Below are 57,671 nucleotides of genomic sequence, written 5' to 3'. Positions count from 1 at the left end.
GGCGGTGCTCCAACTGGTGAATTAGCAGACGCTATCGCTAGCAAATTCGGCAGCTTTGATCAATTCAAAGAAGAATTTGCAAATGCAGCTAAAACTCGCTTCGGTTCTGGCTGGGCTTGGTTAGTTGTAAACAACGGCGAATTAGAAGTAACAAGCACACCAAACCAAGATAGCCCATTAATGGAAGGCAAAACGCCAATTCTTGGTCTAGACGTTTGGGAGCACGCTTACTACTTAAATTACCAAAACCGCCGTCCAGATTACATTTCAGCATTCTTTAATGTTGTAAAATGGGACGAAGTTGCTAAGCGTTACGACGCTGCAAAATAAGCTGAAGACGTATTTAAGAGCCAGTAAAGTAATTATTACCTTTACTGGCTTTTTTGTTTTCCAATTCTTTTACATATCTCCTTTTCTTTTTCACACACTAGGTGTAGAAGAGAAAAGGAGTTTTTTGATATGCCTTTATTAAAAAAAGTAGTTGGAGATGTAGAAGTTAGTAAAGATTTACTTTTGCTTTTAATTATAGGCGGTCTTTATGCCTTGGCTATTTCAATTTCCAATTCGTTTGTTAACATTTATCTGTGGAAACAATCAGGCGAATTTTCGGATCTCGCTATTTATAATTTAGCGGTAGTGGTGCTTCAGCCGCTTACGTTTATTTTAGCAGGTAAATGGGCCAAACGAATTGACCGGGTTGTGGTTTTAAGGTTAGGTGTATCTTTTTTAGCCGTTTTTTATATCGCTGTATTAGTCAGTGGAGCTAACGCAGCCGAGTATTTAGTATTGCTTGGTGGACTGCTGGGTATAGGATACGGCTTTTATTGGCTAGCTTTTAATGTGCTAACTTTTGAAATTACAGAACCTGATACAAGAGACTTTTTTAACGGATTTTTAGGGATCTTAAACTCTTTTGCAGGGATGATTGGTCCTTTAGGAGCGGGTTTTGTTATTTCCGCTTTGTATGAATCACTTGGGTATAAAATTGTGTTTGGTGTATCGCTGCTATTGTTTATCGGTGCCGTTGTGCTTAGTTTTTTTATTACAAGACGCGCAGCGGAAGGAGTATACAAATTTAAAGAAGTATGGGCTGAACGAAAAGTCAATAAAGACTGGAATCGAATATTGCAGGCTCATTTCTTTCAAGGGTTGCGTGAAGGTACGTTCATTTTTGTTGTATCCGTCATGGTATTTATTACGACGGGAAGTGAATTAGCTTTAGGAACATATGGACTGGTGAATTCAGCGGTTGCGTTTGTAGGATACTATGTTGCCTCAAGGTTTATTAAGCAAAAAAATCGCCTTCGGTTTATCTTCACAGGGGGCCTCCTTCTCTATGGAGCAGTCTTTTTGCTTATCTTTAACTTATCGTATCCAAAGTTAATTATATATGCTGTTTGTATTGCCATTGCCTATCCTATTTTGTTGGTTCCATTCATTTCTCTAACGTACGATGTGATTGGACGAGCAAAAGACGTTGTTTCAAAAAGAATTGAATACATTGTTGTCAGAGAAGTATTTCTGAATATCGGGCGCGTCGTTTCCATATCTTTATTTTTAATAGCTGTACTATTTTTTGATGAAGCAAAAAGTATTCCCATTTTATTAGCTATTGTTGGAGCAGGGCATACGATCATTTATTTTTGTGTGAGACATATCTCACAGCCTCTGCACAAAAAAGAAACGACTGTTACTCCTCCGGTATTAAATGAAGGAGACGGAGAGTCTCCAGCTTAGAGTGTTGTCAGCTCCTTCATTTGTACTATGGAAAATGCTTCGCTTTTCTTTTAGAATAAATACGTTGTGTAAATAGGCACCTGCCAGGTGTCTATTTATTTGCTAAATGTCTGATTTTATGGTGTTATGGTATATATGTTTTATAAAGTGTAGGTGTTGGTATGAAAAAGAAAAAAAGAAGAAAAAGTCACGTGCCTTTTCGTGTGAACTTACTTTTCTTGACCGTATTTGCCCTATTTTCCGTATTAATTTTGCGGTTGGGACTTGTTCAAATTGTGTACGGTGAGAATTACGAACGAGAAGTCGAAAAAACACAGGACGTTACGGTCAGTACGCCTGTTCCTCGAGGGAAAATGTACGATCGTTATAACCGCGTAATTGTAGATAATACCTCTTTAAATACGATTACATATACTCGTTTTCAAGGAAATACAGCTGAAGAAAGGCTGCGCATCGCTAAAAAGTTAGCCACTATGATCGATGTTCCTTACACCACAAATGTGATTGATATTCCAGAAAATAAAAAGAATAAAGATGCTAAAAATGTGGTAAAAATTACAGAACGCGATATGAAGGATTATTGGATTATGCTTCACCCTAAGGAAGCGGAGCAGAAAATTACGCAAGCTGATCGCAAAAAAGTTCAAGATGGTGAAATGACTGATGACGAACTGTATCAACGTCAGTTAGACCGCATCTCTAAAAAAGATTTAGAAAGTCTAAAGAGTGATTTAGAAGTTCTCGCTATTAAGCGCCAAATGGAGGCAGGTTACTCTAACACCCCGCAAATTGTTAAGAGCGGTGTGACAAATGAAGAGTATGCCGTTGTAAGTGAGCACTTAGATGAACTTCCAGGTGTTGATACAACAACGTATTGGGATCGCTCATACCCAGAAAACAGTACTCTCCGTACTTTGCTTGGAAATGTATCATCTGCCAACGAAGGACTGCCCAAAGATAAAGTACAGTATTACTTGTCAAGAGGCTATAGTCGAAATGACCAAGTTGGGACGAGCTATTTAGAGAAGCAATACGAAGCCCAGCTCAGCGGTCAAAAAGAAAAAGTTCAATATGTAACAGATAAAAAAGGAAATCTCCTTGATACAATTCAAGTGTCTAAAGGTGAACGCGGCAGTGATTTGGTTTTAACTATTGATATGGAGCTTCAAAAAGCAGTAGAAAAACAAATTACGGACCAGCTTTTAGCCAAAAAGCAAATGAAAGGAACGCAATTTTTAGACCGTGCTTTTGTTATTATGATGGATCCTCACACAGGAGAAATCTTAACAATGGCAGGTAAAAAATACACCATTGATAAGAAGACTGGAGCGCCTAAAATAGAAGATTTTGCATTAGGAAATATTTCAACATCTTATACAATGGGCTCTGTTGTAAAAGGAGCAACGGTTTTAGCCGGCTTAGATTCAGGAGCTATTAAGCCAAACACAGTGTTCGTTGATGAACCGTTAAAAATTAAAGGAACACCGGTTAAAAAATCAGCTGAGGCTGAAGGGTTAGGACCCTTAACGTATTCATCTGCGTTAAAATATTCATCCAACGTATTTATGTTTAAAACGGTAATGGCTATGGCTGGGTTACAGTATCATAAAAACATGACTTTACCGATTAAGCCTGATACATTCAGCGAACTGCGTTCTTACTACAGTCAGTTCGGCTTAGGCGTATCAACAGGCATAGACCTTGATAACGAATCAACAGGTGTCCAAGGTGGAAGCGATGTTCCAGGTACGGCGCTTGATTTAGGAATTGGTCAGTATGATACGTACACGCCGCTGCAGCTTGTTCAATATACTTCTGCAATAGCTAATGGAGGGTATCGCATTAAGCCGCAGCTAGTAAAAGAAATCCGAAAACCAACGATTAAAACCGATGAAATTGGCGGTACGCAGCATTCATTTGAGCCTGATGTGTTAAATCGTATCACGATGAAAGAAGAATACATTAAAGATGTTCAAAGTGGCTTTAAGCGCGTTACGCAAGAACAAGGCGGTACAGGGTATGCAGCTTTCCATACAGCGAACTATAATCCTGCTGGTAAATCAGGAACGGCACAAGCCTATGAGAAAAACCCAAGCGGAGGGGATCCAATTAAAGTTAATAATTCAAACTTTGTGGCCTTTGCTCCGGCAAATAATCCTGAAATTGCAGTAGCTGTCGTGGTACCATCGGCATTTGTGCCAAGTGCACCAAATACCATTACAAAAGAGCTTGCTCGTTCTGCGCTCGATACGTATTTTGATTTAAAGAAAAAAGGTGAACAAGAAGTAAAAGACCAAGAAAAGAATCAACAGGCTGTCATTGCAAACGACGCGAATTAAAGAGGCTGGGACAAAAGCATATTAGTTGAAGGTAAGATCCGAACAAAGTTGATTAAGAATCAACTTTGTTCGGATTTTTTATTTGTAGGGTGAACGTAGATTTCGTGTATGTAGGTGCTTTTAGCGGTTGATTGGAGGGCAAGGTGAAGACTCCTGCAGGAAAAGCGAAGCGACGAGGAGACTCACCGGCCGCCCCTGGAAAGGGAAGCCTTGCACGAAAATCAACAGTGGTTTCGGAAGTAATTCATACTGGCTTATTTATCTAATTTACCCATCTTTAGATTGAATTGATTTAGTTATGTCTCTACCTCTTCTTTTTTTTGTTAGAAATCTTTACATATATGGTTTTTTATTGAATTTAAGGGCCGTAAGAACTAGTTTTTTACCTAAAAAACACGCAGATAGACCTTCGTTTACAAAAGCTTTACATTGAGTTAAAACACAATTAATAGTCGGCTATTATTCTGTAAGTGTAAGGATTAATAGAAATGATCAAAATAAGGGGAAGCGTTTCGGCTTCTCGTATTTATTTACACTGATAGTAAACAATAGATATTAAATAGACATAGAGAGACTTTTATTGTGCTCAAAACGGTTAAAGACGATGAAGGAGGATTATACAATGGCAATAACAATGGAATTGACTAACAAAGAAAAAGTAAATACTCCGCAAACAAAAGAAATTGTATATAAAACAAAAGGTTTGAATTTATGGTATGGCAACACACATGCCTTAAAAAATATTGATTTAGACATTCATGCTAACGAAGTTACCGCGATCATCGGTCCATCAGGCTGCGGAAAATCAACATATATTAAAACGTTAAATCGTATGGTAGAAATGACTCCAATTGTCCGTACATCAGGTGAGATTGAGTATAGAGGGAAAAATATTTTTGATAAATCGTACCACGTGGAAGAGCTGCGCACGCAAGTAGGAATGGTTTTCCAAAAGCCAAATCCGTTCCCGAAATCTATTTATGATAATATTGCGTATGGTCCAAGAATTCATGGTGTTCGCAACAAGAAAAAACTAGATGAAATTGTTGAAAAAAGTTTACGAGGAGCAGCTATTTGGGACGAAGTTAAAGATCGTTTGAATCAAAATGCAAATGGGTTGTCAGGTGGACAACAGCAGCGTATCTGTATTGCGCGCTGCTTGGCAATTGAACCTGACGTTATTTTAATGGATGAGCCTACTTCTGCGCTCGATCCAATTTCAACATTAAAAGTAGAAGAGTTAGTACAAGAATTAAAGAAAGACTTCAGCATTATTATTGTTACCCACAATATGCAGCAAGCGGCACGTATTTCAGATAAAACAGCATTTTTCTTAAATGGAGAAGTGGTAGAGTACGCAGAAACAGATAAAATCTTCTCAATGCCATCTGATAAACGCACAGAAGATTATATTACAGGTCGTTTCGGTTAAGACATACAAGGAGATGGGATGAGTGGTTGTACGCGAAAAGTTTCATGGTGATTTAAAGATATTACGTGAAAAATTATTAGAAATAGGGCGCTTAACGCATGAGGCGCTATCAAAATCAATTGAAGCGTTGCAAACAAGCAACGTTGAGCTGGCGCTAGAAATTATCGACGGCGATTCATACGTGGATGACTTAGAAGAAGAAATTAATGACCTAGCTATCTTACTGATCGCAAAGCAGCAGCCGGTGGCTATCGATTTAAGACGTATCATTGTGGCAATTAAAATTGCTTCGGATGTTGAGCGTATGGCAGATTTTGCGGTTAACGTAGCAAAATCAGCTATACGAATTGGAAACGAAGAATTAATTAAGCCGTTAGAACACGTAAAGAAAATGCACGATATTTCGATTGAAATGTTGAGCCTTTCGTTAAAAGCTTATCACGAGGAAGATCTTGTGCTGGCTAAAAAAGTAGCGGAAATGGACGATCAAGTGGATGAGCTTTACGGAATAACAATCAAAGAACTTTTAAGTCTTGCTAAAGAAAAGCAGGAGGCTATGAACCAAATTACGCAGCTTTTATTTGTAGCCCGCTATTTAGAGCGTATGGCCGATCATACCACTAACGTAGCAGAAAGCGTATTTTACCTTGTAAAAGGCAAACGCTACGACTTAAACGAATAGTAGAAAAACCTCTTCTAATAAGCGAAGAGGTTTTTTTGTTAGTAAATTATAATTACTATGTTAACCTGAATTTTTAACACAAATCGACAAATTGCGTTTATTGTGGCAACTTTTTCTGAATGGTAAGATGTTAATAAGTTTATACGGCATTTATATGTAGAAAAAACATTCTAAGAAACGAAGTGATAAAACAGTGGCTGCTAATCTTATTCAAAACTTAAATGTGTGTATAGCTACTCAGCTTGACTCATCTCGTATTTATGTTCACTGGTCGTTTTCTGAGCATATTCGAGAGATGGTAGAAAGTATGTTTTCGACACGGTGGGAAGAATTGAATCTAGCTATGTGTACGTATGATATAACAGGTCTTCATTTTAACGGCCATGAATCAAACCGCTATTATATGAAGGGTCTTACTCCTAAGCAAGACTTCATGTTTATGAACAGCTTGGAAAGTGAGCGCACGTATGTAATAGATATTGGTATTCAAGATAAAGAAGGAAGTTTTTTTTCCCTTCTTCGTTCGAATCCAGTTTATTTGATGAAAGAAAAATATGAACAAGTGAATGTAACTTCGTTAGGCTGGATGTACGAACCTGTAAAAGTTCACCAGGGTGTTCAAAATGAATTTAGCACATATTCCTTATATTCAAATGACTTGGAGCAGGTGAAGAAGCAATATGAATAGTGATGACTGTATTCTTTTAACTTATATGCATTGTCCGTTGCTACATGTACTTCAAACAGAGAGTGAGTATCCGCTGTTTGAACAAGTAACGAACGAGTTCATCCCTTTTTTAGATCAAATTGAGTCTAAGAAATTGATAGGTGCAACAGCTGTGATGTCTTGTGTGTTTTTGAACGCGTTAAACGACGAGGAGTTTAACACTCGTTACGCTCAATATTTACACCAGTTTTCAAGCCGGCAGCATCAGAAAGCACTCACTTTTTTAAAAAAGTGGAACGGAAGCTTGTTCTCAGCCTGCAAATATTTCTTTCAGCATGACATGATGGAATGTATTCCTACTACCGTAACGAACGCGTTCGTTTCCACCCTTAAAACCGAACAAACATTAAATCTCCAAATTACAGAAGCAATACGTGTTTTTCAACAGTTTTTTGAAAAAAAGCCCGTTGGTTTTTTTATACAGCAAGGAGAGTATACTCATCAAGTAGATATGCTCCTAAAATCTCATCAAATGCGCTATACCTTTGTGAAGTCATCAACAGATGAACTAAAAAAGTCGCCTGCTGGCATTATCTTGTTTCCATATCCTAAGCAAGGAAAACAAGTTGAGGAAGGAACAATGAATAAAGCGAGCGCTGTTTTGGATTTGAAGGCTAAGGACACGCTTGGCTTTCAGCGAATGCAAGCAGCAAGCGGTATATTTCAATATCCTTTAGATTACGCGAGGGATATACAGTTTCATCAAAACGAAACTCTTGCACTCTACGGTGCAACAAAAAGCGCCGAATTTGTCAGTGAGAACAATCAATTGTTTATTTCAACCGTACAGAAGTCAGAGGCGATGCTAGATGTTATCGATTCTAAACATCCTAGCGTGGTGAATGCTATCTACCGACAGTGGCTCCTTTTAAGTAGCAGTGATTGGCTTTATAATTTTGAAAAAGTCAGAGATGAATACGAAAGGCAAGTAAAACTATTTGATTTTCTTTGTCACGAAGAGAATCCAAGGATGGATAGCGAAAACATTTTTCTTTCAGGAAGTTCTTTTTTATACCCGACAAAAGAGATAGAGCCGGCGGCTTTATCAGTAAATCAATATAAAGGCGGTCTCTCCATTTTAATGCTTGCATGGGAATTCCCTCCTCTAGTTATCGGAGGACTTGCACGACATGTATTTGATTTATCCAGAGCGTTAGCAAAGGCGGGCCATCATGTTAGTGTATTAACAACGTATGTAGAGGGGCTGCCGGAATATGAGCGTTTATACGGTGTTCATGTTTACCGAGTTAAAAGCCTGCAGCCTCATCATCCGGATTTTTTGACATGGGTAAACAGTTTGAACGTGGCTATGGCTCTTAGAGGACTGCAGTTAGGCTACAAGCTGTCTTTTGACGTTATTCATGCTCATGACTGGCTTGTTGCCTCCGCTGCAAAATGTTTAGCAGATAAAACGGATAGACCGCTAATTACGACCATTCATGCGACAGAACATGGGCGCAATAATGGTATTCATAATGACATGCAGCAAAAAATTCACTTGCAAGAAGAGGAGCTGATTCGACAATCAAGCTCAATCATTGTCTGCAGCGACTATATGAAGAAAGAATTAATCACTTTATTTCACGTAGAGCAAGATAAAATTGCTATATTTCCAAATGGAATTGACAAGCAGCTGGTAGTCGACGCAGTAAATGAGCGGTTAAAAGAAAGTTTACAAAAGAAATATAATTTTAGAAAGGCCCCTATTATTTTTTCAATTGGACGAATTGTATATGAAAAAGGATTTCAGCTATTTATTGAAGCAGCGGAACTATTTAAGAAAAAACAAATAGATGTTCAATTCGTTGTAGCAGGAAAAGGGCCTTTACTTCATGAGTTTCGAACACAGGTAAGTGAAAAGCAACTAGACAAATACGTGTATTTTATTGGATACATTACCGATAACGAACGAAATCAGCTTCTTCAAGCTTGTAAAATGGTTGTTTTTCCAAGTCTATATGAACCTTTTGGAATTGTGGCTTTAGAGGGGATGGTAGCCAAGAAGCCAACTATCGTTGCCGATACAGGAGGTCTAAGCGATATTGTTTCACATTTCGACACGGGCCTGACGTTTGCCCGAGGAGATACGCTCGAATTAATCAACTGTATTGAATTTTTGTTAAAAAATAAAAAAACGGCTGCAAAAATCAGCGAAAATGGGTATAGAAAAGCAACAACTATGTTTAGCTGGGAAAAAATCGCTATTGATACAAGTAAGCTGTTTCAACATCACATTTGCCAGGATAAAAAAAGGAGGGAGGCAAAAAATTGAAAGCCATTATACTTGCTGGCGGTAAAGGAACAAGACTTCAGCCCTTGACCTATACGATTCCAAAGCCTATGCTGCCGCTTTACGATAAACCTGTGATGGAATATAGCATTGAACTGCTTAAGAAACATGGAATTACAGAGATTGGGATTACGCTGCAGTATAGGCATGAACAAATTATTGAATACTTTGGGGATGGCTCTCAGTGGGGAGTGACGCTTACTTATTTTATCGAAAAAGAGCCTCTTGGAACAGTGGGCGGAATTAAGCGAGCAGAGGCCTTTATTGAGGAAGACTGTATTATTATTAGTGGAGATGCCTTAACAGAAATTAATCTTCAAGACGTTATTCATTTTCATTATGAACAAAAAAGCGAAATGACCATTGTTACAAAAGAAGTAAACGACGTGCGGGGTTATGGAGTGGTGACGATAGATGAAGGGCATCGAGTCACGGGATTTGTAGAGAAACCGACCTACGAACAGGCCAATAGCCGATTGATTAATACGGGAGTGTATGTGATCAAAAAATCCGTTCTTGATTACGTGAATTCTTATGGTCCTACAGATTTTAGCTTTGACATTATCCCGCTTCTTTTGGAATATAATCATACTGTGTGCAGTTTTGTAACGGAAGATTATTGGATTGATATTGGGCAAATCCACCATTATCGTCAAGCACACTATGATTTGTGGAGGAAGTGGTTTGGCAATAGACAGGAAAGTATTGTCTCAGATGACGCGCTTATAGAAGAAGGGGTGACTATTTACGATCCGGTTTACGTAGGAGAAAATGTGGTGATTAGAAAAGGTGCTTCAATTGGTCCTTACACGATTATCGGAACCAATAGTATCATAGAAGCACATGCTGCAATCGATAAAACGATTTTGCTTCAAAACGTAACGGTGGGGGCAGAATCGTTTTTATACAACGCTACGATAGGTCCCTATGTAAATGTTCAAGCAATGACTACGTATGTCCAAGATACAGTAGCTGAAAATCAAGTGCTACCTCAACTTTCTGTAAAATCAGATGTTTCTATCTTCAAAAACGGTCGCCTGTATGTACATTCATCTGTTGATCGAGAAAGACTATACAATGCGTTATTACTTGTATGCAAACACCAAGGGTCGTTCTGTCTAGCAAGCGATGATGAAGGAGAAGCCATTCAACTTCGCAAAGAATGCTTTTCTTTTTTACGGAGTAATCATTCAGCTGTGTATGATATTAAAAAAGAAGCTCTTCCGGTATTTCGATATTACATGATGACTTCACAAGCGAGCATTGGTATTTATATTGGTGTGGATAGCAAAAACAGCGGCCTATTTTTGGAAATATACGACAAGAAAGGGCAATTAGTTAATCAGCTTATTGAAAAAAAGATTGAGCGGATGTACCTTCAAGCTAAACAAGCAAACATAACAACTTCTGTTTCACTTAAAGAAACAAGCATAGGAAATATCAGGGAAGAATATTGTGATGCTTTAGTAAAATCAATTAATCAGCATGTTTTATTAGAAGACAGTACGCGGATTGGCGTGATTTGTTCGCCGTTTATACAGGAAGTTGTCGAATTATTATGTAAGCGTCTTCGTGTCCACGTTTTATTTTTAAACAAATGGGAGAAAACAGAAGAAATCAAACGAATAATTAAACGAAATAAGCTGTCTTTTTGTATTCAGATTAAAGAAGACGGAGAAACATTTGCTCTATATGATGAAAAAGGCTGCAGCGTAAATAACTCAGAAATTATGTCGCTTTATATTTATAGCGTATACATGACAAAAAAAGTAGCATTCGTTCCTATTCCTATACACTATTCATCCACATTAGAAACATTTGCTCAATCTCTCAATCAATCATTTATGAGGACAAAAGCAAAAAAACGTGATTTGCTTAGTCTTTTGGGGCCCGTTCAATTTCAGTTAGATGCCATGTACGCTTTATGTCAGCTGATCGAATTAATTATGGTGCAACAGCGGAAAATTTCTGAAATGATTCAATATGTCCCGCACGCTTATATGAACTGGCGGTATATTTCATGTCCGCTAGAAATTCAAGAACAAGTGATGAAGAAACTATTAGAAGAAGCAATCGGTAAACAAGTGTATGTCATTGATGGTTTAAAGATTTACCATGATCCCCATGAATGGACGCTTATTTTGCCCGATGGTCACTTGCCTGTATTAAATATTTATTCAGAGGCGTTAAACACTCAGACTGCCAAGAAGCTGTCGGCATATTTTGTAGAAAAAATACAAGAGTATCAAAGAGTGTAAATAATGGCTTTTATTTAAAAGAAAGGAAGTACGCCTATCATAAAAAGAGTTCCGCTTATTTCAAGAAACTTCATCTATATATAAGGCGTAGCAGAGAAGGAGCTCAGGGCTCTAAGAGGAAAGAAAAAGTGAAGAAATGAAATTAAATGACTTTCTTCCAAAAAACAGACTGGCATTTCCTTTCGAAAAATGATATTATATTAAAGTCTGATTTATGTTTATAATGTTTGGAGGGAAAATAGATGCGCGTAAACGTTACATTAGCTTGCACTGAAACTGGTGACCGTAATTACATTACAACTAAAAACAAGCGTAATAACCCAGATCGTCTTGAGTTAAAAAAATACAGCCCAAGACTTAAAAAAGTTACACTTCATCGTGAAACAAAGTAAGCAGTAGGAGTACAATCCTGCTGTTTTTTTTATAGGGGGAATTAAAATGAAATCTCATCTGCGCAAAGAGATGAAGCGCGTTCTTAATTTAATTTCTGAAGAGCAGCACGAGGCACATTCAACAAGCATAGCAAATGCACTGTATGAAACCTGTTTATGGAAAGAAGCTAGAGTCATTGCAGCTACGGTTTCAAGAAATAAAGAAGTTAATACGAAAGCCATCATTGAACGTGCTTGGAAAGATGGAAAGAAAGTAGCTGTTCCAAAATGCAACCCCACAACATCTCAAATGGTTTTCTACGAGATCACGAATTTTTCACAGCTTGAAACAGTGTACTACGGGTTAGCGGAGCCAATTGTTGAAGAAACTGTTCCCGTTTCAAAATCTTCAATTGATTTACTCCTTGTGCCTGGCGTGGTATATAGTAAAAATGGATATCGTATCGGCTATGGAGGCGGCTATTACGATCGTTATCTAACAGATTATACCGGACAGAAGCTAAGCCTTGCGTTTGATTGTCAAGTCGTTTCAGAGGTCCCATATGAATCTCATGATATTCCCGTTGAATATATTTTGACAGAGAAGGAGCTTATTTGCTGTGAATCCGTTTGATGCTGTCATGATAATTGTAATATTACTCATGGCAGGAGCAGGCTACATAGCAAAAGCACTGACAGTATCGGGAGCCTGCATGTCTTTTATCGTAGGAGCGAGCGTTTATATCGGTTTTTCGCTTCAAGGTTTTTTACTCTTACTCTTATTTTTTAGCACTTCTACGTTGTGTAGTAAGTACAAAAAAGAAAAAAACGCGCATTAGAAGAAAAGCTAGAGAAGCACGACAGGCGAGATTATATTCAAGTCCTTGCTAATGGAGGTGTAGCTGCTGCTTGCGGTTTGTTATATGCTGCAACAGCTTTTCCTGTTTACATGTGGATGTTTATGATCAGTATCTCAGCTGCTAATGCGGACACATGGGCATCTGAAATAGGGTCTCTTAGTAAGAAGCCACCGTTTTACCTTTGGACATTAAAGAGAGTAGAAGCGGGTACCTCAGGAGCCGTTTCACTTTTAGGTACAGCAGCCGGAGCAGCCGGAGCTTTTCTTATTGCTGCCGCTTGTTATTTTGCTTTTCCATCCGTATCGCTAAGTAGTATATTGCTAGTCGGGTGCTTTGGTTTTATTGGAAACGCTATAGACACTCTTCTTGGAGCAAGTGTGCAAGTTCGCTTTCGCTGTCAAAGCTGCGGTATTGAAACGGAACGGAAAGATCATTGCCATAAGCCAACGGTAAAAGAGAAAGGAATAACTTTGTTTAACAATGATGTTGTGAATCTTGCCGCTATTTTGCTTGCTGCTTTTACAGGCGGAATCCTTATCCTGCTTTTACCTATATAAGAGCATAAAATGTTCGTCATAGGTGCAAAGTAAACGTAAGGAGGCTTGAAAATGAGACATATTGTATTAGTACTTACGCTTTTAGTTGTTGGAACGCTGGGCTATCAAATGAGATACCGTGTTTTAAATTCGCTGTTTGGAAATTCATTTATCCGCAGTCTAGCTGTTCGTTCATTTTTTAATTTGCCGTTTGTTCGGGATCGTTTAATGAAGCAGGTCTTCCGCTAAGAGCGAAAGATACATAAAAGACACCTTACAGACCTGTAAGGTGTTTTTTTGTAGAAAAAGAAAAAGGGAAAATCGTTGCTTTTTTCCTGGCTTTCTGCCATCTTTACATATAGAGAGTATGAGGAGGTGACTATTTGTCTAGGCAAGATTTTTATTATTTGCAGCTGGCACAGCAATTGCTTGGCCATTCTTCATATGAGCTGATTTCGATGAAAGCTGATGCTTCAGAGCTATGGTTTCAATCTTCGCATCGCAAAGAAAAGTCAATTGTCCGCATAGTCCGCCAGAATTTTAAATCAGCCGTTGAGCAGCAAAAAGATGTATTGTATGCATTACAAAGAGCTGATAATGTGCGAAAGCAGAGAGGTAAATCAACGCTTACTCTTAACACGATTTACTTTGCTGATTTTGATCCTTTTTATACAGAGCAGTCCTTAGAAAGTGCGCCAAGTCCCTCTAAAGTGAATAGTTACGTTGAACAATTAACGTCAGAGAAAGCAAGCGTTTATGAACCTCTATTCGAACGGCTGGGTCTTACATTAGAAAGCGCAGACAATTTCTCTTCCGAAGAAGAAGCACAGCGAATAGAACAGTGGAAACATAAAATTGTGCTTTTTGTACAGAAAAAACAAAGCGAAGAACAGCAAATAGCTGGATACGGGAAGCCTATTTTTACATATATATTTTTAGCGCTGCAAATCTTAATGTTTCTATTTCTGGAATGGAAGAGCAGTACACAAAATACGCTCACTCTAATTCAATACGGAGCTAAATACAATCCCTTAATTATGGAAGGCGAATGGTGGCGTTTTTTTACACCTATAATTTTGCATATAGGACTTCTGCATGTGCTTATGAATAGTGTAGCCCTGTATTATTTAGGAACGCTTGTAGAGAGGATATATGGCAGCGGGCGTTTTGTCTTTATTTATATATTTGCCGGGTTTGCAGGATCTCTAGGAAGTTTTATATGGAATACGTCTATTTCCGCAGGAGCCTCAGGGGCCATTTTTGGTTGCTTTGGAGCTTTACTGTTTTTAGCAAGAACAAATCCACGCTTCTTTTTTCGAACAATGGGATCGAGTTTCATTGTCATCATTGTGATTAACTTGATTTTTGGATTTGTTGCGCCGAACGTCGATAATGCAGGGCATATTGGCGGTTTGGTTGGCGGATTTTTAGCTGCGAGCATCGTCAGTTTACCGAAACAAAAAAAGCTGTATATTCAGATTCCGGCTTTCATTTGCACGCTTTTATTAGTAGGAAGTCTGCTTTTTTATGGATATCATGAGCGTTCTGTTTATCAAGATGAGCCCTATGCACTCAGCGTAGCGGCTACGTATCTTCAGCAGAAGCAGTATGAAGAAGCAAAAGATGCCATTAAGCTTTTTGTTGAAAAAGGAACAGGAAATAGTAGCGTGTATTTCGTCAGTGCTAGCGCAGAATTTTATCTTGAAAATTATAAAGAAGCTAAACAGCAATTGAATCAGGCTGTAAAGTATGATTCAACTTTTCATGAGGCGTATTACGAGTTAGCTCTGGTGAATATGAAACTGAATGATATTCCAGCGGCCACACAAAATATCGATAAAGCAATTGCGCTTGAACCGCAAAATGAAAAATACGAAAAGCTGAAGCAAGAGCTAGGAAATTAAAACTGTTGAATGACGAATTTAATATTTTATACTTTACTATTGTGAGAACGTTTACTAGAATATTAATATGTAGACCTAGCAGTGGGCGTTAAATACGGCCGCTGTTTATGACTGAATGACTGTTGAGTTATCTCAAAATAAATGAATCATATCACCTAGAAAATAGGATAAAGGTGACAGAATGAATACGTTATATGATGTACAACAATTATTAAAGTCCTTCGGCATTTTTATATACGTGGGCGATCGTATTGCTGATTTAGAGCTGATGGAAGCGGAAGTAAAAGAGTTATATCAGTCTAACTTGATTGATGTACGTGATTACCAAATGGCAATTCTTTTGCTTCGTCGAGAGTTAAAACAACAAAAAGAGAAAAAGGATGAATGAACATGGATGACAAATGGTTAGTTGGAGTTGATTTAGGCGGTACAACAATAAAAATGGCCTTTATTAATCATTATGGAGAAATCATTCACAAGTGGGAAATTAATACGGATGTGAGCGAGCAAGGCCGTAAAATTCCAACGGATATTGCAAAAGCAATTGATAAAAAGTTAAACGATCTTGGAGAAGTAAAATCAAGGTTAGTAGGAATTGGTATTGGTGCACCGGGGCCTGTCAACTTTGCAAACGGTTCGATTGAAGTAGCTGTCAATTTAGGTTGGGAAAAATTCCCTATCAAAGATATCTTGGAAGTAGAAACTTCTCTTCCTGTTGTAGTAGACAATGATGCAAACATTGCAGCGATTGGAGAAATGTGGAAGGGTGCTGGAGACGGAGCAAAAGATTTACTTTGCGTTACGCTTGGCACAGGCGTTGGCGGTGGCGTCATTGCAAACGGTGAAATTGTACAAGGCGTAAATGGAGCCGCTGGTGAGATCGGGCACATTACTTCTATTCCTGAAGGCGGGGCACCGTGTAACTGCGGCAAAACCGGCTGTTTAGAAACAATTGCTTCAGCAACTGGAATTGTACGTTTAACAATGGAAGAATTAACGGAAACGGACAAACCAAGTGAGCTTCGCACAGTGTTAGAACAAAATGGACAAGTTACATCTAAAGATGTATTTGATGCAGCTCGTTCAAAAGACGAGTTAGCTATGCATGTTGTAGATAAAGTTGCCTTTCATTTAGGTCTAGCACTAGCAAACTCTGCTAATGCATTAAACCCTGAGAAGATCGTTCTAGGCGGCGGTGTGTCTCGTGCAGGCGAGGTATTACTTGCACCGGTAAGAGATTATTTCAAACGTTTTGCATTTCCTCGCGTAGCGCAAGGTGCTGAACTAGCAATCGCTACTTTAGGAAACGATGCGGGAATTATTGGAGGAGCTTGGTTAGTTAAATCTTATTTTGAATAATAAGCAAGAATCTAACTGAGATAAAAAAGCGCTTTGACATTTAGTCAAAGCGCTTTTTTATCATGCATCTTTTCAATCTTTACATATACATAGTGTAAAGGAGTGAAGATTATGCAAATTGTAGATATCCAAAAGCCCTACGATTACATGCGAACAATACAAGATATCCAAACACTTTTGACGTACTACCCCTATGGTTCTCTTGAATGGATAGGGTGCAGCGTGCTTGGAAAGCCGATTCCTCATATTTTAATTGGAAACGGAGAAAGAAAAGTTCATATTAATGCGTCTTTTCATGCCAATGAATGGATTACGACAAATGTTCTTCTACAGTTTGTTGAAGATTATTTAGCTGCTCTTCATTACGACCAGGCGTTGAACGGGCAGGAAGCAAGAGCTCTTTTTAATCAAATTACGCTTTCTGCGGTTCCAATTGTTAATCCAGACGGAGTAGATCTGGTCTTAAAAGGTCCTGCTGTAAGTGAACCTTATGCGTCTTTTCTTTCTAAAATAGGAAGAGATTTTCCTGATTTTCAAAGCTGGAAAGCAAATATCCGAGGGGTAGACTTAAACAATCAGTTTCCGGCTTATTGGGAAATTGAAAAAAAGCGCAAAGAACCTAAAGCTCCGCATTATCGGGACTTTCCAGGCTATGAATCTCTGTCTGAACCTGAAGCGCAGGCAATGGTAAAACTCGTTGAGCGTCATGATTTTGATTGCGTGATTGCTTTACATACCCAAGGAGAAGAATTTTACTGGGGGTATATGAATGAAGAGCCGAAGGAAGCGAAGGAAATAGCCAGTTATTTTGAAAGGGTAAGCGGTTATAAAGCAGTCAAAACGATTGATAGTCACGCTGGATTTAAGGATTGGTTTATCTTGGAAAAGAAAAAGCTAGGGTTCACCTTAGAACTGGGGAAAGGAATTAATCCGCTGCCTCTATCTCAAATATCACGCGTATATAATCCGACCAAAGCTATTTTAGTTGCGGCAATGGAATATCTATCTATTTGAAAAGCCACGCAAAGCATATGCTTTGCGTGGCTTTTTTAATGATGTACCGCCGGATAACCGTGATGTATAATGGTCATCACGGTAAACCATCCGAATACCCCGAATGTTAGTACCGAAAAACCAATGCCTAATATGTTTTTATTTCTAAAAGATGAAATAGCTGCAAATACGCCTAGCAATGTTGTTAGTGCAAAAATAATCATAAGACCCACTCGAAGAAACCTCCTTTAGGCAACTTAAAATTAAAGCGCTATCATTAGCTTATCCCTTTAATTGTAAAACTTTTCTAACCGTTTGTCGAGATGAAAACCAATCTTTCTTTCGCCTTATTAGCTTAGAAAGGTCCTTACTTTCATTTATAAGATGATGTGTGTATGATAATGCATATAACGGAAATAAATTTTACAAGGAGGATACATTATGAACTATCATCGTATACCGCTAGGACCTATTCAAACGAATTGTTATGTCGTTGCTAACGAAAAAAAAGAGTGTTTAGTTTTTGACCCGGGAGCTCAGGGAAAACAGCTCGTTGAATTTCTAGAAAAACAAACGTATAAACCGTTGGCTATTTTGCTGACACACGCTCATTTTGATCACATTGGAGGAGTAGATGAAGTGATGAATCACTACTCTATCCCGCTTTATGTACATAAAAATGAAAAAGAATGGCTTCATAATAGTGATTTAAACGGTTCGAAATTTTTTGATTTAGGAGAAATTACGGCTCCAGATGCAACCGATATTATTTCAGTCGAAGGCAATTTAACAATTGGCTCATTTCAATTTGAGGTGTACGAAACGCCTGGCCATTCTCCTGGCAGCGTTTCATATTATTTCAAACCGGGTAACTTTGTAGTATCTGGTGACGCGCTTTTTGCAGGCGGCATTGGACGCACAGATTTACCTGGAGGCAATCAAGCTCAGCTGTTAGAAAGCATCGAATCGAAATTGCTGTCCCTTCCAGAAGATACGCTTGTACTAAGCGGTCACGGACCTGAAACAACTGTGGGACACGAAATGGATCAAAATCCTTTTCTAAATGGTTTTTAAGAATACAAAAAGCGATGGAAGCCCATCGCTTTTCTCTTTACTGTCCTGGTGTCATCATAAAAGTTGACCAGTACGTGAACCCCACAAAAAAGACGGTCAAATATGCTCCGAAAACGTAAATGTACATTCTTTCAGACAGCTTTAAATAACTAAGAATTACAAAAAAGCCTGTTTGAGCTAAAAAGAGTAAAGAAGTCTTATGCATGTGACCGAGGTAAAACATTACAGTGAAAATTGCTGTCCAGAACCCCATTACACGGTACATTCGTTCCACGTCCATTTCCTCCTTTATCAAACTTAGTTAGTGTCATGATGAATGTCATCGCTGTGTAAGCACTAGAAAGCACTTATAAAACTATATCGATACTTTTCCATTATAATACATCCTTTCTTCCCTGAAAACGCTATCTTTTCCTTGAAATACGACAGAAGAAAAAAAGTTATACAAAACATGTGCAAAATACTATACAAAGGTTATACAAAACGTGTACAATGTATATAAACAATCTATAGCTAAAAAACGGGAGGGTTTCATATGGAAGAAATTAAATTTTATACGTACTCAAGCTGTACATCTTGTCGTAAAACGAAAAAGTGGCTAGTGAAGGAAGATGTAAATTTTAAAGAGCGTCATTTATTTAGAGAAACACCTACTCATAAAGAAATGCTTGAACTTCTTTCTATGACAACAGAAGGGATGGATGAACTTCTTGCTAAAAGAAGTCAAGAATATAAAAAGTTAAATGTTGATGTGGATAGCATGACGCTATCAGAAGTAGTCAACCTATTAATTGAACATCCTCGTTTGCTTCGCCGACCAATTTTAACAGATGGCAAAGAGCTTGTAGTAAGCTATAACGAATCTGCTCTTAAAAATTTAGTCAAGAAAAAAACAAGTCTTGCTTCTTTAGTTGTGTAAGCCTACATGATGAAGAAGCTCAATTCAGTAAATAACGAATAAAACGACAGCGTAGAGTTTTACATCACGTTGTCTTTTTTTATGTAGTCGTTTAGAGGTGGACAGAAGTTGTACATCGTGTACAAGGACTGAAGCGAAGAAAAGAAGCGTATACTAAAAAAATTATAAAAAATGAAAAAAGAAGGAGGGAAATCTCGAAAAAGGTCGAAATTACTGTTTCTAGATGTTTTACCAATCATCTTGATTACAAATAAAGGAGTGATGATCGTTTGACCGAAATTGAACAGTTTGCAACTTACATTATACGAGATGCATGTGAGTGCCGAAGTTCTGATGTGCATATTGTGCCCCGAAAGAAAGATGCTGTGATTCAGCTGCGAATTGACCAGGAGCTTATTTTAAAGAGGGTTATTTCAAAGGAAATGTCTGAACGGCTCATTTCGCATTTTAAATTTTTAGGGGGAATGGATATTGGCGAGCGCAGGAAACCTCAAAATGGTGCATTGACCACTTCCATTGATCACTATCAAGTAAATTTGCGTTTATCAACTCTTCCTACTTCTCATGATGAAAGTCTTGTTATTCGGCTTTTGCCTCATCAACAATCTACATCTCTCAAACATTTATCTCTTTTTCCTGAACACACTAAAAAGCTTATTTCTCTCTTGAAATTCTCTCATGGATTAATTATTTTTACCGGTCCTACAGGATCAGGTAAAACCACTACTCTATATACTCTTTTACACGAAGTAAAGCACCTTTTTAATCGAAATGTTATTACACTAGAAGACCCTATTGAAAAACCGAGTGAAACCGTGCTTCAAGTACAGGTGAATGAACGGGCGGGGATTACGTACACGACTGGTTTAAAAGCTATATTGCGCCATGACCCAGACATTATTATGGTGGGAGAAATAAGAGATAGTGAGACTGCCAAAATTGCTGTGAGAGCAGCGCTTACCGGACACTTGGTTTTGACAACGATGCATACTAAAGATACAAAAGGATCTTTGTACAGGCTGCTTGAGTTTGGCGTTAGCTTTCAAGAAATGGAGCAGACTCTTGTAGCAGTAGCTGCACAGCGCCTTGTAGAAATTCGCTGTCCGCTGTGTTCCGGAAAATGCCACCCCGCTTGTAAAAAAATGAGGAAGCATCGTCAGTCCAGCATATACGAATTGCTTTATGGCAAGGAGCTTAGCGCAGTGATGAGAGAAGTGAAAGGAGGAAATGCGGATTATGATTATAAGACGCTCCGAGATGTTATTCTAAAAGGAATCGCGCTAGGCTATTTATATCCGCATTCGCTAGACGGATGGGGGTAAAGACAAATAGACAAAAAAGGTGGTCTCTTGCTCAGCAAGCGAAAATTCTTAAGCAGGTCTCTAAGCTCTTAGAAAAAGGCTACACTCTTTCTCAAGCTCTTTCGTTTTTGACGTTTCAAGTATCTAACAAAGAAAAAACGGATATTGAAAAATGTCTTGAGCAGTTAAAACGAGGAGAATCTTTGCACGATGCTTTTGTTAAACTTCAGTTTCACCGTGATATTTTAAGCTATTTATATTTTGCGGAACAGCATGGAAACCTTCAATTTGCTTTAAAAGAAAGCAGCTCAATGATTGAAGAAAAAGTAAGGCATCGTAAAAAATTTCAAAAGCTTGTTCAATATCCCGTATTGCTACTGCTGTTTATTCTTTCCATTTTATTTGTTTTAAGTACAGTTTTACTTCCACAGTTTGAAGCTCTGTACTTATCCTTTGGAAACAAGCAGTCTTCGTTTATCCTCTTATTTATGCAGGCGATGTCGTTCTTTCCTTTTGTGTTGCCTGCACTCATCAGTATGCCAATCATCCTGTATTTGTTTTATGTGATTTACATTAAAAAATTGCCTCCAGTAGTTCAAATGCAGCTTTTTATGAGAGTTCCCGTTATCCGAACGTTCACACGGCTATTTAACTCGTACTTTTTTTCTGTTCATATGAGCAATTTACTAAATGGTGGTTTATCTATTTATGAATGCTTTGCTCTTTTTCAAAAGCAAGAGCATCATCCGTTTTTTCAAGTGGAAGCTTTTGCTTTTACAGATCAACTTTCCTCAGGAATGCGATTAGATCATATCGTTTCAGGTAAATCTCATTATGAAAAAGACTTGGCTCACGTTATTATGCATGGCCAGCAGAACGGTGAGCTTTCTCAAGAACTGTATGATTACAGTCTATTTATGATGGAAAGAATGGAACAGTTTATTTTTCGTATTTTAAAATATGTACAGCCGCTTACATTCTTATTCATCGGAATTGTCATTCTGCTTATGTATATGTCCGTTATGCTTCCGATGTTAGAAGTGATGTCGAGCTTGTAGAAAGGTGAAAGAATATGATTCTAAAAGGTGATAAAGGATTTACCCTTATTGAAATGCTCATTGTTATGCTCGTTATTACCGTGCTTTTGCTCATTATGATTCCAAATGTATTAAAGCATAATACGGTTATTAACAACAAAGGCTGCTCAGCTCTTGTCAAAACCGTAGAGGCTGAGGTACAAGTATACGAACTTGAAAATGGCGAAAAACCAAGTCTAGAAGAGCTTGAAGCAGGAGGCTACTTAAAAGAAGGCACCGTATGTCCAAATGGTCAAGCTATTCAAATTGACGGTACCGGAAAGGTTACAGCTAGTGGTTCTTCTTAAGCAAAAAGGATTTACCCTCATTGAGATGCTGATGGTTTTATTTATTGTGCAAGTGATGATGTTTTCCATTATCGTAGCCATTCGGCCGCTTGTGGAATATTACAAAATCACATTATTTTTGCGACAGTTGCAAAGCGACACGTTTTATGTGCAGCAGACAGCCATGAACCGAGAATCTCCAATTAAAATTAACTTCGCACCGAAGGGAACAGAATATATTGTTTCTGATTCTCGTGCCGTTCTTTATAAGCGCGCCTATGACTCCACCATTCATATTACGTTTGGAAGCGGCAATTCCACGATACAATACAACAAAAACGGCAATATTTCTCAAGCGAAGACCATTTTTATCAGCAATCAAAAATTTAAATATAAAGTTACTTTTCAAATAGGCAGAGGGCGTTTTTATGTGGACAAGATGTAAGGGTCAGCAGGGCTACACCTTGTTAGAAATGCTTGTTTCATTTAGCATGCTTTTACTCCTAACCGGTACAATTATTCCTTTGTATGTTCAGATGAAGGAAGCGGAAAAGAAGCAATATGTTTCGTATCAAGCTGATGCTATCTTGCACGAAGAGCTATTGAAATATAAATATGAAGCAGGATATAAACGGCGAGAAAAAATCGTAAAAGAAAACGTTGCGTTTTATCTGAAGTGGAACGGAGAAAGTGCTCAAAAGCTTTGTGTAGAATGGACAGATTCCGCTGAGAAAATGAAAAAGAAGTGTGATGTGATGTTGAAGTGAAAAGGGAAAAAGGATTTACCCTTGTAGAGATGTTAGTCAGTTTTACTCTTTTTTTGATCATTGTTTCATTTTTCCCCATTATCATTCCGCTAGCTAAGCAAACATATAATCCGGACTTTAGTATGAATGAAATGGAGTGGGAAATTTTTGTGAATCAACTTGCTATGGAATATCGAGAAGCAAAAGAAGTGGGAATTCATGCGACTACGCTTACGTTGAAAATGGAAAATAATCAGATCATCACTTATGAACGCTACGAAGACAAGATAAGAAGACGAGTGGATGAAAGCGGTCATGAAGTTGTGCTGCAGCACATTAAGAATATTATGTATGAACAGCAAAAAGAAAGGCTGTTGATTCGTTCAACAGACGGTGTTAACAAAGTTAGAGAAGAAACCATTACGACGTTTTTGATGCTTGCTCATGAAACATAATGAGCAAGGATTTATTCTCCCGGTTGTTTTGGCATTTTGTGCGCTTTTTCTTCTGTTAGTAGCTCAGCAAACCACTTATTTTGTGACGAAAAGTTCATTTTATCAAGAAGTAGAGCAGAAAAATCGTCTGCAGCACCTTTTAGAAAACGCAGTTGTACATGTAAAAAAAGAAATAAAAGAACATAATAAATCTCCATCTGCATCTTTAGTATTAGAAACTGGTACGGTTTCATACGAAGTAGTAAGTGAAGATGAACAGATGATTATTCTAAAAATAAAGTGTCAAACATTGCAAGGAAGAGCATTGACGGAAACGGCATATATTCAAAAAAAGGATCAGCACATTGTAAAGTGGACGGATTAAGTCTCTTTCTCTCCGGATATAATAGTGCTGAGGAGATGATTATATGAAAACGAATGATTATGTAAAATATATGACTCAGCAATTTGTACAATATATGGATCAGCCAAAAGAAGAAAGGAAAACGAAAAAGATTCAAAAAAAGAAGAGCGAGCACCTTTTGCAAACAGATGGTTTGGAATGATTCCGCTGTCGTTTATGCTGTGGTATCGAAAGAGAAAAAGAAAGATGAGCATATCATATGCTCATCTTTTTTTAACCGGCTTGTGTTTTATTAAATTGACGAGACATCGTTTCAGGTGATATGTAAAATAAGCCACCGTTTATAAACTTAAATAAGATAGTCGGTTCGTACAGTTCTTGAAGCGCTGTTTTTTCGGTCATATATATTTCTGGCAGCTCTTCTGCTGTTTCGTAAAAATGATCAAGAAGCGCTAAGTCTTCATACCATCTCTCCTGCGCTTTTTCAGCCCATTCAGTTGGCTGAGCTTTAACATAGTCAGTCACATATGATGTGAGTCGTGCGATGGCACTTTTAGGTTTAATAAAAGGTGAGAGAGTAAAGCAATAGTCTGAGATTTTAGATGACAAATTTTGGTTAATGATTAATTCATGAAATGATTCAATAATTTGTCCATTGATTAAATTAATGCCAAGCGACAAGAGCTCATCTTTTTTACGATCGCATTTGTACGAGACTTTAATATTTAATGCAAGCCAAGGGTGTAAAGGCTGATTTGTTGGCTGAGCTGATGCAACTTGTTCATACAAGTGAATAAACCCGCCTAGTTTTTGAGTAGAAGCGAAAATTTGGTGCAGCCTAGGTGAACCGAAATGAATTCGTTCTCCTTGAACGGAATCGTCTTCAAATGCTGGGTCTGTAATGAAAGTGAGCGAAGCAGGAGTTGCTTCTCCTCCCGTCTTTTCAATATAGTGCCAATAAAATGGACGATTCATCAATTCTTTATCGAGTTCAATCGTTAATTGAACCGTCAGGTAAGACGGTGTTTCTGTGACAATAGAACAATTATTAGCTAGAAAATAACGCTTTAAAAATTGATGAATATCAGTTTGCTGCATGCTGATCCTCCTCGCTGTCTTCGTATTGAATAATAGACGTCAAGTTCTCCATTTTGATTTTTATTTCTCCTTCACTCCGTGAATGAAATAAAATATCCTGAATATGCTCTTCGATATTTTTTAAATCAAGCTTTGTTAAAATATCATCTAGCTCTCCAACAACTCGTTCAAAAAGGTTTATTTTTTCGTATAACAATTTTAAAATATGTTCTTCGACCGTATGTTGAATGGCTAAATTGTAAATGTGAACATCATGTTTTTGACCTAAACGATGGACCCTTCCAATTCGCTGTTCTAGACGCATTGGATTCCACGGTAGATCATAGTTAATGATATGATGACAAAACTGAAGGTTGATTCCTTCTCCGCCCGCTTCAGTGGCAATAAATACTTGCGCATGGCTTTCAAAAAGCTGCTTCATCCAGTCTTTTTTACCTCGCTTAAATCCGCCTCTAAACGGTACAGAGGTAATTCCATGCTGTTTTAAATACCACTGTAAATACAGTTGAGTTGCTCTGTACTCAGTAAAAATAATGACTTTATCATCAATTTTCTGAACGAGCTCTAGCACTTTTTCTGCTTTTGCATTTTGCGGCACTTGCTGAAGTAGTTCCATTAACGGAGTAATCATATGTTCCGTTAATGCGCTGTTTGGATCTTCCTGACGTTCCAGCATGTTTTTTAATGTCATATACACCGCTTCACGGCTGCTGCAGGCCTCTCGCTGCAGGGTTAAAATTGAAAAAGCGCTTGAAGGGTGGAGTCCGTTTCCTTTAAAAGAAGTAATCGCATCGTATAGCTCCCGTTCTTTTGGCGAGAATTCAACAGGAATGGTTTGAACAATTCGCTTCGTCCATTCGATACCCGTATCGTGGCGGCGATTTCGAATCATAACTTTGTTAACAAGCTCTCTTAAGTGTTCATCGTTTTGCAAAGAGCGTTTTTTAGCGGAAAATAATTTTTCGAAATAATCTTTATTGCCGAGGTGGCCAGGCTTTAAAAGAGAGACCAAGTTAAAAATTTCTTCAATTCGATTTTGAATCGGTGTTGCGGTTAGCAACAGACAAAATTTCTTTTTTAGACTTTGCACAAATTCATAGTTTTTTGTTTTGTTGTTTTTAAGTTTATGAGCTTCATCAATGATGATGAGGTCGTAGTCTTGTTCTAGCACAATTTCTCGATGAGGAGAACGTTTTGCTGTATCAATTGAAGACACAACGATGTCACACTGATCCCACACATATGATTTTCTTTGAGGGACTGCGGGAATATAAAATTTTTGATTCAATTCCATAGCCCACTGTGAAACAAGCGAAGCTGGAACTAAAATGAGAACTTTTTTAACAAGTCCGCGAATCATATATTCCTTCAAAATTAACCCTGCTTCAATCGTTTTCCCCAGTCCTACTTCATCTGCTAAAATGGCTTTTCCATTCATTGTTTCAACTACTTGTTTGGCTACTTCGAGCTGATGAGGAAGCGGCGTTAAATCGGCTAGATGTTTTGGGCTTTGTAGTCCTTCAAATTCTGAGATAAGCGTTTGGTCTTCTATTTCATAGGCAAGTTTATACAAATCCCATGCAGACCAAGGGCCGTCTTGCTCCAATTTAGTTGAGAAGGCTGCTTCCCATGTTTCATCGATGTTTAATTTCACTTTCATGATAAAAATGCTCCTTTGTAAAAAATTTTTATTGAACAAATGATAAGAATCAGGTAGGATAAAAATATATTTAGAAAATTTGAAAAAGAAAATAGATTAGCACTTTACAAATGATTGTGTGAATAAAGATAAATACATCTTTCAGTAGTATGCCCAACTTTACCAACTTTATAGAAGCGAATGACGACACGGGGAGAGACTACTTGAATGTAGCGCCGAAGGAGCAAGCAATAAAATTGTGAATCTCTCAGGCAAAAAGACTCTTGTTTGACGCAGCTCTGGAGAGTGTCTATGCGTTTATAGACCACCCACGAGGCAAACCTATTTATTTATAGGTAAACTTTCAGGTGAAAAGGACAGAGACTTCCTACTAAATACAGTAGGGGGTTTTCTGTCCTTTTTTGTTTGGATACATAGTGATCCCCACACTATTTGAAAACTCCCCGTTATGAAAAGTTTCACGTGAAAAAGAGGAGGACATAAATATGACAACAGAATTACACAAAACGCCGCTTTATGATACCTATCAAAAATATGGTGCCAAAACAATTGATTTTGGAGGATGGGCTCTTCCCGTTCAATTTTCTTCTATTAAAGAAGAGCATGAAGCTGTACGTACAAAGGCAGGCCTTTTTGATGTCTCTCATATGGGAGAAATTCTTGTAAAAGGAGCTGATAGCTTAGCTTTTCTTCAGCACACGATGACAAATGACGTTTCTACCCTTGTAGACGGAAAAGCGCAGTATACGGCTATGTGTTACGAAGACGGAGGCACGGTAGATGATTTGCTGATTTATAAAAAAGCAGATCAAGAGTATTTGCTAGTCGTAAACGCTGCTAATATTCAAAAAGACTATGAGTGGCTGTTGTCTCACAAACAAGGAGATGTAACGCTCGTTAATCAGTCTGATGAAACTGCGCAGCTAGCTTTACAAGGTCCTGTAGCAGAAAAAGTTTTACAAACGTTAACGAACGAAAATTTATCTTTATTAAAGCCATTTACATTTGCTGATGATGTAGAAGTAGCGAATGTAAAAGCTCTCGTTTCACGTACTGGGTACACCGGGGAAGATGGCTTTGAAATTTATTGTTCTTCAGCTGACGCCCCTCACTTGTGGACGGCTATTTTAGAAGCAGGCAGTGATGAAGGTGTGCTGCCTTGCGGATTAGGAGCTCGCGATACGCTTCGTTTTGAAGCTACTTTGGCTTTATATGGCCAAGAGCTTTCAAAAGATATTACGCCCATTGAAGCTCGAATTGGATTTGCAGTAAAAACGAACAAAGACAGCTTTATTGGAAAAGAAGTGTTAAAAGAACAGCGTGAAAGCGGAGCACCTCGTAAGCTGGTAGGAATTGAAATGATTGATAAAGGTATACCACGACACGGTTACGAAGTATTTGCAGATGAAGAACAAATTGGATTTGTGACAACAGGTACACAGTCACCGACATTAAAGAAAAACATCGGTCTAGCACTATTGTCAGCAGAGTATTCAGAGCTTGGTCAAGAAGTGGAAGTGCAGGTTCGAAAAAAACGCTTAAAAGCAAAAGTGGTTTCAACACCTTTTTATAAACGTTCAAAGTAAGCTTTGGGGAGGAATTTAACATGTTACATCGCTATTTACCAATGACAGAACAAGATCAGCAGCAAATGTTAGCAGCAATTGGTGTTTCATCTGTTGATGATTTATTTTCAGATATTCCGCAGCGCGTTCGTTTTCAAGGAGAATACAATATTAAAAAAGCGGCTTCAGAGCCTCAGCTGTTAAAAGAATTAAATAGTATGGCTGCTAAAAATGCTCATTTAAAAGACTATGCTTCTTTTTTAGGAGCAGGAGTTTACGATCATTACATGCCGGTGATTGTTGATCATGTTATTTCTCGTTCGGAATTTTATACGGCCTATACTCCGTATCAGCCAGAAATTTCTCAAGGAGAACTTCAGGCCATCTTTGAATTTCAAACGATGATTTGTGAGTTAACGGGGATGGACGTGGCTAATTCTTCTATGTATGACGGAGGAACTGCTTTAGCAGAAGCCGCTATGCTCAGTGCGGGTCAAACAAAAAAGAAAAAAGTACTTGTCTCTGCGGCTGTTCACCCTGAGTCAAAAGATGTGTTAAAAACGTATGCGAAGGGTCAATACATTGAAGTGGTAGAAATCCCTGCAGCAGACGGAGTAACAGATATGATTGCATTAGAAAAAGAGATGGGGAGTGACGTGGCAGCTGTTATTGTCCAATACCCAAATTTCTACGGACAAATCGAGCCGTTAAAAGAAATTGAAGAAATTACTCATCAAGAAAAATGCATGTTTGTGGTTTCAAGCAATCCTTTATCATTAGGTTTACTTACGCCTCCTGGAGAATTCGGAGCTGATATTGTCATTGGAGATGCACAGCCATTTGGTATTCCAAGTCAATTTGGAGGACCGCACTGCGGATACTTTGCAACTACGTCTAAGCTTATGCGGAAAATCCCAGGACGATTAGTAGGGCAAACGGTAGATGAAAACGGTAAGCGAGGGTTTGTTTTAACCCTTCAAGCGCGTGAACAGCATATACGCCGCGATAAAGCGACGTCTAACATTTGTTCAAATCAAGCGTTAAATGCTTTAGCGGCATCAGTTGCAATAACAGCTTTAGGCAAGCAAGGTGTAAAAGAAATGGCGCTGCAAAACTTCTCAAAAACGCATTATGCATATGAAGCGTTAAAGGCAAAAGGGGTAAATGTAGCATTTGAAGGACCGTTTTTTAACGAATTAGTCGTGAAGCTTCCGGTTTCGGTAACAGAAGCAAACAATCATTTATTAGCATCAAAAATAATTGGCGGTTATGATCTTAGCCGTGATAACCAAGCGCTTGAAAATCACATGCTGCTTGCTTTTACAGAGCTCCGTACAAAAGAGGAAATTGACCAACTTGTAAATGAATTGGGGGATCTTCATGCTTAATCAAAATCAATCACTTATTTTTGAAAGCAGTAAAGAAGGGCGAATCGGCTATTCATTGCCAGAGTTAGATGTGCCGCAAGTAAATGCTGAAGAACTGCTTGGAAAAGCGTATGTGCGTACCAAAGCTCCTGAGCTTCCTGAAGTATCAGAACTCGATATTATGCGTCATTACACCGCGCTTTCAAAACGAAATCACGGAGTAGACTCAGGGTTTTATCCGCTTGGTTCATGTACGATGAAATATAATCCAAAAGTGAATGAACAAGCAGCACGCATTGCTGGGTTTGCGCATATTCATCCGCTTCAAGATGAGCAAACGGTTCAAGGTGCTCTCGAACTTTTATATGATTTACAAGAGCATTTAACAGAAATTACGGGAATGGATGAAGTAACACTTCAGCCAGCAGCAGGTGCTCACGGCGAGTGGACCGGGCTTATGATGATTCGTGCCTATCATGAAGCAAATGGTGAGACGCAGCGAACAAAAGTCATTGTTCCAGACTCAGCTCACGGAACGAACCCGGCTTCGGCAACAGTTGCGGGATTTGAAACGGTAACGGTAAAATCAAACGAACATGGTTTAGTGGACTTAGAGGATTTACGCCGCGTAGTAGGAGAAGATACAGCCGCTTTAATGTTAACAAACCCAAATACGCTAGGGTTATTTGAAGAAGATATTTTAGAAATGGCTGAAATTGTTCACGCAGCAGGTGGGAAGCTTTATTATGATGGTGCAAATTTAAACGCAGTATTAAGTAAAGCCCGTCCTGGAGATATGGGGTTTGACGTTGTGCATTTAAACCTTCATAAAACGTTTACAGGCCCTCATGGAGGAGGCGGTCCTGGCTCTGGTCCGGTAGGGGTAAAAGCAGATTTAATTCCGTATTTGCCTAAACCAGTGCTTGTAAAAACAGAACAAGGCTATCACTTTGACTATAACCGTCCTCAGTCAATTGGACGTGTAAAGCCGTTTTACGGCAACTTCGGTATCAACGTTCGCGCTTATACGTATATTCGTTCAATGGGTCCAGACGGCTTAAAAGCCGTGACGGAAAACGCTGTGCTAAATGCCAACTATATGATGCGTCGTTTAGCAGAACACTATGAGCTTCCGTTTGACCGTCACTGTAAGCACGAATTTGTTTTATCAGGAAAACGTCAGAAAAAACTGGGCGTGCGCACATTGGATATTGCGAAACGACTGCTTGATTTTGGCTATCATCCGCCGACTATCTACTTCCCGCTTATCGTAGAAGAGTGCATGATGATCGAACCAACGGAAACGGAGTCGAAAGAAACGCTAGATGCGTTTATCGATGCGATGATTCAAATTGCAAAAGAAGCAGAAGAAACGCCTGAAGTCGTACAGGAAGCTCCGCATACAACGGTTGTGAAGCGCCTTGACGAAACGCTGGCAGCGAGAAAGCCAGTTCTTCGCTATCAGAAAGAACAGGCTGTTCAAAACGTCTAACAAAAAACCTCGCCCAAAGGCGAGGTTTTTCTATATACATACTATTATTTTTTCTTTTTTACTTTACCGTTCCACATTTTGAAGCCGCCTTTTAAATCATAGATTTCTTGAACACCGTGGCGACGAAGCATTTGTGCTGCACGTCCTGTGCGCATTCCGCTTTGACAATAGATGTAGACAGGCTGATCTGGACGAAATTCTTTAATGCGCATACGGAACTGTGAAAGAGGAATATTTCGTGCGCCTAAAATATGTCCGTTTTCAAATTCATTCGGTTCACGAATATCAACTAGCTGTGCCTTGCGGTAGCCGGTGCGGAATTCTTCTTCAGTTAACGTTTTCATAATGCGACGTTGGTAAAAGAACATAACGACAGAGTATATGATGATTATTCCAAGTAAAATGAGTACTGCTGTAATTGCTGACATGCTGATTCTTCCTTTCTTCGACAAAATCCATACTCTTATTATATAAGTGAATGAAATTAGAAGTAAAGCGATTTTGCCTTGAATCTAGCGGATTTCTTCCCGAAAATGAAAAAACTACCACATTTGAATTCACAGTTTTATGTTGCTCTTTGCTTTTCCTTAGCTCAATCTTTTGGTAGACTAAAAAACGGATTTATTTTTTATATTACATATAGCTGAGGATGAGGTAGATGAAAGCAAAGTGGAGATTTATTGATTCCAACAACCGTTCGCCTTATTACAATATGGCGTTAGATGAAGCGTTATTAGAATGGCATAGTAAAGGAGAAATTCCACCTACGATTCGTTTTTACGGATGGAACCCTCCAACGCTGTCAATCGGTTATTTTCAAAAAGCTGAAAAAGAAATTAACTTTGATAAAGTAAAAGAATTAGGACTAGGCTTTGTAAGACGTCCAACGGGCGGCAGGGGCGTGCTTCACGATGAAGAGCTTACTTACAGCGTAATTGTATCTGAAGAGTATCCTAACATGCCCAAGACAGTTACAGAAGCATATCGCGTAATCTCTGAAGGTTTACTGGAAGGATTTCGTTCGTTAGGGCTCGAGGCTTATTTTGCTATTCCTCGTTCAGAAGAAGAAAAAAATAGCTTAAAAAACCCTCGTTCGTCCGTGTGCTTTGATGCTCCTTCTTGGTATGAACTAGTTGTAGAGGGCCGCAAAATTGCTGGAAGTGCCCAAACTAGACAAAAGGGAGTTATTCTACAGCACGGCTCTATTCTGTTAGAGATTGATGAAGATAAATTATTCAGCGTGTTTAATTATCCAAATGTTCGCGTGAAAGAAAGAATGCAGCGCGCATTTCGTTCTAAAGCGGTAGCCATCAATGCAATTGCTGGCCGCAAAATCTCTATTGAAGAAGCAAAAGAAGCGTTTTATAAAGGATTTGCTTCGGCTCTTGATATCGATTTAGAACCGTATACACTGTCTGAAGAAGAGGAAGCATACGTAGAAGAACTAGCGCGCACAAAGTACGGATCGGATGAATGGAACTTTAAGCGCTAAACGGATGCCGATGGGAAATAGATAAAAGTGCAACTTCTTATAAGTTGCACTTTTTATTGGAATTTTTAGAAATAATTCTTCGCTAATAGAATACATAGGGAAGAAAAGTCAAACACTTTTTTTATGAAAAAAAAAATATTTCACTTGACACCCTTCTATATGTAGATGTTTGGATAAGTGTCAAATACTATATATTGAATTCGTCCAAGCCCTGTGGTAAGTTATTGATAGTTGATTGAAAAACTCTTTTTCCTTTAAAAGGAAAAAGAGTTAATAAATTTATAGATGTTCGATAGGTAAGGAGTTGTGAGAATGACTGTTTTGTTAAATCAAAAAGTGAATATGAATGTTGAAAAGCTCAATTCAGATATTGAACGCTTTCCGCAAGTACATCCGATTACACCGGATATGAAGTTGACTCATAAAGGTGTTTCAAGATTGGTAATGTTAGACCGCTATGCTTTTAAAGATACGGAAAAATTGACGTTATCAGAAGGAGATTTTGTTGTTCTAACTGTAAAAGAAGATCCAAAATTTCCAGCACGAGGACTTGGCTATGTGGAAAGCATTAATTTTGAGCAAAAGACCGCTGTTGTCAAGGTAGAAGATGAGTTTAGAGGTGCTTTATCGCCTGAAGAAGCAGAAAACGGGTTAATTACTCGTTCGCTGGATGTCATTGAAAAGCCTCTAGAGGTCTTCTACGAGCAAATTGCAAAACGTAATGCAACAGGCTTAGCTTCTGTAGAAAAAACAGAAGAAAAGCGCAAAGAGTGGTTTGAAAAGTTCTATCAAGAGCTTGTTCAGCTAAACTTTGTACCAGCTGGCCGCGTTCTTTACGGTGCAGGTGCTGACACAGACGTAACGTACTTCAACTGTTATGTAATGCCTTATGTAAAAGATTCACGTGAAGGTATTTCAGAACACCGCAAACAAGTAATGGAAATCATGAGCCGCGGAGGCGGTGTTGGAACGAATGGTTCAACTCTTCGCCCGCGCAACACGCTGGCTCGCGGTGTAAACGGCAAATCATCTGGTTCGGTTTCATGGTTAGATGATATTGCTAAACTGACGCATCTTGTTGAGCAAGGTGGGTCGCGTCGTTAACAAACCGGCGACGTAATCTCGTGAATTGCTGGAACACCCTTAGAGCTTTCTTCACCACAACGTGATCGGCAACGATGAGCGTGATGGTTAGAAAAGAGGAAAGATTGGGCAATCAGCAGCCAAGTGTCTTTGGAAACGAAGATAAAGGTTCAACGACTATTGAAACTTCCTAAAAGTTCTAATGTAATAAAACTTTAGTGAATAAAGTAGGTGTTATGATGGAAGCAAAGGAAGGAGTAAACCATAGCAAACGGCAACGTGGCTATGGGGCACGAGACAAAGGGATTTTCTTCTTTGATGATATAGTCTGATCTTACATGAAAGTGTAAGAGTACGGCAGAAATGACCGTACCCTTCTTAACGAAGAGTAACAAATTGGGGGCCCAAATGATCATGCTTGCCGACTGGCATCCTGACATTGTAGAGTTTATTATTTCTAAAATGCAAAACCCTCGCATTTTACGTTTCTTAATTGAAAACACAAATGACGAAATGATTAAAAAGCATGCACAAGATAAATTGAAGTTCACGCCGCTAACAGAGTCTGAAGAAGCGATGTACCAAGGAATCATTAACTATAAACAAATTCCTGGTCTTGGTGGGTTCAGTGAAAAAATCATTAAAGATGCAGAAGAAAAGCTGCAAACAGGCGGAACGTATAGCGTTCATAACTCAGAGTTTTTAACAGGAGCAAACATTTCTGTATGCTTAACAAAAGATTTTATGGATGCTGTTGAAAACGACGGTGAATATGAACTTCGCTTCCCAGACGTAGAAAGCTATTCAAAAGAAGAAATGGCTAACTACAATGAAAACTGGCACGAAGTAGGCGATGTGCGCGAATGGGCAAAACAAGGAAACAAAGTTCGTACGTACCGTACTATCCGTGCGAAAGAGCTATGGAACTTAATTAATATTTGTGCAACGTACTCAGCTGAACCAGGGATTTTCTTCTTTGACAATGCTAATGATATGACAAATGCTCAAGCATATGGTCAGCACGTTGTTGCAACAAATCCATGTGGTGAACAACCACTTGCACCATTCTCTGTGTGCAACTTAGCTGCTGTTAACTTAGCGCAAATGGCAGATAAAGGAACGAAAACTGTTAACTTTGAAAAGTTACGTCAAACGGTTGAAACAGGCGTTAGAATGCAAGATAACGTTATTGATGCAACTCCTTATTTCTTAGAAGAAAACCAAAAGCAAGCGCTTGGCGAACGCCGCGTTGGCCTTGGTGTAATGGGTCTTCACGATCTTCTTATTTATTGTGAAACAGAGTACGGCTCTGACAAAGGCAATGAGTTAGTAGATAAAGTGTTTGAAACAATTGCAACGACGGCTTACCGCGCGTCTGTAGAGCTTGGAAAAGAAAAAGGAAGCTTCCCGTTCTTAGTGGGCGAAACAGATGCTGAAACGGCTTCTTTACGTGAAGCATTCACAAATACAGGCTTCATGAAAAAAATGCCTGAAGATATTCGTGAAAACATTAAAGAGAACGGTATCCGAAACTCTCATTTATTAACAGTAGCGCCAACAGGCAGTACTGGAACAATGGTTGGAGTATCAACGGGTCTTGAACCTTATTTCTCATTCTCATACTTCCGAAGCGGCCGTTTAGGTAAATTTATTGAAGTAAAAGCTGATATCGTTCAAGAGTATTTAGATCAGCATCCAGAAGCAGATCCAAACAACCTTCCTGAATGGTTCATTTCAGCTATGGAACTTGCACCACAAGCTCACGCGGACGTGCAATGTGTGATTCAGCGCTGGATTGACAGTTCAATTAGTAAAACAGTAAACGCTCCTCGCGGTTACACGGTAGAGCAAGTTCAAAAAGTGTACGAGCGTCTGTATAAAGGCGGAGCAAAAGGCGGTACGGTGTACGTAGACGGCAGCCGTGATGCACAAGTCTTAACGCTAAAAGCAGAAGAAAATACGTTTGATGAAGAAATTGAAGCGCCAAAAGAAGAAACGAAACCGCACGTTGTGTTAGTTGATACAATTAATGAAATTCGTTCAACTGATGTAACAATCGGTTCTGAAGTAGGTAATACTTGTCCGGTTTGCCGTCAAGGAACGGTAGAAGAAATGGGCGGATGCAACACGTGTACAAACTGTGGTGCACAGCTGAAATGCGGCCTTTAATTTTGAACATGATTGACTAGTAAAAGCTGACTCAAACGAGTCAGCTTTTATTATGTATAAAAATGGGGCATAAATAAGAAGCGGGATCGAACGGTTCTTGTATTTGAATAAGCATTGTAGTATGATTTTAATTGAATGTCTTTTATCCAGTTTTATCTTATGACATCGCTTTATTTACACGTTTTTTTCACATAGATTATCAAACATGAACACGATATCACTATAAAAAACAGACATTTATGACTTATTATTAGCAATACATAATATTAATTGGGGGAGATTTCATGCCTACACCGAGTATGGAAGATTATATTGAACAAATATATATGCTAATTGAAGATAAAGGATACGCTCGAGTGTCTGATATTGCTGATGCATTGGCGGTTCACCCCTCATCTGTAACGAAGATGGTTCAAAAGCTAGACAAAGATGAGTACTTAATTTATGAAAAATATCGAGGCCTTGTTTTAACAGCTAAGGGGCAGAAGATTGGAAAACGTCTTGTTTATCGCCATGAGCTTTTAGAGCAGCTGCTGCGCATCATTGGCGTAGATGAGAAAAATATTTATGATGACGTAGAAGGAATTGAACATCATTTAAGCTGGAATTCCATTGATCGAATTGGAGATTTGGTTCAATACTTTGAAGAAAACCATAACCGTATTCAAGATCTTCGCAATGTACAAAAACGAAATGAAGAAGAGCAAAAATTATAAGAAAAAAGCAGCGGCCAATAGCGTCACTGCTTTTTTTCTTTTTTATCATAACTTGTTGCTGAGTCGACTACAAATGTAGAGTGGGTAGTTTGGAGGAGAGGCTGTGTACGTCGACGGAGTGTTTTCAGGTGGCGGTATTAAAGGGCTTGCACTGATTGGCGCGTTACAAGCTCTAGAAGAAAAAGGCTTGATCTTTCGGCGGTTAGCCGGAACGAGTGCGGGTTCCATTATTTGTGCATTTGTAGCAGCCGGTTATACAAGTGAAGAAATTATTGAAATGATGAATGAAATTGAGTTATCGTCTTTTTTAGATCAAAGAATGTCTTTTTTACCATCAAGCTTGACAAAGTGGCTGTTTTTATATTGGAAAATGGGATTGTATAAAGGAGAAAGGCTTGAAAAGTGGATTGCTGAGAAATTGCGGAGCAGAGGAATTCATACATTTGCTGATTTGCCTGATCAGTCGCTGCGTATTATTGCGTCAAATTTGACCAACAGTACGATGCTTGTTCTTCCAGATGATTTGCCTAAATATCAAATCGACCCGAATCGCTTTTCTGTAGCAAGAGCCGTTCGAATGAGCTGCAGCATTCCATATTTTTTTGAGCCGGTTAAATTAAAATCTACCCCAAGCAGTTTAATAGTCGACGGGGGCGTGTTAAGCAACTTTCCAATTTTTCTGTTTGATGATGATAAAAGTCTTAAGAAGCGACCGGTAATTGGTGTGAAGCTGAGCCCGAAGGACGAAGAAAGGGAACGGAATAAAATTAAAAATGCCGTTGGTTTATTCAGCGCGCTTTTTGAGACGATGAAAGATGCGCACGATGCAAGACATATTTCAAAACGTCACGAAAAAAATATTATCTTTTTACCTGTTAATCAAGTTTTTGCGACAGAATTTACCCTCACAGAAGAACGGAAGGAAGAGCTGATTGCGTTTGGAAAAAAGCGTACAAGGGCATTTTTGAAAAAATGGTGCTATTAAAAAAACAAGGAGGCTTTTCTCCTTGTTTTTTAAAAGAATGCTCTATTTTTCTTTTTTCCTTTTTTACCTTCGATGACGGTCAAGTGTGAGTTGTTTTTCTTTTTCTTTAGCGGTTTCGTTGATTTGGATACCGGGCGCTTATTTGAGCTTTGATAAGTATGCATATCAATTTTGTTGCTTCCTCGCTCTTTTTCTTTTTGACGCAGTTTTGATTGTTTTACTGCGCGCACATAGCCTCTATCTTGACCTTTTGTCTGAGAAGGGCGGAGAATAAACCGATAAACTAAGTAAAACAAAATGATAAACAGAAAAATATAACCTGCTTGACGTAATAAAACAGCTGGATCTGTAATCAACGTAAATGCAAAGCCAATGACTCCTAACCCGATTAGACCATATACAAGTGGTTTCACGAATGGACGTCTCATTTTGTTCACCTCCTAAAATAGTAAAAAAAGAAAGCAAAACGGTGTGGATTAGACAACTTGTTCGTCATTGGTAGAAGAAAGTTCATTTTCAACGCGTAAAAGTTCTTTAAATGAAGCAATCGCAACTTCAACTTGATCATCTTTTGGTTCTTTGGTTGTTAAAAGCTGAAGCCATAAACCGGGATAACCTAAAAAGCGAAGAAGAGGGACATGACGAACTTTATTGGTTAACTGTAACACTTCAAATGATAAACCAAGGACAACTGGAATTAATGCAAGGCGATCCACAATTCGTAACCAAAGAGGATCCGTTGGAACGAGTAGGTAGACAAACATTCCTACAACTACGGTAAAGAGGATAAAGCTACTTCCGCAGCGATAATGAAGTCGAGATTGTGCTTGCACGGCTTCTACCGTAAGTTCAGCATTGTTTTCATATGCATTAATGACCTTGTGTTCTGCTCCATGATATTGAAACACCCGTTTAATAAGTGGCGTTTGTGAAATCACATAAATATAGCCAAGGAGCAATAATAGTTTAAATACTCCTTCAATAAAAACTTGAGCTACACTTGAAGTGAAAACAGGACGTGTCAATTGTGCTAAAAACACAGGAATCAATGTAAATAGTACTTTCCCGAAAAGAAAGGATATTACACCAATAGTTGCAACGCCAAATATTAAAGATAGTTTTGAATCTTTTTTCTCTTTTTGTTGTTCTTCTGCTACTTGAGCATCATCTTCTGGATTCACGTCATAACGTTCAGAGGAAAAGTTCAAGTGCTGCGTACCGTTTGCACTGGCTTCAACAATAGCAGCAATTCCTCGTAAAAAAGGAATTTTTTTAAAGCAGTGAGTACGGAATTTGATTTTCTTTTTGAATGAAAATAATCAATAGATTGATCTCTGCGGCGAATAGCCGTCACCATCATACGTTTGCCACCGAACATGACACCTTCTATAACGGCTTGACCACCATACGCAGGTTTTTGTAATTTAGACATTTCAGGCACCAACCTAACTTAACTAGACTAGACTTCTTAGTATTTTATATTCTACAGCAAAATCAAATAAACCTCTAGGCGGATGCATGTTATCTAGTTTAGCCAATATTTTTCATCTCCACACCCTTGTTATGAATTTTTTCCTTTCACTTATAAAATTTGTTTATGAAACTCTGTGCGAAGTAGTTTTAAAATGTCTCTTTGATATCAGGCTCCCTTCTTGCGTATAGGAAGAGTAATAAACGTAAAAACTTAGAAATGAGTCAGTAGGAAATGAGAAAAAAGTTCATACTACATCAAGAGGTGATTAATATGTCAGAACCTAAAGAACAGCATGAAAAAAAACAGGATAACCACTCTACGCATAAACAGGAAATGTCTTTTTTATTTAAAGCCATCTTTATTTCCTTTTTTGGAGGGGTTTTCTGGAGCTTTATTGGCTATTTAAATTATCTGTTCAGCTTTAGTGTTATCAATCCAAATATGCTTTTAGATCCATGGGCATTAGGTGATTGGAAGGATAAAGGAATAGGTGTTATCGTCAGTATTTTTCTTATAGGGGTATTATCTATTGTTGTCGGATTGTTATACTACGTCCTATTAAAGAAGTTTAAAACAATTTGGATAGGTTTTGCTTACGGCTTATTATGGTGGGCAATTGTATTCGTTGTTTTGAATCCGCTCTTTCCCAACTTAAAAACAATTGGAGAGCTTCCAGCTAACACGATTATTTCATCCCTCTGTATTTATATTTTATATGGTGTATTCATTGGATATTCCATTTCTTTTGAAGCTGCAGAGCTTCAAACAAAAGATGAATCTACAGATTTTCAAACGGCGAATAAGTAGTGTGAATGTTCCAACGTATGCTAATATATTCTATATAATGATTTAAAAAGAAAAATAAAGTGCAAATTCACATAAGTGAGCTGCATAAAGGGTTCGTAGTAGGGGAGAGTGTTGAATTAAGATGAATAAGATTTTAGTAATAAACGGTCCTAATTTAAATCGTTTAGGCGTACGCGAACCAGCGGTATATGGGACAGATAATCTTCAAAATCTTGAAGAGAAGCTTCAGCGAGCAGGCAGAGCCCATGGGGTAGAAGTTGAGTGCGTACAGTCTAATCACGAAGGTGTAATTATCGACTGGATTCATGAAGCGGATGAGAAATTTGATGGGATTATGATCAATCCTGGTGCTTTTACTCACTACAGTTATGCCATTCGGGATGCGATTGCTAGTATATCTGTTCCTGTTATTGAAGTGCATATTTCGAACGTACATAAGCGTGAAGAGTTTCGCCATCATTCGGTGACAGCACCTGTTACGCATGGTCAAATTGTCGGGTTAGGTTTATACGGATACGAACTTGCCCTGCAGGCACTTTTACAATTAAGGGGGAAATAAAATGAAAATCGAAAAACTACGCGAACAGTTTTCAAAGTTGAATGTGGACGGTGTTGTAATTACAAGTGAATATAACAGACGCTATATGACCAATTTCACAGGATCTGCTGGTGTCGTTATCATTTCTGAAGACAAAGCGGCATTTGTAACAGATTTTCGTTATGTTGAACAAGCAACTAGTCAAACAGAAGGTTTTGATATCGTTCAGCATAAGGGTCCTATTGTAGAAGAAGTAGCGAATGTAGTGAAACAATTTGGAATTAAAAAGCTTGGTTTTGAACAGAATTATGTTACATATGGACAGCATCAATTATTTGATAAGCATATCAGCGCGGAACTTGTTCCAATCTCGCACGCAATCGAAAACTTACGCTTGATAAAGAGTGACTCAGAGATTAAGATATTAAAGGAAGCTGCAAAAATAGCAGATGCAGCATATGAACATATTTTAACCTTTGTTCGTCCTGGTTTAACAGAGCTTCAAGTATCTAATGAACTGGAGTTCTTTATGAGAAAACAAGGCGCAACATCTTCATCTTTTGATACAATTGTTGCTTCAGGGCATCGCGGGGCTTTACCGCATGGTGTTGCTTCTGACAAAGTAATTGAAAAAGGCGAACTTGTAACGCTTGATTTTGGCGCATACTATAATGGTTACTGTTCAGATATCACACGAACATTTGCCGTCGGTGAAGTAAGTGATAAGCTAAAAGAAATTTATAATGTCGTACTGCAAGCGCAGCTTAACGGAATGAGCGGCATCAAAGCAGGTATGACGGGTAAAGAAGCAGATGCGCTAACGCGTGATTATATTACAGAACACGGATACGGCCAGTATTTTGGACATTCGACCGGTCACGGCGTAGGGTTAGAAGTACATGAAGGCCCATCACTTTCTGTAAAATCTACAGATGTACTGCAGCCAGGTATGATTGTAACCGTTGAACCAGGTATTTACATACCAGACTTAGGGGGCGTTCGTATTGAAGATGATACGATCGTCACAGCAGAAGGTAATGAGGCATTATCGCACTCATCAAAAGAGTTCATTATTTTATAAAATGTAGGAGGATTTCTTCATGATTTCAGTAAATGATTTTCGTACAGGTTTGACAGTAGAAGTAGACGGAGGTATTTGGCGTGTAATGGATTTCCAACACGTAAAGCCTGGTAAAGGCGCTGCATTCGTTCGCTCAAAACTACGTAACCTTCGTACAGGAGCTGTGCAAGAAAAAACGTTCCGTGCAGGTGAAAAAGTAGGAAAAGCCCAAATTGATAACCGTAAAATGCAATATCTATATGCAAGCGGCGATCAGCACGTATTCATGGACAACCAGTCTTATGAGCAATTAGAGCTTCCGGCAAGTGCAATTGAATATGAGCTAAAATTCTTAAAAGAGAATATGGAAGTAGCAATTATGATGTACCAAGGTGAGACATTAGGTGTTGAACTTCCAAACACAGTTGAGCTTAAAGTAACAGAAACTGAACCAGGTATTAAAGGTGACACAGCTTCTGGCGGTACAAAACCGGCAACTGTGGAAACTGGCTTAACAGTAAACGTTCCGTTCTTCGTAAACGAAGGCGACGTATTAATTATCAACACAACAGATAGCAGCTACGTATCACGCGCGTAATTGGATCGTGTAAGCAAGCTGCAAACATACAAAAAAGGCAGAGAATCATTCTCTGCCTTTTTTGTATGTTTTTTTGTGCTAACTCTTCTTTATTTTGCATAGGTTGTACTAAACAACGCAGAGGTATAGGAGGGGCTTATGAAGCAGTGGTTGGATCATTTAAACGGTACGGTATTAACGATGGCGTGCCTTCGATTTATTTCTTCATTTATTGAGTTTATTGCCGCTATTTTAATTGTCACAAACAATGATGTGAAAAAAGCGTTAATGATTAATGGAATGTTAGCGCTTGTGGGTCCGATTGTAATGGTGAGTTCTTTTACCATAGGTTTAGTGTCCGTAGCCGATCAATTATCTTTTGGGAAATTAATCATGATTGTAGTAGGAGTGCTCTTCATTTTAATCGGTGTTTTTAAATAAAAGGTAGGCATAAAATGGTCAAGCTTATAATACATTGAAGTGAGTTCAAATATGAGGGGATGAATATGTTAAAAGAAATACTTGCAATCTTTCCGCCTAATTTAAAAAAGACTGTTGAATTTTATGTCATAAACCATTCTCATGTACTAGAAGAAATTCGAGTGCGCGTAGGAAGACCTGTCGAATTTACAATCAACAATCAGCCATATTTCGAATCGTATCTTCCAAGTGCAGAAGATGCTTTATTTATCTTAAATAAATTAAGCCAGTTTTCGATTTATATGATTGAAGAAGAATTGAAAAAAGGATATGTCACCATTGAAGGCGGGCACCGGGTTGGACTAGCGGGAAAAGTTGTAACGGAAAATGGACAGGTTCGTGTGATTCGAGATGTATCATCCTTTAATATCCGGATTGCTAAACAAAAGATTGGTATTTCGAATCAGCTTATTCCTTTTTTATACAATCGCTATTGGCAAAGTACGGTCATTATAGGACCTCCTCAAACAGGAAAAACAACCATGATTCGCGATTTAGCCAGAGTAATAAGTACGGGCATAGAGCGCTCTAAGATTCCTCCGTTTAAAGTGGGAATTGTAGATGAACGATCAGAAATTGCTGGGGCTGTTAAAGGGGTTCCTCAGCATACATTCGGATCTAGAATGGATTTATTAGATAGCTGTCCGAAAGCTGAAGGCATGATGATGATGATTCGCTCCATGAGCCCCGATGTGCTGATCGTGGATGAAGTGGGAAGTGAAGAAGATTGTAAGGCCGTACTTGAAGCGGTTAATGCTGGCGTTCGTGTCATTATGACTGTTCATGGCTATGACATTGACGATTTAATGAAGCGTCCCACTTTGCAAGCTTTAATGAAACTTCACGTATTCAAAAGGTATGTTGTGCTATCGAACAGCCGAGGTCCTGGAACACTTCAGGCTATCTACGATGAGCACTATAATTCCATGAAAACGTCCGCTGAAAAGTCGCTTATTGAAAATAGTAAAGGGTGATGGTGTATGAAACTGTTTGGTGCCATCTTTATCTTATTTGCTTCCACTTACACAGGATTTGAGTTTGCAAAGCAGCTTAGTGCAAGACCTAGGCAGCTCAGGCAATTAAAAACGGCTCTGAGGTCGTTAGAAGCAGAGATTATGTACAGCAATCGGCCTCTTCAAGAAGTTGCTCATTTGTTATCTCTACAGCTTCCTAATCCTTTGGCTTCTTTATTTAATGAGTTTTCAATGAAATTAAAAGAAGGTACTGAAAGTGTCAAGGAAGCTTGGGAAAAGACGTTGGACCAATTTTGGAAACAAACCGCACTTAAAACGGGAGAACTAGAAATCTTAAAACAATTTGGTGAAACGCTTGGTCAGCATGATCGTTATTCGCAGCAAAAGCATATCTTACTGACGCTGAATCATCTTGAACGCGAAGAACAAGATGCAGTTGATAAGCAGAATCGCTATGAAAAAATGGTTAAAAGTTTAGGCTTTCTATCTGGGTTGCTACTGGTCATTCTATTGATGTAGCGATGGAGGAGGATTGAATGTGGGAATTGATATGAACACCATTTTTCAGATTGCTGGGATTGGTATCGTCGTAGCTTTTTTAGTCACCGTACTCGAACAGATGGGAAAAAAAGATTACGCGAACTGGGTTACCCTCATCGGTTTTATTTATATTTTATTTATGGTTGCTTCGATTGTAGAGGACTTATTTCAAAAAATCAAATCGGTTTTTTTATTTCAAGGGTAGAGGGGTGAGTTGCCATTGAAATGCTTCAAATTGTGGGCTTAGGATTAGTAGCTACATTTTTGGCTCTTATTTTAAAAGAACATAAATCACCTATTGCTTTTTTACTTGTTGTATTCGTGGGATCCGTGATCTTTCTTTTTTTAATTGATCAAATCTACGAAATTATTAAGATGGTCGAGCGGCTGTCGATTAATGCCCACGTTAACATGATTTATGTGGAAACCATTTTGAAAATTATTGGTATCGCCTATATCGCCGAATTTGGTGCTCAAATTACGAAAGATGCAGGGCAAGGTGCCATTGCTTCTAAAATTGAATTAGGTGGAAAAGTGCTGATTCTCTCCATGGCAATTCCTATTTTAACGGTCATTATTGAAACAATTATTTCAATGCTGCCCAATTAATTTTACTTAATTATGAGGTGACGAAATGAAGCGGTGGACGTTTAAAGTGAATATACTCGCTCTTCTTTTGTTCCTCTTTTTTTTCTTTCCAGAAAATGTACAAGCTTCCGAACCCCCGAAGCAGCAAGAACTTGTCAATGAACAAATTGATAAGCTCGGTATCGATGAAGTCAAACAGTTTTGGGACGATATTATTACCCAATACGGCGGCTTTTTACCCGAGAGTCAGAAGGGAAGTTTAGTCGATTTTTTAAAAGGAGAAAAAGAGTTCTCTCTTAAAGAATGGCTAGGAGGTCTTGTAAAGTTTTTATTTCATGAAGTATTAGCGAATGGAAAGCTCCTCGGTACACTCATTATGCTAACGGTTTTTAGCGTGTTTTTACAAACGCTCCAAAGTGCGTTTAATCAGCAAACCGTAAGTAAAGTAGCGTATGCGCTTGTATATATGGTTTTGATCATCATTGCTCTTAATAGTTTTCAAATTGCTATCTCTTATGCAACGGGAGCGATTGAGACCATGACCAAATTCATTTTAGCTCTGGTGCCGCTGCTGCTTGCCTTAATGGCATCATCAGGAGGAGTTGTATCGGCAGCCTTTTTTCATCCGATGATTTTGTTTTTAATGAACACAAGCGGTTTGCTTATTCAATACGTAGTGATGCCGCTGCTTTTTCTTTCAGCACTGCTTAGCATTGTGAGTACGATTTCAGATGAACATAAGGTTACACAGCTTGCTCAGCTGTTGAGAAATATAAGCATTGGCGTGCTCGGAATATTCCTAACTGTTTTTTTAGGAGTGCTATCCGTTCAAGGGGCCACCTCAGCTGTTGCCGACGGTATTACAATTCGAACGGCAAAGTTTGTCACAGGGAACTTTATACCTGTTGTAGGACGTGTATTCACAGATGCGGCTGATACAGTCATCAGTGCCTCGCTTCTATTAAAGAATTCAGTAGGGATTGCTGGAGTAGCAGTCTTACTGTTAATCGTCGCGTTTCCGGCTATTAAAGTGTTAACGCTTGCTTTTATCTATAAGCTAGCAGCAGCTCTTCTTCAACCTATTGGAGGAGGACCGGTTATTTCCTGCTTGAGCATTATCAGCAAAAGCGTCATCTATATTTTTGCGGCGCTTGCGGTTGTCTCGCTTATGTTTTTCTTATGTTTAACGGTCATCATTACAGCGAGCAACGTCACAATGATGGTGAGGTGAAGAAATTGCAGGCCTTAACGACGTGGATTACTAATATCGTTCTTTTTATCTTATTAGCTACCATTATTAATTTACTATTGCCCAATTCTAGTTTTCAAAAATATACAAAGCTGGTGGTTGGACTTCTTTTAATGCTGATCATTATTACACCTGTTTTTCAAATTTTCAAAGTGGATGTTAATCAAATGCTGAAATCACTTAGCTTATCATCTATTCGATCCGATCAGCAGGTAGAAAATTCAATAGAAAATCAGAAAAAAGAAATACAAGCTTCACAACGTGCATATATTTTAGAACAAATGGCTGTCCAAATGGAGGCAGATGTAAAAGAGGAGTTGATGGATCAGTATGGTGTAGCAATTGATCGAATTCACATTGAAACAAAAAAGCCGAACGACGAACCTACCGCTGATAATATTAAATCCATTTCAGTTGCCGTAAGTAAAAAAGCATCGGATGATTCCGAGGTTGTTTCAGCTGTGAAAGTTATTTCTATTGATACCTCCACACCGATCGAACCAAACAAACCAACAGAATCCAAGAAATTATCCAACTATTTAGCAGCAAAATGGGATGTAAAACAAGGCCAAGTTGTTGTGAATATGGAGGAGGGAGACACGAAATGAGTCAAAAGCCAGAAAAAGGTGACCCATCATTTTTTCAGCGGTTCTTTTCACTTAAACAGTCATCAACTACGAAGAAACCTTCAAAGTTAATGTATATAGGTATTTTACTAGCTGCAGGCGTTATCTTTATGGTATTTAGCAACTCACTCACAACATCTATGAATTCAGGCGGATTACTAAAGAGTGCAAGCAAAGAAACCAGCGCACCACCGGTATCACAGGATGTTCCCGCTTTTAGCTCTAAAAAGACAACAACAATGACAGGTTATGAAGAGCGGTATGAGGAGGAATTGAAAGATATTTTGGATCAAGTTAGAGGCGTAAGTAAGGTAAAAGTAATTGTGAACCTAGATGCAACAGAATCCAAAATATATGAAAAAAACAGCGTCACAAAATCGCAAACGACCAACGAAACGGACCGTGAAGGAGGGACTCGTAAAGTTGAAGATTCCTCAACAGACGAACAGCTGGTCATTGTAAGAAGTGGAGAACAAGAAAAGCCTGTTGTAGTTAAAACCGAAAAGCCAAAAGTAAGAGGCGTGTTAGTTGTCGCTAAAGGAGCTGATAATATCGAGGTAAAGAAATCTATTATTGAAGCCGTGACAAGAGCGCTGGATATACCAAGTCATAGAGTAGCAGTATTAGCGAAAAAAGGATGAGGGGGAAATAAATATGTTATTAAAAAAGCAAACGGTTTGGTTATTAACAATGCTAAGTTTAGTTGTTGTGTTATCGGTGTACTATATGACAACGCCAGAAAATCCTCAGAGTAATGTTGCGCTAGTAGACAATGAAAAACAAAGCGAAAAGCAGGCTGATGACAAGGCTCCTGCAGAAGATACAAAACAACAGGCAGATGAGAAATCAGGAACAAAAGAAGATTCAAAAACTGAAGGCTCAGCAGAAGATGTAAAGAAGGAAACGGCTAAAAATGCAAAAGAATCAGCAGTTGTATCAAGCACAGATAGCGACGAGCTATTTACGGCGCTTCGTTTGGAATTAAATGATGAAAGAAGTCAATTAAAAGAAGAGTATCAAGAAGTAGCGGCATCAAAAAATGTGACGCCTGCGGAAGTAAGCAAGGCGATGGATAAAATTGATGAATTATCAAAGCTTGGGGAAAAAGAAGCCACGCTGGAAACATTAATTAAAGCAAAAGGATACAGTGACGCGCTAGTAAGAGCAGACGGAAAGCAAGTACAAATTACGGTTAAGACAGAAAAACACTCAAAAACAAAAGCAAATCAAATCATTCAGCTAGTCAAAAAAGAAATGGGTCCAAAAGAAGTAGCGGTAGAGTTTCAGCCAACTAAATAAAGGGAATAAAAGAAGTGTGAAACAGCCGTAAATTGGGGTTGTTTACACTTCTTTTTTTATGAAATGACTAAAATCTAAGCGAGACGGTAAAAATTTTAACATGGCTTTCTTTTTTTACTTCGGTTATAATAGGTTTCATAATCTTATAATAGTACTAGGTGACAAATGTTTTCATAAGTGTTGTCATCTGTAAAGCTATGTTTCCATTTATAAAACGATAACGCTAAAAAGTTATTATAGAGTAAGTGGAACTTCTTTTTAATGTTTGCCAAACGAATTGAATGGCTGTAGCCATCTGTCGTATTATTAACATTGTAGAGAATTCTATTTTCATGAGGTAGGAGTGTTCAATATGTTAAAAATTCAAGAGATCCGTGAGATCATTAAACTAGTTGATCAATCATCAATCGAGGAGTTCACCTATGAGCACGAAGGCTCCAAAATCAAGATGAAGAAAAAAGACGCAATTGTTTCCAAACAAGCGCAGCAAGTAGTGGTTTCGGCACCTGAACAAGCGGCAGCACCTGCACCGCAGGCAGCAGCGGCTCCAGCGCCAGCAGCACAGTCTGCTCAACCAAAAGAAGAACAAGCGGCCCCAGCGGTTGATGAAAGCTTACATAAAATTACATCTCCGATGGTAGGGACATTCTATGCGTCATCATCGCCAGAATCAGATGTATACGTGACTCCTGGAGATAAAGTACAAAAAGATTCGGTTGTATGTATCGTAGAAGCAATGAAATTATTTAATGAAATCGAAGCAGAAGTTAAAGGTGAAATCGTTGACGTATTAGTTGAAAGTGGACAACTTGTAGAATACGGTCAACCTCTTTTCTTAGTAAAGCCTGAATAAGGAGCGGTAAATATGATTAAAAAGCTATTAATTGCGAATCGAGGAGAAATTGCGGTTCGAATTATTCGAGCGTGTAAAGAGTTAGGTGTAGAATCAGTAGCTGTTCATTCTCAAGCTGATCGCGATTCTTTGCATGTACAATTAGCAGACGAAGCGTATTGTATTGGACCAACGTCATCTAAAGACAGCTATTTAAACTTTACAAACATTATGAGCGTTGCGATGCTAACGGGCTGTGACGCCATTCACCCTGGATACGGCTTTTTAGCTGAAAACGCTGATTTTGCAGAGCTATGCAGAGAGTGTAACGTTACATTTGTAGGACCAAGTCCTGAAGCCATTAACAAAATGGGAACAAAAGACGTAGCGAGAGAAACGATGCGTGAAGCCGGTGTCCCAATTGTTCCTGGTTCAACTGGAATTGTAGAGTCAGTGGAAGACGGTATGTCAATCGCTAATGATATTGGCTATCCTGTTATTATTAAAGCAACGGCAGGAGGCGGAGGAAAAGGAATCCGCGTTGCGAAAAATGAACAAGAGCTTATTAAAGGTATTACAATTACACAGCAAGAAGCTGCTACAGCTTTCGGTAACCCTGGTGTGTACATTGAAAAGTTCATTGAGGATTTCCGTCACGTTGAGATCCAAGTGTTGGCTGATTCTCATGGGAATACTGTACATTTAGGAGAGCGTGATTGCTCGATTCAACGCCGTCTTCAAAAATTAATTGAAGAAACGCCTTCTCCAGCGTTAGACGAAAAAACGCGTGAATTAATGGGCGACGCTGCTGTTAAAGCTGCTCAAGCCGTTAATTACACAGGAGCCGGAACAGTGGAATTCATTTATGATTACCGTGAAAACAAATTTTACTTCATGGAAATGAATACGCGTATCCAAGTAGAACACCCTGTTACAGAGATGGTGACGGGAGTTGACTTAATTAAAGAACAAATCAAAGTGGCAAATGGTGAAACTTTACCGTTTACGCAAGAAGAAGTGACATTTAACGGATGGGCAATTGAGTGCCGAATCAACGCAGAAAACCCAGAGAAAAACTTTATGCCATCACCAGGTACGATTCAAATGTACTTGCCGCCAGGTGGCTACGGAGTGCGCGTAGACTCTGCTGCATATCCGGGCTATGCAATCCCGCCTTACTATGATTCAATGGTGGCTAAATTGATTGTTCATGCGCCAACTCGTGAGGAAGCTATTGAACGAATGAAGCGCGCGTTAGATGAATTTGTTATCGACGGCGTTGCAACCACTATTCCTTTTCACCAAAAACTATTAAATCATGAAAAATTTGTTAGCGGTGAATTCAACACGAAGTTTCTTGAGCTATATGACGTAATGAATTCTTAGTATAATATAAACTATAGGAGGTGCTGTACATGAATGAAAATCATGTATTAGAAATGGAAGAACACCCAAATTCTCTTGGCAAAGTAGAAATTGCTCCTGAGGTTATTGAAGTCATTGCGGGTATTGCTGCTTCTGAAGTAGAAGGCGTTTCTGCAATGAGAGGAAATTTTGCAGCTGGCGTTGTGGAGAAACTAGGAAAGAAAAACCACGGTAAAGGTGTAAAAGTGGACTTAACAGAAAACGGGATAAAAGTAGACGTATTTTGTATGATGAAGTTTGGGGTGTCTATTCCAAACGTAGCGCAACAAGTACAAGATAACATTCGTCAAGCCCTTAAAAATATGACAGCTATTGATCTCGATGAAGTAAACATTCATATCGTAGGGATTCAGTTTGATACGCAAAAAACTGATATTGAAGAAGTTGAATAAAACAAACGTTTACCTAACGGCTGTTGCTAAAATGGAATAACGTATGATTACTTGTTCCTTTTCAACACAAGCTATGGTAAAGTGAAAAAGACTGTCTCGTCATAAAGACGGTCTTTTTCGTGTTCTATAAACTTCGTATAAGAACAATGAAGTATCGTTTCATAAACTATGCTATTATCTAGGTATACTAGTTGAAGAAGATAAATAAAGGAGCAAAAATAATGAAAAGACATACAGCACGCCAAAAAGCATTACAAGCACTATTTCAGCATGATTTAGGGCAGACCGAGCCAATGGAGGCAATCGGAAATGTTGTACAAAATGAAAAGTCTGATCAATTTTTAGAAAGTCTCGTGCTAGGTGTGGTTGAACATCAGCAAGAAATTGATGAACTTTTACGCAATCATTTAGAAAAATGGACGTTAGATCGTGTAGCTACTGTAGACCGCGTTATCCTACGTATTGCCGTATACGAAATGAAGTATGAAGAAGAAATTCCTACGAGCGTTACGTTAAATGAAGCGATTGAATTAGCGAAAACGTTTGGCGATGATCAATCAAGCAAGTTTATCAATGGCGTATTGTCTAAAGTGTTAACAACTTTATCTAAATAAAGGTTCATCTTGCCAAATCAAGTGACCAAAATGCTTCTCTCCTTTATATAAAGGGGAGAGGGTGACTGCAAAGGAGGCAAAATGATGAGTGAAGTGCGTTATCTAACCGTTACGGCTCTTACACGATACATTAAGCGCAAGTTTGATGTAGACCCTCACATGCAAGATGTATGGATTAAAGGAGAAATTTCTAACTTTAAACGTCATAGTCGGGGACATATGTATTTCACCTTGAAAGATCAAAATGCTCGTATCGCAGCCGTTATGTTTGCTGGGCATAACCGGCAGCTTAATTTTCAGCCTGAAGAAGGAATGAATGTACTCATTCGAGCTGAAATTTCGGTTTATGAACCAAGCGGAAATTATCAAATGTACGTAAAAGAAATGCAGCCTGACGGCGTTGGGAACTTATACTTGGCCTACGAACAGCTGAAAAAAAGCTGGAAAAAGAAGGCTTATTTGATCCTGCTAGGAAACGAAAACTGCCAAAGTATCCAACAACAATAGGTGTTATTACATCTCCAACTGGAGCAGCCGTACGTGATATTATTACGACATTAAAGCGCAGATATAACGCGAACATTATTGTTATGCCCGCTCTTGTTCAAGGAGTGAATGCGGCACCGTCTATCATTAAGGCAATTGAAGAAGCAAACCGTCGTAAAGAAGCAGACGTATTAATTGTTGGCCGCGGTGGTGGGTCAATTGAAGAGCTTTGGGCTTTTAACGAAGAAAGCGTTGCTCGTGCAATTTTCACTTCTACTATTCCTGTTATTTCAGCGGTTGGACATGAAACCGATTTTACAATTGCAGATTTTGTAGCAGATCTTCGCGCTCCTACTCCAACGGGTGCTGCGGAATTGGCTGTGCCTCATATCAGTGAAATTACAGAAAGATTGACTCAGCGAAATATCCGTCTTCTTCGTTCGATGAAAGAAATGCTTCAGTCTAGTAGCCGCAGGCTTGAACGATCCCAGAAATCATATGCTTTTCGTTATCCTCAAAAGTTGGTCGAGCAAAAAGAGCAGCAGTTAGATCAGTTGATGGAGCGTTTTTATCGTGAAGGCAGAAGGTACATTGAACATAAACGGACGAACTATGAGCAGCTAACAGCCGCTTTGTTGCGCAATCACCCCGAGCATCAGTTAACGAAAGCGGCGGAGCGTCAACAGCAGCTGACGAAAATGCTGACCAAAGAGATGCAGCAGCTGCTAAAGCAAAAACAGCTTTTATTTGCAACGGCAACGTCAAAATTACATACGCTTAGTCCATTAAAAACAATGGAAAGAGGCTACAGCTTAGTATACGATAAAGAAAAAGAGTTAATTAAATCAACCAAACAAGTATCCAAAGGCGATGTGGTAAACGTTCGTTTGACCGATGGACAGTTGCAGTGTGAAGTTTCGAAAATAGAGGAGCGATGAAAAATGGCGACAAATAAAGAGTATACGTTTGAAGAGGCGATGGAGCAGTTAGAAACCATCGTAAACAAGCTAGAAGAAGGCGACGTGCCTTTAGAAGAAGCAATTCAACAATTCCAAGAAGGAATGACTCTTTCAAAATTCTGTCACGATCGTCTTCAGCATATTGAAAAGCAAATGGAAACTATTTTACGTGAAGACGGAACGCTTGAGCCATTCTCGGTGCAGGAGGAAGAGTGATGGTGAATGAAATGAATTTAAAAGAGTATATTTCTTTTACAAAAGATCGAGTAGAAACACGCTTGCCTGAAGTGGTAAAAGCATTACATGCTCCGGTTAACTTAAAGGAATCCATGCTTTACTCGCTTACGGCAGGAGGAAAGCGACTTCGCCCAGTGCTGTTGTTTGCAACGCTACATGCGTTTGGAAAAGACGAGAGCATGGGATTAGAAACAGCATGTGCAGTGGAAATGATTCATACATATTCTCTCATTCACGATGATTTACCTAGCATGGATGATGACGACTTAAGAAGAGGTAAACCGACGAATCACAAGGTGTACGGCGAAGCAACGGCTATATTAGCTGGAGATGCTCTTCTAACAAATAGCTTTCAGCTCATTTCTGAAGCGGCACATCCTGAGATTACATCACATATGAAGCTTCAGCTCATTACAGAACTGGTAAAAGCAAGCGGAACAGAAGGTATGATCAGCGGACAGGTTGCGGATATGGAAGGCGAAAAAAAGCAGCTCACGCTAGACGAGCTTGAATATATTCACCTTCACAAAACGGGGAAGCTGCTAGGGTTTTGTGTAAAAGCAGGAGCTATTCTTGCAAAAGCTACGCCTCTACAGCAAGAATTATTAGAAGAATTCAGTAAGCATGTAGGGTTAGCGTTTCAAATTCAAGATGATATCTTGGATGTGGAAGGGTCTGAAGAAAAATTAGGAAAGCCAATTGGCAGTGATACAGAAAATGAAAAAACGACATATCCTTCTTTGTTAGGTATGGAAGCGGCCAAAGAAAAGTTACAGTATCATGTTGAACAAGCACTTCTCTCGTTACGTCAAGCTCAAATTAAGCACGGATTACTAGAAGAAATTTGTTTATATATAGCAAAACGTGATAGTTAATGACGATTTCTGTCAGGTTTTTTGAGTGATACAGTAAAATAAGATTGAGTCCCAATAGGGGCTATGCTATAATAATTTTACTACTGTATAAAAGCGTAGTGCATAGGTTTGAAAGACATATACAATATCTTGGTGGCCGTTATCACATTTGTGTTAGCGGCTATTTTTTCACTGTTTTCCTTTGAATATCACTGGTTTACTGATAGAATATCAAAGGTATTGTAAGTAATAAGGAAATACTAAAAATTGACTATACGTATAAAACAATAGACAATGTATTAAGGTAACTTTATAACAAGTACGAAAGTGAGTGATCCACCTTGGATCTTACAACGATAAAAAATCCTGAGTTTTTAAAGAAAATGTCAGTAACACAATTACAAGAACTAAGTGAAGAGATTCGTCGTTTTTTAATTACAAAGCTTTCTGCAACTGGTGGTCATATAGGGCCGAATTTGGGGGTTGTTGAGTTAACGCTTGCACTCCATAAAGTGTTCGACAGCCCAAAAGATAAATTTTTATGGGACGTCGGGCATCAGTCGTATGTCCATAAAATTTTAACAGGACGAGCGGGAGAGTTTGATACAATCCGTCAATATAAAGGGTTATGCGGTTTTCCAAAGCGTGACGAAAGTGAGCATGACGTATGGGAAACGGGACATAGTTCTACATCTCTTTCAGCCGCAATGGGAATGGCTGCTGCAAGAGATTTGCAAAAAACAAAAGCTCATATTGTTCCTATCATTGGTGACGGAGCTTTAACAGGTGGTATGGCTCTTGAAGCGCTTAACCACATCGGGCACGAGCAAACGGATATGACCGTTATTTTAAATGACAATGAAATGTCTATCGCTCCTAACGTGGGGGCTGTACACAGTATTCTAGGACGTTTGCGCACGGCAGGCAAATACAACTGGGTAAAAGATGAGCTTGAAGTCTTGCTGAAAAAAGTGCCTGCAGTAGGCGGTAAGCTTGCGGCAACGGCAGAACGTGTAAAAGATGGCCTAAAGTATATGGTCGTGTCAGGCATGTTCTTTGAAGACCTTGGCTTTACGTATTTAGGCCCGGTTGACGGCCATAGCTATGATGATTTATTGGAAACGTTACAATATGCAAAGAAAACAAAAGGTCCGGTACTGATTCACGTTATTACGAAAAAAGGGAAAGGGTACTTGCCGGCGGAAAGCGATAAAAGCGGAGCATGGCATGGTACAGGCCCTTACAAAATTGAGTCCGGTGACTTTATTAAAGACAAAAATGTTCCGATTGCTTGGAGTAAACTAGTAAGTGATACGGTATTGAAGATGGCTAGGGAAGATGATCGCATTGTAGCCGTAACGCCAGCAATGCCTGTGGGTTCAAAACTCGAAGCATTTCAAAAAGAGTTTCCGCATCGCATGTTTGATGTTGGGATTGCAGAGCAGCATGCAACAACAATGGCAGCGGGTCTTGCAACTCAAAATATGAAGCCCTTTTTAGCTATTTATTCTACGTTTTTACAGCGTGCATACGATCAAGTGGTTCATGATATTTGCCGTCAGAAGCTAAATGTATTTATTGGGATTGATCGCGCTGGGCTAGTAGGTGCTGATGGTGAAACGCATCAAGGTGTGTTTGATATTGCATTCTTACGTCATTTGCCTAACCTTGTTATTATGATGCCAAAAGACGAGAATGAAGGCCAGCACATGGTTCACACTGCTTTGACTTATGAAGAAGGTCCGATTGCTATGCGCTATGCTAGAGGAAACGGATTAGGTGTTGAACTAGATTCAGAACTGAAAAACATTCCGATCGGTACATGGGACGTATTAAAAGAAGGTTCAGATACAACCATTTTAACGTTTGGTACAACGATTTCAATGGCGATGGATGCAGCAGCAGAACTTGAGAAGCAAGGAATCAGCGTCAAAGTGGTAAATGCTCGTTTTATTAAACCGCTGGATGAAAAAATGCTTCATGAGATTTTCCAAACTAGTAAGCCTGTGATTACGGTAGAAGAAGCGGTACTTCAAGGCGGTTTTGGAAGCGCGGTGTTAGAGTTTGCATCAGAGCACGGCTATTATGATACGCGCGTTGAACGTATGGGGATTCCAGATCGCTTTATCGAGCACGGCAGCGTAACAAAACTTTTAGAAGAAATTGGCTTAACCAAAGAAGAGATTATAAATCGAGTTAAAAAACTCGTAACACCAACACAAAAGAGGCTTGAAGTTAAGTGACAAAAAAAGAACGAGTAGATGTATTATTAGTAGAACGAGGTTTGATTGAAACAAGAGAAAAAGCAAAGCGTACAGTGATGGCAGGACTTGTTTATGCGAATGAAGTCCGTTTGGATAAGCCGGGAGAGAAAATTGAACGCGATACGCCGCTGACAATTAAAGGTGCAGTGATGCCTTACGTCAGCAGAGGCGGCTTTAAGCTTGAAAAAGCGATTAAAGAATTTAATGTCCATGTAGCGGATAAAATCATGATTGATATTGGTTCTTCTACTGGAGGCTTTACTGATTGTGCGCTTCAAAATGGAGCGAAGATGTCCTATGCGCTAGACGTAGGCTATAATCAGCTAGCTTGGAAGCTTCGTCAAGATGAACGAGTAGAAGTAATGGAACGAACAAATTTCCGTTATGTGACGCCAGCTGATTTATCAAGAGGCTTGCCTGAATTCGCTTCTATTGATGTATCATTTATTTCCTTAAGACTCATTCTTCCTGTGTTAAAAACACTTCTTGTTCCACACAGCGATGTTGTTGCGCTCGTTAAGCCACAGTTTGAGGCTGGAAGAGAGCAAGTTGGGAAAAAAGGAATCGTGCGTGATTCAAAAGTGCATGAAGAAGTTCTTCAAGGCATGGTGGATTTCTCGCTTCGTCAAGGATACGATGTATATAACATGTCGTATTCACCGATAACGGGAGGAGATGGAAATATCGAATTTCTTCTCCACCTGCGCTGGAAAGGCGAGCGTGAACTTGGTGAAAATCAAGCTCCGCTTACTGTGCGCGAAGTAGTCGAAGAAGCACATAAGACGTTAAAAGAGAAAAAGTAATAATGGCCAATGTTAAGCAAAGACTTAGCATTGGCGATTTGATTATGACTCTTTATACAAAAGGTGCATAATCAAGTTGAACACATTATGATACTTAATTAGTGAAAGACTTATAAACAACAAAACAAAAAGAAGATTACATATTAATGTGAGGTGCCAACATGAATAAAGGGCAAAGACATATTAAAATTCGTGATATTATCACGAATAATGATATTGAAACACAGGATGAATTGGTAGATATTTTAAAAAACCAAGGTTTTAATGTAACACAGGCAACAATCTCTCGTGATATTAAAGAACTGCACTTAGTCAAAGTGCCTTTGATGGACGGTCGATACAAATACAGCTTGCCTGCAGATCAGCGTTTTAATCCCTTACAAAAGTTAAAGCGCTCTCTTATGGACGCATTTGTAAAAATTGATTCAGCCGGGCATATGTTGGTGATGAAAACATTACCGGGAAATGCAAATGCGATTGGCGCATTAATTGATCATTTGGACTGGGATGAAATATTAGGAACAATTTGTGGAGACGATACATGTTTGATTATTTGCCGTACTCCTGAAGATACGCAAATTATATCAGACCGATTCTTAGAAATGTTATAAAGGTGAGTGAAGCAGGTTGTTAGCTGAATTATCCATTAAAAACTTTGCGATTATTGATGAACTTTCTGTTTCATTTGAAAAAGGCTTAACGGTATTAACAGGCGAAACAGGAGCGGGGAAATCGATTATTATTGATGCCATTTCATTGTTAGTAGGTGGAAGAGGCTCTTCGGAGTTTGTACGCCACGGAACAGACAGAGCCGAAATTGAAGGACTTTTCTTATTTGATGAAGAACAGCATCCGAGTCACGAAAAAGCCAAACAAGTCGGTTTGGAAGTGGAAGATGGAATGATTGTGCTTCGCCGAGATATCACTACAAATGGGAAAAGTATTTGCCGCATCAACGGTAAGCTCGTAACGTTAGCTATCCTACGTGAAGTCGGACAGACGTTAATTGATATACATGGACAGCACGAGCACCAAGATTTAATGAATCAAGATCGTCATTTAACTCTTCTTGATCAATACGGAGGAGAAAAAGTAGAAGAGGCTTTGACGGAGTATCGAGAGGTATTTTCTAGGTATACATCGCTAAAAAAGCAGCTCGATCAATTAACTGAAAATGAACAGCAGATGGCACATCGCCTCGATCTTATTCAATTTCAATTAGATGAAATCAAAGCGGCAAATTTGCAGCTGAACGAAGACGAGGAACTAAATGAAGA

The 57,671-nt window shown here is 38.8% G+C and carries 60 protein-coding genes, 6 pseudogenes and 1 riboswitch (2 of these 67 running past the window's edge); of the genes and pseudogenes, 59 read left to right on the top strand and 7 right to left on the bottom strand.

What is annotated here, in order from left to right; genetic code table 11:
* The 17 genes and pseudogenes from sodA to Q5794_RS23090 all read left to right on the top strand — a co-directional run.
* Positions 1–330, top strand: the 3' portion of a protein-coding gene (sodA, locus tag Q5794_RS23170; RefSeq protein ID WP_374988469.1) for a superoxide dismutase SodA. The gene continues 279 nt to the left of window position 1, outside the view; 330 of the gene's 609 nt are visible here — the last part of the coding sequence; the start codon falls outside the window, past its left edge; the stop codon is at positions 328–330.
* A gap of 129 nt (positions 331–459) precedes the next feature.
* Complete coding sequence (locus Q5794_RS23165) at positions 460–1,737, top strand: MFS transporter (protein WP_013059197.1); 1,278 nt, start codon at positions 460–462, stop codon at positions 1,735–1,737.
* A 161-nt stretch (positions 1,738–1,898) separates the two neighbouring features.
* Complete coding sequence (locus tag Q5794_RS23160) at positions 1,899–4,076, top strand: peptidoglycan D,D-transpeptidase FtsI family protein (RefSeq protein ID WP_374988468.1); 2,178 nt, start codon at positions 1,899–1,901, stop codon at positions 4,074–4,076.
* Positions 4,077–4,219: 143 nt separating this feature from the next.
* The gene (locus Q5794_RS23155; protein WP_285229651.1) at positions 4,220–4,342 is read left to right on the top strand and encodes a hypothetical protein; all 123 of its coding nucleotides are present in this window, start codon (positions 4,220–4,222) and stop codon (positions 4,340–4,342) included.
* 368 nt (positions 4,343–4,710) lie between these two features.
* A complete protein-coding gene (gene pstB / locus Q5794_RS23150; protein ID WP_370506071.1) occupies positions 4,711–5,508 on the top strand; it encodes a phosphate ABC transporter ATP-binding protein PstB in 798 nt (265 codons plus the stop codon).
* 22 nt (positions 5,509–5,530) lie between these two features.
* The gene (phoU, locus tag Q5794_RS23145; protein ID WP_013059193.1) at positions 5,531–6,190 is read left to right on the top strand and encodes a phosphate signaling complex protein PhoU; all 660 of its coding nucleotides are present in this window, start codon (positions 5,531–5,533) and stop codon (positions 6,188–6,190) included.
* Between the two features lie 193 nt (positions 6,191–6,383).
* Positions 6,384–6,878, top strand: a complete 495-nt coding sequence (locus tag Q5794_RS23140; protein ID WP_013085028.1) for a DUF4912 domain-containing protein — start codon at positions 6,384–6,386, stop codon at positions 6,876–6,878.
* The gene (locus Q5794_RS23135; RefSeq protein WP_374988467.1) at positions 6,871–9,189 is read left to right on the top strand and encodes a glycosyltransferase; all 2,319 of its coding nucleotides are present in this window, start codon (positions 6,871–6,873) and stop codon (positions 9,187–9,189) included. The genes Q5794_RS23140 and Q5794_RS23135 overlap by 8 nt, the downstream gene beginning before the upstream one ends.
* Positions 9,186–11,465: a sugar phosphate nucleotidyltransferase gene (locus tag Q5794_RS23130; RefSeq protein WP_374988466.1), complete on the top strand. Its 2,280-nt coding sequence runs from the start codon at positions 9,186–9,188 to the stop codon at positions 11,463–11,465. Before Q5794_RS23135 ends, Q5794_RS23130 begins: the two co-directional genes overlap by 4 nt.
* A 242-nt stretch (positions 11,466–11,707) precedes the next feature.
* A complete protein-coding gene (gene rpmG / locus Q5794_RS23125; protein ID WP_013059189.1) occupies positions 11,708–11,857 on the top strand; it encodes a 50S ribosomal protein L33 in 150 nt (49 codons plus the stop codon).
* A 46-nt stretch (positions 11,858–11,903) separates the two neighbouring features.
* Positions 11,904–12,470, top strand: coding sequence for a 5-formyltetrahydrofolate cyclo-ligase (locus tag Q5794_RS23120; protein WP_028411620.1), 567 nt, complete (start codon positions 11,904–11,906; stop codon positions 12,468–12,470).
* A gap of 7 nt (positions 12,471–12,477) precedes the next feature.
* A pseudogene (locus Q5794_RS23115) lies at positions 12,478–13,253 on the top strand (DUF92 domain-containing protein).
* Positions 13,254–13,304: 51 nt separating this feature from the next.
* Positions 13,305–13,481, top strand: a complete 177-nt coding sequence (locus Q5794_RS23110) for a hypothetical protein (protein WP_013059186.1) — start codon at positions 13,305–13,307, stop codon at positions 13,479–13,481.
* Positions 13,482–13,615: 134 nt separating this feature from the next.
* Complete coding sequence (locus Q5794_RS23105; protein ID WP_374988465.1) at positions 13,616–15,136, top strand: rhomboid family intramembrane serine protease; 1,521 nt, start codon at positions 13,616–13,618, stop codon at positions 15,134–15,136.
* Between the two features lie 181 nt (positions 15,137–15,317).
* Positions 15,318–15,524 carry a YqgQ family protein gene (locus Q5794_RS23100; protein ID WP_013059184.1) on the top strand — a complete coding sequence of 69 codons (207 nt, stop codon included), beginning with the start codon at positions 15,318–15,320 and terminating at the stop codon, positions 15,522–15,524.
* A 2-nt stretch (positions 15,525–15,526) separates the two neighbouring features.
* Positions 15,527–16,495, top strand: coding sequence for an ROK family glucokinase (locus Q5794_RS23095; RefSeq protein WP_013059183.1), 969 nt, complete (start codon positions 15,527–15,529; stop codon positions 16,493–16,495).
* Between the two features lie 111 nt (positions 16,496–16,606).
* Positions 16,607–17,509, top strand: a complete 903-nt coding sequence (locus tag Q5794_RS23090) for a M14 family metallocarboxypeptidase (RefSeq protein ID WP_214984292.1) — start codon at positions 16,607–16,609, stop codon at positions 17,507–17,509.
* A 35-nt stretch (positions 17,510–17,544) separates the two neighbouring features.
* Here the strand turns inward: Q5794_RS23090 and Q5794_RS23085 are convergent, their stop codons facing one another.
* Positions 17,545–17,721 carry a DUF2759 domain-containing protein gene (locus Q5794_RS23085; RefSeq protein ID WP_013059181.1) on the bottom strand — a complete coding sequence of 59 codons (177 nt, stop codon included), beginning with the start codon at positions 17,719–17,721 and terminating at the stop codon, positions 17,545–17,547.
* A gap of 208 nt (positions 17,722–17,929) precedes the next feature.
* On the opposite strand from Q5794_RS23085, the gene Q5794_RS23080 reads away from it, so the two are divergent.
* Positions 17,930–18,562: an MBL fold metallo-hydrolase gene (locus Q5794_RS23080; protein ID WP_028410642.1), complete on the top strand. Its 633-nt coding sequence runs from the start codon at positions 17,930–17,932 to the stop codon at positions 18,560–18,562.
* Between the two features lie 37 nt (positions 18,563–18,599).
* On the opposite strand, the gene Q5794_RS23075 is transcribed toward Q5794_RS23080, so the two are convergent.
* On the bottom strand, positions 18,600–18,836 hold the full coding sequence (locus Q5794_RS23075; protein WP_013059179.1) for a DUF2626 domain-containing protein: 237 nt from the start codon (positions 18,834–18,836) through the stop codon (positions 18,600–18,602).
* Between the two features lie 261 nt (positions 18,837–19,097).
* On the opposite strand from Q5794_RS23075, the gene Q5794_RS23070 reads away from it, so the two are divergent.
* The 9 genes and pseudogenes from Q5794_RS23070 to Q5794_RS23030 form a co-directional block, all read left to right on the top strand.
* Positions 19,098–19,481, top strand: a complete 384-nt coding sequence (locus Q5794_RS23070) for a Spx/MgsR family RNA polymerase-binding regulatory protein (RefSeq protein ID WP_374988464.1) — start codon at positions 19,098–19,100, stop codon at positions 19,479–19,481.
* Positions 19,482–19,750: 269 nt separating this feature from the next.
* The gene (comGA, locus tag Q5794_RS23065; RefSeq protein WP_192995994.1) at positions 19,751–20,803 is read left to right on the top strand and encodes a competence type IV pilus ATPase ComGA; all 1,053 of its coding nucleotides are present in this window, start codon (positions 19,751–19,753) and stop codon (positions 20,801–20,803) included.
* Positions 20,794–21,840, top strand: coding sequence for a competence type IV pilus assembly protein ComGB (comGB, locus tag Q5794_RS23060; RefSeq protein ID WP_374988463.1), 1,047 nt, complete (start codon positions 20,794–20,796; stop codon positions 21,838–21,840). The genes comGA and comGB overlap by 10 nt, the downstream gene beginning before the upstream one ends.
* Before the next feature lie 14 nt (positions 21,841–21,854).
* Complete coding sequence (comGC, locus tag Q5794_RS23055; protein ID WP_013059175.1) at positions 21,855–22,166, top strand: competence type IV pilus major pilin ComGC; 312 nt, start codon at positions 21,855–21,857, stop codon at positions 22,164–22,166.
* On the top strand, positions 22,108–22,590 hold the full coding sequence (gene comGD, locus Q5794_RS23050; RefSeq protein ID WP_226897421.1) for a competence type IV pilus minor pilin ComGD: 483 nt from the start codon (positions 22,108–22,110) through the stop codon (positions 22,588–22,590). The genes comGC and comGD overlap by 59 nt, the downstream gene beginning before the upstream one ends.
* Positions 22,574–22,912, top strand: coding sequence for a type II secretion system protein (locus tag Q5794_RS23045; RefSeq protein ID WP_013059173.1), 339 nt, complete (start codon positions 22,574–22,576; stop codon positions 22,910–22,912). Before comGD ends, Q5794_RS23045 begins: the two co-directional genes overlap by 17 nt.
* Positions 22,909–23,346: a competence type IV pilus minor pilin ComGF gene (gene comGF, locus Q5794_RS23040; protein ID WP_013059172.1), complete on the top strand. Its 438-nt coding sequence runs from the start codon at positions 22,909–22,911 to the stop codon at positions 23,344–23,346. The genes Q5794_RS23045 and comGF overlap by 4 nt, the downstream gene beginning before the upstream one ends.
* Positions 23,336–23,710 (top strand): competence type IV pilus minor pilin ComGG, encoded by a 375-nt coding sequence (gene comGG / locus Q5794_RS23035; protein WP_013059171.1) that lies wholly within the window; start codon positions 23,336–23,338, stop codon positions 23,708–23,710. The genes comGF and comGG overlap by 11 nt, the downstream gene beginning before the upstream one ends.
* A 43-nt stretch (positions 23,711–23,753) precedes the next feature.
* A pseudogene (locus Q5794_RS23030) lies at positions 23,754–23,941 on the top strand (YqzE family protein); the annotation flags it as partial.
* Between the two features lie 21 nt (positions 23,942–23,962).
* On the opposite strand, the gene Q5794_RS23025 reads toward Q5794_RS23030, so the two are convergent.
* A complete protein-coding gene (locus Q5794_RS23025; RefSeq protein WP_116073644.1) occupies positions 23,963–24,787 on the bottom strand; it encodes a YqhG family protein in 825 nt (274 codons plus the stop codon).
* Positions 24,774–26,447, bottom strand: a complete 1,674-nt coding sequence (locus Q5794_RS23020) for a DEAD/DEAH box helicase (RefSeq protein ID WP_374988462.1) — start codon at positions 26,445–26,447, stop codon at positions 24,774–24,776. Before Q5794_RS23020 ends, Q5794_RS23025 begins: the two co-directional genes overlap by 14 nt.
* A 180-nt stretch (positions 26,448–26,627) precedes the next feature.
* Positions 26,628–26,720, top strand: a riboswitch (glycine riboswitch).
* Between the two features lie 212 nt (positions 26,721–26,932).
* Between Q5794_RS23020 and gcvT the strand changes: the two genes are divergently transcribed.
* Genes gcvT through gcvPB form a run of 3 tightly spaced genes read left to right on the top strand, consistent with a single transcriptional unit; the run spans position 26,933 to position 30,871 of the window.
* The gene (gene gcvT, locus Q5794_RS23015; protein WP_374988461.1) at positions 26,933–28,033 is read left to right on the top strand and encodes a glycine cleavage system aminomethyltransferase GcvT; all 1,101 of its coding nucleotides are present in this window, start codon (positions 26,933–26,935) and stop codon (positions 28,031–28,033) included.
* 20 nt (positions 28,034–28,053) lie between these two features.
* Positions 28,054–29,400, top strand: a complete 1,347-nt coding sequence (gcvPA, locus tag Q5794_RS23010) for an aminomethyl-transferring glycine dehydrogenase subunit GcvPA (RefSeq protein ID WP_374988460.1) — start codon at positions 28,054–28,056, stop codon at positions 29,398–29,400.
* Complete coding sequence (gene gcvPB / locus Q5794_RS23005) at positions 29,393–30,871, top strand: aminomethyl-transferring glycine dehydrogenase subunit GcvPB (RefSeq protein WP_013059165.1); 1,479 nt, start codon at positions 29,393–29,395, stop codon at positions 30,869–30,871. The genes gcvPA and gcvPB overlap by 8 nt, the downstream gene beginning before the upstream one ends.
* A 44-nt stretch (positions 30,872–30,915) precedes the next feature.
* Here gcvPB and Q5794_RS23000 read toward each other — a convergent pair whose 3' ends face one another.
* Positions 30,916–31,299 carry a rhodanese-like domain-containing protein gene (locus Q5794_RS23000; protein ID WP_192996015.1) on the bottom strand — a complete coding sequence of 128 codons (384 nt, stop codon included), beginning with the start codon at positions 31,297–31,299 and terminating at the stop codon, positions 30,916–30,918.
* Positions 31,300–31,529: 230 nt separating this feature from the next.
* Between Q5794_RS23000 and Q5794_RS22995 the strand changes: the two genes are divergently transcribed.
* The 5 genes and pseudogenes from Q5794_RS22995 to Q5794_RS22975 all read left to right on the top strand — a co-directional run bounded on the left by Q5794_RS22995 (position 31,530) and on the right by Q5794_RS22975 (position 37,316).
* Positions 31,530–32,363: a biotin/lipoate A/B protein ligase family protein gene (locus Q5794_RS22995; RefSeq protein WP_374988459.1), complete on the top strand. Its 834-nt coding sequence runs from the start codon at positions 31,530–31,532 to the stop codon at positions 32,361–32,363.
* 312 nt (positions 32,364–32,675) lie between these two features.
* Positions 32,676–33,464, top strand: a pseudogene (locus Q5794_RS22990) (ribonucleotide reductase N-terminal alpha domain-containing protein); the annotation flags it as partial.
* Between the two features lie 381 nt (positions 33,465–33,845).
* Positions 33,846–35,615 (top strand): annotated as a pseudogene (locus Q5794_RS22985) (vitamin B12-dependent ribonucleotide reductase); the annotation flags it as partial.
* A gap of 284 nt (positions 35,616–35,899) precedes the next feature.
* Positions 35,900–36,331 carry a transcriptional regulator MntR gene (gene mntR / locus Q5794_RS22980; RefSeq protein WP_013085004.1) on the top strand — a complete coding sequence of 144 codons (432 nt, stop codon included), beginning with the start codon at positions 35,900–35,902 and terminating at the stop codon, positions 36,329–36,331.
* 103 nt (positions 36,332–36,434) lie between these two features.
* Positions 36,435–37,316, top strand: coding sequence for a patatin-like phospholipase family protein (locus Q5794_RS22975; protein WP_214984298.1), 882 nt, complete (start codon positions 36,435–36,437; stop codon positions 37,314–37,316).
* Positions 37,317–37,345: 29 nt separating this feature from the next.
* Here the strand turns inward: Q5794_RS22975 and Q5794_RS22970 are convergent, their stop codons facing one another.
* Together Q5794_RS22970 and Q5794_RS22965 are read right to left on the bottom strand one after the other, a co-directional pair.
* Positions 37,346–37,744, bottom strand: coding sequence for an SA1362 family protein (locus Q5794_RS22970; protein WP_374988458.1), 399 nt, complete (start codon positions 37,742–37,744; stop codon positions 37,346–37,348).
* A gap of 48 nt (positions 37,745–37,792) precedes the next feature.
* A pseudogene (locus Q5794_RS22965) lies at positions 37,793–38,748 on the bottom strand (DUF1385 domain-containing protein).
* 312 nt (positions 38,749–39,060) lie between these two features.
* Between Q5794_RS22965 and Q5794_RS22960 the strand changes: the two are divergent.
* From Q5794_RS22960 to recN, 24 genes and pseudogenes are all read left to right on the top strand, one after another.
* On the top strand, positions 39,061–39,597 hold the full coding sequence (locus Q5794_RS22960) for a YqhR family membrane protein (RefSeq protein ID WP_374988457.1): 537 nt from the start codon (positions 39,061–39,063) through the stop codon (positions 39,595–39,597).
* Between the two features lie 121 nt (positions 39,598–39,718).
* Positions 39,719–40,156, top strand: a complete 438-nt coding sequence (gene aroQ / locus Q5794_RS22955) for a type II 3-dehydroquinate dehydratase (protein ID WP_374988456.1) — start codon at positions 39,719–39,721, stop codon at positions 40,154–40,156.
* Position 40,157: 1 nt separating this feature from the next.
* On the top strand, positions 40,158–41,216 hold the full coding sequence (locus Q5794_RS22950; RefSeq protein WP_214984301.1) for a Xaa-Pro peptidase family protein: 1,059 nt from the start codon (positions 40,158–40,160) through the stop codon (positions 41,214–41,216).
* Between the two features lie 19 nt (positions 41,217–41,235).
* The gene (gene efp / locus Q5794_RS22945) at positions 41,236–41,793 is read left to right on the top strand and encodes an elongation factor P (protein WP_013059155.1); all 558 of its coding nucleotides are present in this window, start codon (positions 41,236–41,238) and stop codon (positions 41,791–41,793) included.
* A gap of 138 nt (positions 41,794–41,931) precedes the next feature.
* A complete protein-coding gene (locus Q5794_RS22940) occupies positions 41,932–42,213 on the top strand; it encodes a YqhV family protein (RefSeq protein ID WP_013059154.1) in 282 nt (93 codons plus the stop codon).
* Between the two features lie 65 nt (positions 42,214–42,278).
* A complete protein-coding gene (spoIIIAA, locus tag Q5794_RS22935) occupies positions 42,279–43,226 on the top strand; it encodes a stage III sporulation protein AA (protein WP_374988455.1) in 948 nt (315 codons plus the stop codon).
* Between the two features lie 6 nt (positions 43,227–43,232).
* Complete coding sequence (gene spoIIIAB / locus Q5794_RS22930; RefSeq protein WP_013059152.1) at positions 43,233–43,745, top strand: stage III sporulation protein SpoIIIAB; 513 nt, start codon at positions 43,233–43,235, stop codon at positions 43,743–43,745.
* A gap of 19 nt (positions 43,746–43,764) precedes the next feature.
* On the top strand, positions 43,765–43,971 hold the full coding sequence (gene spoIIIAC, locus Q5794_RS22925) for a stage III sporulation protein AC (protein ID WP_013059151.1): 207 nt from the start codon (positions 43,765–43,767) through the stop codon (positions 43,969–43,971).
* A gap of 20 nt (positions 43,972–43,991) precedes the next feature.
* The gene (spoIIIAD, locus tag Q5794_RS22920) at positions 43,992–44,375 is read left to right on the top strand and encodes a stage III sporulation protein AD (RefSeq protein ID WP_013059150.1); all 384 of its coding nucleotides are present in this window, start codon (positions 43,992–43,994) and stop codon (positions 44,373–44,375) included.
* Positions 44,376–44,400: 25 nt separating this feature from the next.
* Positions 44,401–45,585 (top strand): stage III sporulation protein AE, encoded by a 1,185-nt coding sequence (gene spoIIIAE / locus Q5794_RS22915; protein ID WP_013059149.1) that lies wholly within the window; start codon positions 44,401–44,403, stop codon positions 45,583–45,585.
* A gap of 5 nt (positions 45,586–45,590) precedes the next feature.
* Entirely contained in the window at positions 45,591–46,211 is a 621-nt protein-coding gene (gene spoIIIAF, locus Q5794_RS22910; RefSeq protein ID WP_192996523.1) for a stage III sporulation protein AF, read from the top strand.
* On the top strand, positions 46,208–46,870 hold the full coding sequence (gene spoIIIAG, locus Q5794_RS22905) for a stage III sporulation protein AG (RefSeq protein ID WP_013084996.1): 663 nt from the start codon (positions 46,208–46,210) through the stop codon (positions 46,868–46,870). The genes spoIIIAF and spoIIIAG overlap by 4 nt, the downstream gene beginning before the upstream one ends.
* Positions 46,871–46,883: 13 nt before the next feature.
* The gene (locus tag Q5794_RS22900) at positions 46,884–47,528 is read left to right on the top strand and encodes a SpoIIIAH-like family protein (RefSeq protein ID WP_013059146.1); all 645 of its coding nucleotides are present in this window, start codon (positions 46,884–46,886) and stop codon (positions 47,526–47,528) included.
* A gap of 352 nt (positions 47,529–47,880) precedes the next feature.
* A complete protein-coding gene (accB, locus tag Q5794_RS22895) occupies positions 47,881–48,381 on the top strand; it encodes an acetyl-CoA carboxylase biotin carboxyl carrier protein (RefSeq protein ID WP_214984304.1) in 501 nt (166 codons plus the stop codon).
* 12 nt (positions 48,382–48,393) lie between these two features.
* Positions 48,394–49,746 carry an acetyl-CoA carboxylase biotin carboxylase subunit gene (gene accC / locus Q5794_RS22890; RefSeq protein ID WP_013084993.1) on the top strand — a complete coding sequence of 451 codons (1,353 nt, stop codon included), beginning with the start codon at positions 48,394–48,396 and terminating at the stop codon, positions 49,744–49,746.
* Between the two features lie 29 nt (positions 49,747–49,775).
* Entirely contained in the window at positions 49,776–50,177 is a 402-nt protein-coding gene (locus tag Q5794_RS22885) for an Asp23/Gls24 family envelope stress response protein (protein ID WP_013059143.1), read from the top strand.
* Between the two features lie 221 nt (positions 50,178–50,398).
* The gene (gene nusB / locus Q5794_RS22880; protein WP_013059142.1) at positions 50,399–50,791 is read left to right on the top strand and encodes a transcription antitermination factor NusB; all 393 of its coding nucleotides are present in this window, start codon (positions 50,399–50,401) and stop codon (positions 50,789–50,791) included.
* A gap of 84 nt (positions 50,792–50,875) precedes the next feature.
* Positions 50,876–52,215, top strand: a pseudogene (xseA, locus tag Q5794_RS22875) (exodeoxyribonuclease VII large subunit).
* A gap of 3 nt (positions 52,216–52,218) precedes the next feature.
* Complete coding sequence (locus Q5794_RS22870; protein ID WP_013059140.1) at positions 52,219–52,452, top strand: exodeoxyribonuclease VII small subunit; 234 nt, start codon at positions 52,219–52,221, stop codon at positions 52,450–52,452.
* Entirely contained in the window at positions 52,452–53,348 is an 897-nt protein-coding gene (locus Q5794_RS22865; protein ID WP_013059139.1) for a polyprenyl synthetase family protein, read from the top strand. The genes Q5794_RS22870 and Q5794_RS22865 overlap by 1 nt, the downstream gene beginning before the upstream one ends.
* Before the next feature lie 320 nt (positions 53,349–53,668).
* Positions 53,669–55,570, top strand: coding sequence for a 1-deoxy-D-xylulose-5-phosphate synthase (dxs, locus tag Q5794_RS22860; RefSeq protein WP_192996032.1), 1,902 nt, complete (start codon positions 53,669–53,671; stop codon positions 55,568–55,570).
* Positions 55,567–56,394, top strand: coding sequence for a TlyA family RNA methyltransferase (locus Q5794_RS22855; RefSeq protein WP_057233494.1), 828 nt, complete (start codon positions 55,567–55,569; stop codon positions 56,392–56,394). Before dxs ends, Q5794_RS22855 begins: the two co-directional genes overlap by 4 nt.
* Before the next feature lie 161 nt (positions 56,395–56,555).
* The gene (ahrC, locus tag Q5794_RS22850; RefSeq protein ID WP_013059136.1) at positions 56,556–57,005 is read left to right on the top strand and encodes a transcriptional regulator AhrC/ArgR; all 450 of its coding nucleotides are present in this window, start codon (positions 56,556–56,558) and stop codon (positions 57,003–57,005) included.
* A gap of 16 nt (positions 57,006–57,021) precedes the next feature.
* Positions 57,022–57,671, top strand: partial view of a DNA repair protein RecN gene (gene recN, locus Q5794_RS22845; RefSeq protein WP_214984307.1) — the 5' portion only. The gene runs 1,078 nt beyond the window's last position; 650 of the gene's 1,728 nt are visible here — the first part of the coding sequence; the start codon lies at positions 57,022–57,024; its stop codon lies off the right edge, out of view.

Source organism: Priestia megaterium (genome assembly GCF_041941685.1).
In the GTDB taxonomy this organism is placed as follows: domain Bacteria; phylum Bacillota; class Bacilli; order Bacillales; family Bacillaceae_H; genus Priestia; species Priestia megaterium_C.
Note: the sequence above shows the minus strand (reverse complement) of the source record. Positions and strands in the feature narration are given on the sequence as shown.

Bases quoted from the DNA above. Each gene is read 5' to 3' on its own strand.
- Q5794_RS23165 (WP_013059197.1), top strand. From the start codon at position 460: ATGCCTTTATTAAAAAAAGTAGTTGGAGATGTAGAAGTTAGTAAAGAT.
- Q5794_RS23160 (WP_374988468.1), top strand. From the start codon at position 1,899: ATGAAAAAGAAAAAAAGAAGAAAAAGTCACGTGCCTTTTCGTGTGAAC.
- pstB (WP_370506071.1), top strand. From the start codon at position 4,711: ATGGAATTGACTAACAAAGAAAAAGTAAATACTCCGCAAACAAAAGAA.
- Q5794_RS23135 (WP_374988467.1), top strand. From the start codon at position 6,871: ATGAATAGTGATGACTGTATTCTTTTAACTTATATGCATTGTCCGTTG.
- rpmG (WP_013059189.1), top strand. From the start codon at position 11,708: ATGCGCGTAAACGTTACATTAGCTTGCACTGAAACTGGTGACCGTAAT.
- Q5794_RS23120 (WP_028411620.1), top strand. From the start codon at position 11,904: ATGAAATCTCATCTGCGCAAAGAGATGAAGCGCGTTCTTAATTTAATT.
- Q5794_RS23110 (WP_013059186.1), top strand. From the start codon at position 13,305: ATGAGACATATTGTATTAGTACTTACGCTTTTAGTTGTTGGAACGCTG.
- Q5794_RS23100 (WP_013059184.1), top strand. From the start codon at position 15,318: ATGAATACGTTATATGATGTACAACAATTATTAAAGTCCTTCGGCATT.
- Q5794_RS23095 (WP_013059183.1), top strand. From the start codon at position 15,527: ATGGATGACAAATGGTTAGTTGGAGTTGATTTAGGCGGTACAACAATA.
- Q5794_RS23090 (WP_214984292.1), top strand. From the start codon at position 16,607: ATGCAAATTGTAGATATCCAAAAGCCCTACGATTACATGCGAACAATA.
- Q5794_RS23080 (WP_028410642.1), top strand. From the start codon at position 17,930: ATGAACTATCATCGTATACCGCTAGGACCTATTCAAACGAATTGTTAT.
- Q5794_RS23070 (WP_374988464.1), top strand. From the start codon at position 19,098: ATGGAAGAAATTAAATTTTATACGTACTCAAGCTGTACATCTTGTCGT.
- comGB (WP_374988463.1), top strand. From the start codon at position 20,794: ATGGGGGTAAAGACAAATAGACAAAAAAGGTGGTCTCTTGCTCAGCAA.
- comGC (WP_013059175.1), top strand. From the start codon at position 21,855: ATGATTCTAAAAGGTGATAAAGGATTTACCCTTATTGAAATGCTCATT.
- comGD (WP_226897421.1), top strand. From the start codon at position 22,108: ATGGTCAAGCTATTCAAATTGACGGTACCGGAAAGGTTACAGCTAGTG.
- Q5794_RS23045 (WP_013059173.1), top strand. From the start codon at position 22,574: ATGTGGACAAGATGTAAGGGTCAGCAGGGCTACACCTTGTTAGAAATG.
- comGG (WP_013059171.1), top strand. From the start codon at position 23,336: ATGAAACATAATGAGCAAGGATTTATTCTCCCGGTTGTTTTGGCATTT.
- Q5794_RS23025 (WP_116073644.1), bottom strand. From the start codon at position 24,787: ATGCAGCAAACTGATATTCATCAATTTTTAAAGCGTTATTTTCTAGCT.
- Q5794_RS23020 (WP_374988462.1), bottom strand. From the start codon at position 26,447: ATGAAAGTGAAATTAAACATCGATGAAACATGGGAAGCAGCCTTCTCA.
- gcvT (WP_374988461.1), top strand. From the start codon at position 26,933: ATGACAACAGAATTACACAAAACGCCGCTTTATGATACCTATCAAAAA.
- gcvPA (WP_374988460.1), top strand. From the start codon at position 28,054: ATGTTACATCGCTATTTACCAATGACAGAACAAGATCAGCAGCAAATG.
- gcvPB (WP_013059165.1), top strand. From the start codon at position 29,393: ATGCTTAATCAAAATCAATCACTTATTTTTGAAAGCAGTAAAGAAGGG.
- Q5794_RS23000 (WP_192996015.1), bottom strand. From the start codon at position 31,299: ATGTCAGCAATTACAGCAGTACTCATTTTACTTGGAATAATCATCATA.
- Q5794_RS22995 (WP_374988459.1), top strand. From the start codon at position 31,530: ATGAAAGCAAAGTGGAGATTTATTGATTCCAACAACCGTTCGCCTTAT.
- mntR (WP_013085004.1), top strand. From the start codon at position 35,900: ATGCCTACACCGAGTATGGAAGATTATATTGAACAAATATATATGCTA.
- Q5794_RS22970 (WP_374988458.1), bottom strand. From the start codon at position 37,744: ATGAGACGTCCATTCGTGAAACCACTTGTATATGGTCTAATCGGGTTA.
- Q5794_RS22960 (WP_374988457.1), top strand. From the start codon at position 39,061: ATGTCAGAACCTAAAGAACAGCATGAAAAAAAACAGGATAACCACTCT.
- aroQ (WP_374988456.1), top strand. From the start codon at position 39,719: ATGAATAAGATTTTAGTAATAAACGGTCCTAATTTAAATCGTTTAGGC.
- Q5794_RS22950 (WP_214984301.1), top strand. From the start codon at position 40,158: ATGAAAATCGAAAAACTACGCGAACAGTTTTCAAAGTTGAATGTGGAC.
- efp (WP_013059155.1), top strand. From the start codon at position 41,236: ATGATTTCAGTAAATGATTTTCGTACAGGTTTGACAGTAGAAGTAGAC.
- Q5794_RS22940 (WP_013059154.1), top strand. From the start codon at position 41,932: ATGAAGCAGTGGTTGGATCATTTAAACGGTACGGTATTAACGATGGCG.
- spoIIIAA (WP_374988455.1), top strand. From the start codon at position 42,279: ATGTTAAAAGAAATACTTGCAATCTTTCCGCCTAATTTAAAAAAGACT.
- spoIIIAB (WP_013059152.1), top strand. From the start codon at position 43,233: ATGAAACTGTTTGGTGCCATCTTTATCTTATTTGCTTCCACTTACACA.
- spoIIIAD (WP_013059150.1), top strand. From the start codon at position 43,992: ATGCTTCAAATTGTGGGCTTAGGATTAGTAGCTACATTTTTGGCTCTT.
- spoIIIAE (WP_013059149.1), top strand. From the start codon at position 44,401: ATGAAGCGGTGGACGTTTAAAGTGAATATACTCGCTCTTCTTTTGTTC.
- spoIIIAG (WP_013084996.1), top strand. From the start codon at position 46,208: ATGAGTCAAAAGCCAGAAAAAGGTGACCCATCATTTTTTCAGCGGTTC.
- Q5794_RS22900 (WP_013059146.1), top strand. From the start codon at position 46,884: ATGTTATTAAAAAAGCAAACGGTTTGGTTATTAACAATGCTAAGTTTA.
- accB (WP_214984304.1), top strand. From the start codon at position 47,881: ATGTTAAAAATTCAAGAGATCCGTGAGATCATTAAACTAGTTGATCAA.
- accC (WP_013084993.1), top strand. From the start codon at position 48,394: ATGATTAAAAAGCTATTAATTGCGAATCGAGGAGAAATTGCGGTTCGA.
- Q5794_RS22885 (WP_013059143.1), top strand. From the start codon at position 49,776: ATGAATGAAAATCATGTATTAGAAATGGAAGAACACCCAAATTCTCTT.
- nusB (WP_013059142.1), top strand. From the start codon at position 50,399: ATGAAAAGACATACAGCACGCCAAAAAGCATTACAAGCACTATTTCAG.
- Q5794_RS22870 (WP_013059140.1), top strand. From the start codon at position 52,219: ATGGCGACAAATAAAGAGTATACGTTTGAAGAGGCGATGGAGCAGTTA.
- Q5794_RS22865 (WP_013059139.1), top strand. From the start codon at position 52,452: ATGGTGAATGAAATGAATTTAAAAGAGTATATTTCTTTTACAAAAGAT.
- ahrC (WP_013059136.1), top strand. From the start codon at position 56,556: ATGAATAAAGGGCAAAGACATATTAAAATTCGTGATATTATCACGAAT.